Annotated in this window: 55 protein-coding genes and 1 pseudogene (2 of these 56 cut by a window edge); 37 read left to right on the top strand and 19 right to left on the bottom strand. The window is 64.0% G+C overall.

All coding sequences use genetic code 11. The features are described from left to right. Both HNQ95_RS12470 and HNQ95_RS12465 read left to right on the top strand, forming a co-directional pair. On the top strand, positions 1-31 hold the 3' portion of the coding sequence (locus tag HNQ95_RS12470; RefSeq protein WP_067962165.1) for a gamma carbonic anhydrase family protein. Its footprint begins 572 nt before the window's first position; 31 of the gene's 603 nt are visible here — the last part of the coding sequence; its start codon lies off the left edge, out of view; the stop codon is at positions 29-31. 11 nt (positions 32-42) lie between these two features. Next, positions 43-948, top strand: a complete 906-nt coding sequence (locus tag HNQ95_RS12465; RefSeq protein ID WP_067962164.1) for an SDR family oxidoreductase — start codon at positions 43-45, stop codon at positions 946-948. A gap of 201 nt (positions 949-1,149) precedes the next feature. Here the strand turns inward: HNQ95_RS12465 and HNQ95_RS12460 are convergent, their stop codons facing one another. Beyond that, positions 1,150-2,736 (bottom strand): FadD3 family acyl-CoA ligase, encoded by a 1,587-nt coding sequence (locus tag HNQ95_RS12460; protein WP_067962162.1) that lies wholly within the window; start codon positions 2,734-2,736, stop codon positions 1,150-1,152. A 195-nt stretch (positions 2,737-2,931) separates the two neighbouring features. Here HNQ95_RS12460 and HNQ95_RS12455 point away from each other — a divergent pair, with 195 nt between their 5' ends. The 3 genes from HNQ95_RS12455 to HNQ95_RS12445 all read left to right on the top strand — a co-directional run bounded on the left by HNQ95_RS12455 (position 2,932) and on the right by HNQ95_RS12445 (position 5,467). Beyond that, complete coding sequence (locus HNQ95_RS12455) at positions 2,932-3,735, top strand: SDR family oxidoreductase (protein WP_182574178.1); 804 nt, start codon at positions 2,932-2,934, stop codon at positions 3,733-3,735. Positions 3,736-3,737: 2 nt separating this feature from the next. Beyond that, complete coding sequence (locus tag HNQ95_RS12450) at positions 3,738-4,871, top strand: helix-turn-helix transcriptional regulator (protein WP_182574177.1); 1,134 nt, start codon at positions 3,738-3,740, stop codon at positions 4,869-4,871. A gap of 98 nt (positions 4,872-4,969) precedes the next feature. Continuing rightward, positions 4,970-5,467: a flavin reductase family protein gene (locus tag HNQ95_RS12445; RefSeq protein ID WP_067962155.1), complete on the top strand. Its 498-nt coding sequence runs from the start codon at positions 4,970-4,972 to the stop codon at positions 5,465-5,467. 101 nt (positions 5,468-5,568) lie between these two features. On the opposite strand, the gene HNQ95_RS12440 is transcribed toward HNQ95_RS12445, so the two are convergent. Then, positions 5,569-6,717 carry an LLM class flavin-dependent oxidoreductase gene (locus HNQ95_RS12440; protein ID WP_182574176.1) on the bottom strand — a complete coding sequence of 383 codons (1,149 nt, stop codon included), beginning with the start codon at positions 6,715-6,717 and terminating at the stop codon, positions 5,569-5,571. Positions 6,718-6,939: 222 nt separating this feature from the next. Between HNQ95_RS12440 and HNQ95_RS12435 the strand changes: the two genes are divergently transcribed. The 3 genes from HNQ95_RS12435 to HNQ95_RS12425 are packed head-to-tail and all read left to right on the top strand — an operon-like array spanning position 6,940 to position 9,686. After that, positions 6,940-8,148, top strand: a complete 1,209-nt coding sequence (locus HNQ95_RS12435; protein WP_154386534.1) for an ABC transporter substrate-binding protein — start codon at positions 6,940-6,942, stop codon at positions 8,146-8,148. After that, positions 8,129-9,229: an alpha/beta hydrolase gene (locus tag HNQ95_RS12430; RefSeq protein ID WP_154386533.1), complete on the top strand. Its 1,101-nt coding sequence runs from the start codon at positions 8,129-8,131 to the stop codon at positions 9,227-9,229. Before HNQ95_RS12435 ends, HNQ95_RS12430 begins: the two co-directional genes overlap by 20 nt. 1 nt (position 9,230) lies before the next feature. Then, positions 9,231-9,686 (top strand): nuclear transport factor 2 family protein, encoded by a 456-nt coding sequence (locus HNQ95_RS12425; RefSeq protein WP_182574175.1) that lies wholly within the window; start codon positions 9,231-9,233, stop codon positions 9,684-9,686. 4 nt (positions 9,687-9,690) lie between these two features. Here the strand turns inward: HNQ95_RS12425 and HNQ95_RS12420 are convergent, their stop codons facing one another. Continuing rightward, on the bottom strand, positions 9,691-11,295 hold the full coding sequence (locus HNQ95_RS12420; protein ID WP_067962144.1) for a GMC family oxidoreductase: 1,605 nt from the start codon (positions 11,293-11,295) through the stop codon (positions 9,691-9,693). Between the two features lie 242 nt (positions 11,296-11,537). On the opposite strand from HNQ95_RS12420, the gene HNQ95_RS12415 reads away from it, so the two are divergent. The 8 genes and pseudogenes from HNQ95_RS12415 (at position 11,538) to HNQ95_RS12385 (ending at position 18,081) form a co-directional block, all read left to right on the top strand. Further along, a complete protein-coding gene (locus HNQ95_RS12415; protein WP_154386531.1) occupies positions 11,538-12,734 on the top strand; it encodes an ABC transporter substrate-binding protein in 1,197 nt (398 codons plus the stop codon). A 60-nt stretch (positions 12,735-12,794) separates the two neighbouring features. Beyond that, the gene (locus tag HNQ95_RS12410) at positions 12,795-13,079 is read left to right on the top strand and encodes a DUF1330 domain-containing protein (RefSeq protein WP_067962140.1); all 285 of its coding nucleotides are present in this window, start codon (positions 12,795-12,797) and stop codon (positions 13,077-13,079) included. A gap of 45 nt (positions 13,080-13,124) precedes the next feature. Further along, on the top strand, positions 13,125-13,892 hold the full coding sequence (locus HNQ95_RS12405; protein ID WP_067966563.1) for an ABC transporter ATP-binding protein: 768 nt from the start codon (positions 13,125-13,127) through the stop codon (positions 13,890-13,892). Then, positions 13,885-14,598: an ABC transporter ATP-binding protein gene (locus tag HNQ95_RS12400; RefSeq protein WP_067962138.1), complete on the top strand. Its 714-nt coding sequence runs from the start codon at positions 13,885-13,887 to the stop codon at positions 14,596-14,598. Before HNQ95_RS12405 ends, HNQ95_RS12400 begins: the two co-directional genes overlap by 8 nt. Positions 14,599-14,603: 5 nt before the next feature. After that, positions 14,604-15,512 (top strand): annotated as a pseudogene (locus HNQ95_RS34080) (branched-chain amino acid ABC transporter permease); the annotation flags it as partial. Positions 15,513-15,638: 126 nt separating this feature from the next. Beyond that, entirely contained in the window at positions 15,639-16,547 is a 909-nt protein-coding gene (locus tag HNQ95_RS34075; protein ID WP_312870929.1) for a branched-chain amino acid ABC transporter permease, read from the top strand. Beyond that, positions 16,544-17,299: an SDR family NAD(P)-dependent oxidoreductase gene (locus tag HNQ95_RS12390; RefSeq protein ID WP_246340695.1), complete on the top strand. Its 756-nt coding sequence runs from the start codon at positions 16,544-16,546 to the stop codon at positions 17,297-17,299. Before HNQ95_RS34075 ends, HNQ95_RS12390 begins: the two co-directional genes overlap by 4 nt. After that, positions 17,296-18,081 (top strand): SDR family NAD(P)-dependent oxidoreductase, encoded by a 786-nt coding sequence (locus HNQ95_RS12385; protein WP_182574173.1) that lies wholly within the window; start codon positions 17,296-17,298, stop codon positions 18,079-18,081. The genes HNQ95_RS12390 and HNQ95_RS12385 overlap by 4 nt, the downstream gene beginning before the upstream one ends. Positions 18,082-18,158: 77 nt before the next feature. Here the strand turns inward: HNQ95_RS12385 and HNQ95_RS12380 are convergent, their stop codons facing one another. Further along, on the bottom strand, positions 18,159-19,697 hold the full coding sequence (locus HNQ95_RS12380) for a class I adenylate-forming enzyme family protein (protein WP_067962133.1): 1,539 nt from the start codon (positions 19,695-19,697) through the stop codon (positions 18,159-18,161). A 104-nt stretch (positions 19,698-19,801) separates the two neighbouring features. Further along, entirely contained in the window at positions 19,802-20,557 is a 756-nt protein-coding gene (locus HNQ95_RS12375) for an SDR family NAD(P)-dependent oxidoreductase (protein ID WP_154386528.1), read from the bottom strand. 226 nt (positions 20,558-20,783) lie between these two features. On the opposite strand from HNQ95_RS12375, the gene HNQ95_RS12370 reads away from it, so the two are divergent. From HNQ95_RS12370 to HNQ95_RS12330, 9 genes are all read left to right on the top strand, one after another. Further along, complete coding sequence (locus HNQ95_RS12370) at positions 20,784-21,794, top strand: NADPH:quinone oxidoreductase family protein (protein WP_067962130.1); 1,011 nt, start codon at positions 20,784-20,786, stop codon at positions 21,792-21,794. After that, positions 21,791-23,884 (top strand): 3-hydroxyacyl-CoA dehydrogenase NAD-binding domain-containing protein, encoded by a 2,094-nt coding sequence (locus tag HNQ95_RS12365; protein WP_067962128.1) that lies wholly within the window; start codon positions 21,791-21,793, stop codon positions 23,882-23,884. The genes HNQ95_RS12370 and HNQ95_RS12365 overlap by 4 nt, the downstream gene beginning before the upstream one ends. A gap of 49 nt (positions 23,885-23,933) precedes the next feature. Further along, positions 23,934-24,812 (top strand): CoA transferase subunit A, encoded by an 879-nt coding sequence (locus tag HNQ95_RS12360; RefSeq protein WP_182574172.1) that lies wholly within the window; start codon positions 23,934-23,936, stop codon positions 24,810-24,812. Positions 24,813-24,823: 11 nt separating this feature from the next. Next, positions 24,824-25,624 (top strand): CoA-transferase subunit beta, encoded by an 801-nt coding sequence (locus HNQ95_RS12355; protein ID WP_067962124.1) that lies wholly within the window; start codon positions 24,824-24,826, stop codon positions 25,622-25,624. 62 nt (positions 25,625-25,686) lie between these two features. Next, positions 25,687-26,889: an acyl-CoA dehydrogenase family protein gene (locus tag HNQ95_RS12350; RefSeq protein WP_067962122.1), complete on the top strand. Its 1,203-nt coding sequence runs from the start codon at positions 25,687-25,689 to the stop codon at positions 26,887-26,889. Positions 26,890-26,903: 14 nt separating this feature from the next. Further along, positions 26,904-27,974, top strand: a complete 1,071-nt coding sequence (locus HNQ95_RS12345; RefSeq protein WP_067962120.1) for a phosphotransferase family protein — start codon at positions 26,904-26,906, stop codon at positions 27,972-27,974. A 12-nt stretch (positions 27,975-27,986) separates the two neighbouring features. Then, the gene (locus tag HNQ95_RS12340) at positions 27,987-28,757 is read left to right on the top strand and encodes an SDR family NAD(P)-dependent oxidoreductase (protein WP_067962117.1); all 771 of its coding nucleotides are present in this window, start codon (positions 27,987-27,989) and stop codon (positions 28,755-28,757) included. A gap of 232 nt (positions 28,758-28,989) precedes the next feature. After that, the gene (locus HNQ95_RS12335) at positions 28,990-30,195 is read left to right on the top strand and encodes an acetyl-CoA C-acyltransferase (protein ID WP_067962115.1); all 1,206 of its coding nucleotides are present in this window, start codon (positions 28,990-28,992) and stop codon (positions 30,193-30,195) included. Between the two features lie 70 nt (positions 30,196-30,265). Beyond that, positions 30,266-30,865, top strand: a complete 600-nt coding sequence (locus HNQ95_RS12330; RefSeq protein ID WP_067962113.1) for a VOC family protein — start codon at positions 30,266-30,268, stop codon at positions 30,863-30,865. A 53-nt stretch (positions 30,866-30,918) separates the two neighbouring features. Here HNQ95_RS12330 and HNQ95_RS12325 read toward each other — a convergent pair whose 3' ends face one another. The 4 genes from HNQ95_RS12325 to HNQ95_RS12310 form a co-directional block, all read right to left on the bottom strand. Next, complete coding sequence (locus HNQ95_RS12325; RefSeq protein WP_246340694.1) at positions 30,919-31,656, bottom strand: TetR/AcrR family transcriptional regulator; 738 nt, start codon at positions 31,654-31,656, stop codon at positions 30,919-30,921. Positions 31,657-31,828: 172 nt separating this feature from the next. After that, positions 31,829-32,710, bottom strand: coding sequence for an SDR family NAD(P)-dependent oxidoreductase (locus HNQ95_RS12320; RefSeq protein ID WP_067962109.1), 882 nt, complete (start codon positions 32,708-32,710; stop codon positions 31,829-31,831). Positions 32,711-32,715: 5 nt separating this feature from the next. Next, on the bottom strand, positions 32,716-33,594 hold the full coding sequence (locus tag HNQ95_RS12315; protein WP_067962107.1) for an SDR family NAD(P)-dependent oxidoreductase: 879 nt from the start codon (positions 33,592-33,594) through the stop codon (positions 32,716-32,718). Positions 33,595-33,710: 116 nt separating this feature from the next. Further along, positions 33,711-34,193 carry a nuclear transport factor 2 family protein gene (locus HNQ95_RS12310; protein ID WP_083948589.1) on the bottom strand — a complete coding sequence of 161 codons (483 nt, stop codon included), beginning with the start codon at positions 34,191-34,193 and terminating at the stop codon, positions 33,711-33,713. A 126-nt stretch (positions 34,194-34,319) separates the two neighbouring features. Between HNQ95_RS12310 and HNQ95_RS12305 the strand changes: the two genes are divergently transcribed. Both HNQ95_RS12305 and HNQ95_RS12300 read left to right on the top strand, forming a co-directional pair. Beyond that, positions 34,320-34,733: a nuclear transport factor 2 family protein gene (locus HNQ95_RS12305; RefSeq protein ID WP_182574171.1), complete on the top strand. Its 414-nt coding sequence runs from the start codon at positions 34,320-34,322 to the stop codon at positions 34,731-34,733. Between the two features lie 37 nt (positions 34,734-34,770). Then, positions 34,771-35,631, top strand: a complete 861-nt coding sequence (locus tag HNQ95_RS12300; RefSeq protein WP_246340693.1) for an SDR family NAD(P)-dependent oxidoreductase — start codon at positions 34,771-34,773, stop codon at positions 35,629-35,631. A gap of 41 nt (positions 35,632-35,672) precedes the next feature. On the opposite strand, the gene HNQ95_RS12295 is transcribed toward HNQ95_RS12300, so the two are convergent. Beyond that, positions 35,673-36,440, bottom strand: coding sequence for an SDR family NAD(P)-dependent oxidoreductase (locus HNQ95_RS12295; RefSeq protein WP_067962102.1), 768 nt, complete (start codon positions 36,438-36,440; stop codon positions 35,673-35,675). A 187-nt stretch (positions 36,441-36,627) separates the two neighbouring features. On the opposite strand from HNQ95_RS12295, the gene HNQ95_RS12290 reads away from it, so the two are divergent. From HNQ95_RS12290 to HNQ95_RS12245, 10 genes are all read left to right on the top strand, one after another. Next, entirely contained in the window at positions 36,628-37,764 is a 1,137-nt protein-coding gene (locus HNQ95_RS12290) for an acyl-CoA dehydrogenase family protein (protein WP_083948771.1), read from the top strand. Next, positions 37,761-38,936, top strand: coding sequence for an acyl-CoA dehydrogenase family protein (locus HNQ95_RS12285; RefSeq protein WP_067962098.1), 1,176 nt, complete (start codon positions 37,761-37,763; stop codon positions 38,934-38,936). The genes HNQ95_RS12290 and HNQ95_RS12285 overlap by 4 nt, the downstream gene beginning before the upstream one ends. A gap of 38 nt (positions 38,937-38,974) precedes the next feature. Continuing rightward, entirely contained in the window at positions 38,975-39,508 is a 534-nt protein-coding gene (locus HNQ95_RS12280) for a nuclear transport factor 2 family protein (RefSeq protein ID WP_067962096.1), read from the top strand. A gap of 46 nt (positions 39,509-39,554) precedes the next feature. Further along, a complete protein-coding gene (locus HNQ95_RS12275) occupies positions 39,555-40,319 on the top strand; it encodes an SDR family NAD(P)-dependent oxidoreductase (protein WP_067962093.1) in 765 nt (254 codons plus the stop codon). Positions 40,320-40,449: 130 nt separating this feature from the next. Beyond that, the gene (locus tag HNQ95_RS12270; RefSeq protein WP_182574170.1) at positions 40,450-41,517 is read left to right on the top strand and encodes an NAD(P)H-dependent flavin oxidoreductase; all 1,068 of its coding nucleotides are present in this window, start codon (positions 40,450-40,452) and stop codon (positions 41,515-41,517) included. A gap of 14 nt (positions 41,518-41,531) precedes the next feature. Beyond that, positions 41,532-42,290: an enoyl-CoA hydratase family protein gene (locus tag HNQ95_RS12265; RefSeq protein WP_067962089.1), complete on the top strand. Its 759-nt coding sequence runs from the start codon at positions 41,532-41,534 to the stop codon at positions 42,288-42,290. 20 nt (positions 42,291-42,310) lie between these two features. Then, on the top strand, positions 42,311-43,111 hold the full coding sequence (locus HNQ95_RS12260; protein ID WP_067962087.1) for an SDR family oxidoreductase: 801 nt from the start codon (positions 42,311-42,313) through the stop codon (positions 43,109-43,111). A gap of 2 nt (positions 43,112-43,113) precedes the next feature. Then, complete coding sequence (locus HNQ95_RS12255; RefSeq protein WP_182574169.1) at positions 43,114-43,572, top strand: MaoC family dehydratase; 459 nt, start codon at positions 43,114-43,116, stop codon at positions 43,570-43,572. A gap of 32 nt (positions 43,573-43,604) precedes the next feature. Next, positions 43,605-44,240 carry a nuclear transport factor 2 family protein gene (locus tag HNQ95_RS12250; RefSeq protein ID WP_067962083.1) on the top strand — a complete coding sequence of 212 codons (636 nt, stop codon included), beginning with the start codon at positions 43,605-43,607 and terminating at the stop codon, positions 44,238-44,240. Then, a complete protein-coding gene (locus tag HNQ95_RS12245; RefSeq protein ID WP_067962082.1) occupies positions 44,212-45,351 on the top strand; it encodes an NADH:flavin oxidoreductase in 1,140 nt (379 codons plus the stop codon). Before HNQ95_RS12250 ends, HNQ95_RS12245 begins: the two co-directional genes overlap by 29 nt. Before the next feature lie 137 nt (positions 45,352-45,488). Here HNQ95_RS12245 and HNQ95_RS12240 read toward each other — a convergent pair whose 3' ends face one another. The 9 genes from HNQ95_RS12240 to HNQ95_RS12200 form a co-directional block, all read right to left on the bottom strand. Next, positions 45,489-46,556: a helix-turn-helix transcriptional regulator gene (locus HNQ95_RS12240; protein ID WP_154386524.1), complete on the bottom strand. Its 1,068-nt coding sequence runs from the start codon at positions 46,554-46,556 to the stop codon at positions 45,489-45,491. Positions 46,557-46,962: 406 nt separating this feature from the next. Continuing rightward, on the bottom strand, positions 46,963-48,180 hold the full coding sequence (locus HNQ95_RS12235; RefSeq protein ID WP_246340692.1) for an ABC transporter substrate-binding protein: 1,218 nt from the start codon (positions 48,178-48,180) through the stop codon (positions 46,963-46,965). Positions 48,181-48,308: 128 nt separating this feature from the next. Next, positions 48,309-49,559, bottom strand: coding sequence for a multidrug effflux MFS transporter (locus HNQ95_RS12230; RefSeq protein ID WP_067962075.1), 1,251 nt, complete (start codon positions 49,557-49,559; stop codon positions 48,309-48,311). A 169-nt stretch (positions 49,560-49,728) separates the two neighbouring features. Further along, positions 49,729-51,045: a 30S ribosomal protein S12 methylthiotransferase RimO gene (gene rimO / locus HNQ95_RS12225; RefSeq protein WP_182574168.1), complete on the bottom strand. Its 1,317-nt coding sequence runs from the start codon at positions 51,043-51,045 to the stop codon at positions 49,729-49,731. A 199-nt stretch (positions 51,046-51,244) separates the two neighbouring features. Further along, on the bottom strand, positions 51,245-51,940 hold the full coding sequence (locus HNQ95_RS12220) for a TerC family protein (protein ID WP_067962072.1): 696 nt from the start codon (positions 51,938-51,940) through the stop codon (positions 51,245-51,247). 195 nt (positions 51,941-52,135) lie between these two features. Further along, a complete protein-coding gene (locus HNQ95_RS12215; protein ID WP_067962070.1) occupies positions 52,136-52,474 on the bottom strand; it encodes a hypothetical protein in 339 nt (112 codons plus the stop codon). Between the two features lie 136 nt (positions 52,475-52,610). Further along, entirely contained in the window at positions 52,611-54,986 is a 2,376-nt protein-coding gene (locus HNQ95_RS12210) for a peptidoglycan DD-metalloendopeptidase family protein (protein WP_182574167.1), read from the bottom strand. Next, positions 54,983-55,375 carry a DUF1036 domain-containing protein gene (locus tag HNQ95_RS12205; protein ID WP_067966559.1) on the bottom strand — a complete coding sequence of 131 codons (393 nt, stop codon included), beginning with the start codon at positions 55,373-55,375 and terminating at the stop codon, positions 54,983-54,985. The genes HNQ95_RS12210 and HNQ95_RS12205 overlap by 4 nt, the downstream gene beginning before the upstream one ends. Before the next feature lie 64 nt (positions 55,376-55,439). Continuing rightward, positions 55,440-55,652, bottom strand: the final stretch of a protein-coding gene (locus tag HNQ95_RS12200) for a PP2C family protein-serine/threonine phosphatase (RefSeq protein ID WP_067962067.1). It continues 555 nt past the right edge of the window; only the last 213 of its 768 coding nucleotides appear in the window; the start codon falls outside the window, past its right edge — the gene reads right to left on this strand; the stop codon is at positions 55,440-55,442.

Genomic DNA, 55,652 nt, shown 5'->3' with positions numbered 1-55,652 from the left:
CGCTGTGCGCCTGTCGACCAAGACAAAGTGAGAAGGACTGACATGGCAGCGATCTGCGAAAACAGGGTTGTGATCGTCACCGGCGCCGGCCGCGGCCTCGGTCGCGCCTATGCGCTGGGCCTCGCGGCCGAAGGCGCGAAGGTCGTGGTCAACGATCTCGGCGTCGGCACTCATGGCGACGCGACGGCGGAGACGCCGGCGCAGCAGGTGGTCGACGAGATCAAGGCCATGGGCGGCCAGGCCGTCGCCAACTATGATGACGTCACCGATTTCGAGGCCGGCGGCCGCATCGTCAAGGCCGCACTCGACGCCTTTGGTGACCTGCATGCCGTGGTCAACAATGCCGGCTTCGTGCGCGACCGCATGTTCGTGTCATGCACGCCCGATGAATGGGACGCGGTGCTGCGCGTGCATCTGCGCGGCCATTTCTGCGTCAGCAGACACGCCGTCGACTATTGGCGCGCCCAGCAGAAGGCCGGCAAGACGGTCGACGCCCGCATCATCAACACCTCTTCGGGCGCCGGCCTGCAGGGTAGCGTCGGCCAGAGCGCCTATTCAGCGGCCAAGGGCGGCATCGCTTCGCTGACCCTGGTCCAGGCAGCCGAGCTCCGCCGCTACGGCATCACCGCCAATGGTCTTGCGCCGAATGCCCGCACGCGCATGACAGAGACCGCCTTTGCCGAGGCCATGCAGGCCAAGGACGGCGAGTTCGATATCTTCGCGCCTGAGAACACCGCACCCCTGGTTGCCTGGCTGTGCAGTTCGGCGTCGGCTGAAGTGACCGGCCAGATCTTCGAGCTGATCGGCGGCAAGATCCGCATCTGCCTCGGCTGGAACGACGGCCCTGAATTCGACAAGGGCAGCCGATGGGACGCAGCCGAGCTCGGCGACCGGATCAAGGAACTGGTGGCCACGCGTCCGGCACCGAAGGCGGTCTACGGGGCGTAGCCGAGCCACTGCGTCAGGAAGAACTGGAGGGCGTCGGGCAACCGGCGCCCTTTTGCAGTATCCCCGGGGATGCCGCATCCCGGGGGACGCGCAGTCTGGGCAACGCGGCCAAGAAAAAAGGGCGGCGCTTGCGCACCGGCCCTTGAGGAAAAGTCTGCACCTGCCGCTCCGGACCCCGCATCGGAGGGCAGGCGCACGCGATCAGGCGTCTTGGGGGACCTCTTCGCGCAGAATGTTCTTGAGCACCTTGCCTTGCGGGCTGGTGGGCAGGGACGGACGGATCTCGACGCTGCGCGGGCATTTGTAGTTGGCCATGTTGGCGCGCGACCAGTCGATGATGTCCTTCTCGGTGGCGCTGGTGCCCGGGCGCAGCACCACATAGGCCTTGCCGACCTCGCCGAGACGCTCGTCTGCCACACCGATCACGGCAACGATGCCGATGGCCGGATGCTGACTCAGGATGCGCTCGATCTCGGCCGGATAGCAGTTGAAGCCACCGGTGATGTACATGTCCTTGAGACGGTCCTCGATGCGCAGGTTGCCGTCGCTGTCGAAGTAACCGATATCACCGGTGTGCAGCCAGCCCTCGGGGTCGATGGTCTTGGCCGTCGATTTTGGATCGTTGAAGTAGCCCTTCATGACGATGTAGCCGCGGATCACCACTTCGCCGGGCTTGCCGTCGGGCAGGAAATGGCCGTCGTCGCCCATGATACGCACTTCCACGCCGGGAGCTGCCTTGCCGGCAGTGTTGGCAATCACCTCATCCGGGTCCGACGCCAGGCACATGGTGCCGTAGCCGCCGCACTCGGTCAGCCCATAGCCGTTTACAACGCCGGCGAAGCCAAGTTCCTCGCGCATGCGCCGGATGAGGATCGACGGCACGACCGCGCCGCCGGTGACGCCGAGGCGCAGGCTGGAGGTGTCGAATTTTGCCAGGTCCGGATGCTGGAGCATGCCCTGGAAGATGGCGGGCGGACCGGGGATGACGCTGATCTTCTCTTCGGCGACGCGCTTGAGGATTTCGCCGGCATCATAGGTGAGATGCGGCATCAGGACCGCGCCACGCATCAGCGAAACGATGGCGCCGGAGCGATAGCCGAAGGCGTGGAAGAAAGGGGGGATGACCAGGATGCGGTCATGCTCGCGGATACCGACACGCGTTGCCCAGGCATCGATCGCCCGAAGGCACTGCTGGTGACCGTACATGACGCCCTTGGGATAACCCGTGGTGCCCGAGGTGAACAGCATGTCGCAGAGATCGTCCGGGCCGACAGTGGCCTCGCGTGCGGCAAGCTCGGCATCGCTGATGCTGTCGCCCGATGCAACGAAGCTCTCCCAGTCGCGATCGCCTTTGCTGCCTTCGCCGATGACGACCACTTCGCGCAGCAGGTCGCGCGTCTCGGCACGGAGCTGGTCAGGGTAATAGGTGTTGAGGAAGTCGCCGACCGAAAACAGCACCGAGGTGCCGCTGCGCTTGACCAGCTCGGCGATCTCCGCGCCCTTGAAGCGGGTGGAGGCGGGAATGAGCACGGCGCCTGCGGTGACGAGGCCAAGGGCTGTGGCGAACCATTTCCAGGTGTTGGGCGCCCAGACCATGATGCGGTCGCCCTTCTCGACACCGGCTGCGATCATCGCCTTGGCGACGCGCTTGCGCATCGTGTCGAGCTCGGCGAAGTTCAGTACGACGCCGTTGTCTTCAACTGCCGTGCGTGTGCCATAGAGCTCGGCCGCCCGCGCGCAGAGGGCAGGAATGGTGGTGAACTTCCAGTCGGCGTCTTCTGAGATCATCTGTCTACCTGGAGGCACTGGGCCTGTTCGACGGTATGGCGGCCGCGGACGGTCACCGGGCTAGTTTGGCGGGAACATAGGCGTCGGCGGGCGGCCAGCATCGTCCGAAGAGACGAATAAACCTTACGGCGACCGACATAAAGGCTGTAGGACTGCGTACAGACGCGCGCGACGGACCATGCCTGGAGTTATGACATGAGCAATGCCCCGCAACCTGTTGGCTCGACCTTCGAGGGCAGGGTCGTCATCGTGACCGGCGGCACCAAGGGCATCGGCCGGGCGATCGCCGAGGGTTTTCTCGGCGCGGGCGCAACCGTCGTCGTCTGCGCACGCACCGAGCCGGACAGCCTGCCGCATTCGAACGGCAACAGGGCGATCTTCATGCAATGCGACGTGCGCACGGCCCAGGCCTGCAAGGAGCTGGTCGACCGTGTCGGCGAGGAGCATGGCCGTATCGACGTGCTGGTCAACAACGCCGGCGGCTCGCCCCATGTCGACGCAGCGACGGTATCGCCGCGCTTCTCCGACGCCATCGTCAATCTCAACCTGATGGCGCCCGTCTACATGTCGCAGGCCGTTTACCACTGGATGGCGAGGCTGCCGGAAGGCGGCAACATCATCAACATCGCCAGCGTGTCCGGCCGCCGGCCGTCGCCAGGCACCTCGGTCTACGGCGCGGCCAAGGCTGGCCTGCTCAGCCTGACCACCAGCCTTGCGCAGGAATGGGCGCCCAAGGTGCGCGTCAACGCCATCATCGTCGGCCTCATCGAGACCGAAAAAGCCGATGAGACCTATGGCTCACGCGAGGCACAGCAGGCGATTGCCGCCTCGGTGCCGATGAAGCGCATGGGGCGTGGAGACGACATCGCCCGCGCCGCCCTCTACCTCGCCAGTCCGACGGCGACCTTCGTCACCGGTGCGCAGCTTGAGGTGCATGGCGGCGGCGAGACACCGCTGTTCCTCGACCTGATCAAGCGTTACGCGCCGGACGCGAACTGACCGTGGCCGATCGCGCGGAAGTATCTGGTGCCGCGCCCGATCACGACCGGCTGGTCGAACTGCTCTATGCCGGTATCGGCGAAGCAAAACCCTTCGACAGTTTTCTCAAGGGGTTGCGGGCATCGGTTGATGCTGAAAGCAGTACGCTGATCATCGAGCGGCAGCGCCGCGACCGACCGGGTGCGATCTATTCCGGGGCGGCGTCGGAAGAGCGCATCGCGCGTTACAACGACCTCTACACGCAAGACCCGTTCATCGACCTGCCGCTCGGCAAGGTTACGACGCTTGCCGAGCTTGTCGGCGAGGGAGGATTTTCCCGCTCGGAATTCATGACGAGTTTCATGACCGGCTCGGGCTGGATGCATGTCGTGGGTGCCGATATCGTCGAGCCCTCCGGGGCGCGGGTGCGGATGCGTGCGACACGTGTGCTGGGTCGGGACAATTTCGGTACGGCCGAACGAGAGTCGTTCCGACGGCTGTTGCCGCATCTGACGCAGGCGATGGGGCTATTCCTCAGGCTGAACGGGCTCGAGGCCGAGCGCGAGCTGTTCGCGGGTGCGCTGGGGCGGTTGGCGGTGGGCGCCATCATTGTCGACCGTGACTGCCGCATTCTGCAGGCAACGCCACAGGCCGAAGCGATCCTGGCCGAAAGGGACGTGCTAAAGAACGATCGCGGCAGGCTGCGCCTGCTCGACGAGGCCGGACCGAGCGGTGCGTTCACCACGGCGGTGGCCGAGATTGCCGAGACGAGCGACGCCTCCTTTGCCGGCTCGCGCGCGTTTTCGATTCATCGTTCCTGCGGCGAGGCGCTCGGGCTCGTCGTCAGGCCGGCACCGCATTCGGCCAAGCTGCATGCGCCGCTGCGCGGCGCGGCACTCGTCATCATCGCCGACGCCGGCAGCAACGTTGCGCCGCAGCCTGCGGTGCTTGTCAGGCTGTTTGGCCTGACGCCGGCAGAAGCCGAGCTTGCGGCGCTGATGGGGCAGGGACTCGACCTCGACGATGCCAGTGCCGCGCTCGGCATCACCAAGAACACCGCCAAGGCGCATTTGCGCATGGTGTTTTCCAAGACCGGAGTGAGCAGGCAGAGTGAGCTCGTGCGGCTGCTGCTGCGCTCGGTCGACGAGCTGAGCTAACGGCCAACCCCAATTGCTGGGCTCGCCCGTTCGAACGATGCCTCAGGGCCCTGTTCTGCGCGATGCTGCGATCGTTGCAGGACGTGGAGGAGCGCGGAATGTCCATTGAGGTCAATGAGCTGGTGGCGGACACGCGAGCGGCGATGCGCCGGCTGGCGAAGTCGGTGGTGATCCTGACCACGAGCCATCAAGGCCAGCGGCTGGCCATGGCCGCGACCGCTGTCGACAGCCTGAGCATGGAGCCGCCGTCACTGCTCGCCTGCGTCAACCGGAGCGCCTCGATCTTTGCCGCGTTCCAGGCGAAATTGCCATTCTGTGTCAACATATTGGCACGAAATCATGAAGCATTGGCGCAACGTTGTGGCGGTCAGGTGAAGGGCGAGGCGCGCTTCGCCGAGGGTGACTGGCGCGAGCGCCAGGGCATTCCTTATCTTGGCGACGCCCAAGCCAACATCTTCTGCGCCAATGACGGAGAATTCTATTATGGTACCCATGGCGTGTTCGTGGGGCGGGTTACCGACGTCGCACTGTTCGGCAGCATCGAGCCGCTGATCTATGCTGACGCCCGCTACGTCGGCGCGCATCTGGCAATGTGATACGAACGCAGGCAGCGGAAAGGCCCGCATGGTGGTGCCGGCCTTTGCCATTTTCGGTGCGGGAAAAGGCGGCCGGCACCTGGGTGCCGACCGCTGGTAACCTATTCGGCGGCAGCGACGCGCAGCTTCTTGCCGCGGAAATGCGGGATCACCTCGCTGCCAATCAGCTCGATCGTCTCCATGATCGCTTCATGCGGCACGGTGCCCATCTGCGACAGGAACATGATCTCGTCGGCACCGGCCTCGGACAGGCGCTCGACATAGCGGATACAATCCTCTGGCGTGCCATAGGCGTCGTTGATGTCGTCGAGATAACCATAGGCCTGCGGATTGTAGGCGATCTTGTCTTCGCCGAGCTTGGCGAACTTGTGCTCGCGCACCTTGTCGAGCGCCGCCAGATGCTCTTCCGGGCTCATGTCGTCGACCTCAGGCTTGGGACCGCGCTGGTACCAGTGCGACAGCGCCTCGGCGAAGAAGCGCTGTCCACGCAAGCCGATGCGGCGGGCCTTGTCCCGGTCGCGCAGGACGATGGCCGGGCACAGGGCGGAGAGGTGCTCGGTCGGGCGGAACCCGACCTGGTCCTCCGGTTTGCGCTCGGCAAAGGCCTTCCGATAGGCATCGCTCTTGGTCTTGATCTCGTCGGGGCCGCCGAAACCCATGACCAGCGCACCGAGGCCACGCGAGCCGGCTGTCACCACCGCCTCCCAGCGTGTACAGGCCATGTACATGCGCGGGTGCGGTTGCTGCAGCGGCTTGGGATGGACGGGGCGGGCTGGAAACCTGATGTACCGGCCGTCATGCTCGACCACTTCTTCGGTGAAGAGGCGCGGGATCAGATACATGCTCTCGTCGATCAGCGGCTGCAACTCGGCCAACTGGTAGCCAAAGGCACCGGCCTCCTGCTGGCTGCCGCCCTTGCCGACACCGAAATTGACGCGGCCATTCGACAGGATGTCGAGCATGGCGACACGTTCGGCGACCTTGATGGGATGGTTCATCGCCGGCGGCAGGCAGACGACGCCATGGCCGATCTCGAGCCTCTTCGTCTGGCCGGCGACAAAGGCGAGGAAGGTTTCCGGTGCCGACATGTGCGAATATTGCGTCAGGCCATGGTGCTCGACGCACCAGACCCCGTCGAAGCCGCTCCTGTCGAGCTGCACGCACTGTTCCACCATCTCGCGGAAAACCTGCTGCTCGGCCTCCCGATGGGTTTCGGCGATCTGCGCCTCGTAGATCATGGAAAATTTCACTGGCAGGATCCTCCGCTTGAGACAATTGCCCTTTCGGCATGAGCTGGAGTGTCCGGCTGGCAATCACGAAATTCATCGTTCGATCGGGTGAGGGCCGTTTTGCTGCTGATGGCATTGGGCCAGGCGAGGCAGCTGCTGGCTCAATTCAATGGTCCTTATGGACGATGCCTGCCAATCACGTTAGGCCGAAACGGCGGCATCGATTTCCGTGGAGACCAGACTATGACTTCCAGCATTCGCAGCCGGCGCGCCATTGTCGCCGCCCTGATGTCGTTCACCGCCCTGGCAGCTGCCGGCACGGCCAGGGCCGAAGAGACGATCAAGATCGGCGGCATCATGTCGCTGACCGGCGCGGGCGCCTCGATCGGCAAGAATGCCGAGGTCGCCTGGAAGCGTGCTGTCGACGACATCAACGCCGCCGGTGGCATTCTCGGCAAGAAGGTCGAGCTGGTGCTGGCCGACACGATGACCGACCCGACGCATGGCGTCAGCGAGATGCGCCGCCTCATCGAAAGCGAGAAGGTTGCGGCGGTAGTTGGCCCGGCAACCAGCCAGGAAACGACGCCGCTGATGCCGATCGGCACCGAAGCCAATATCGCCCAGGTTTCAAGCGCCGCCTCGACGCAGCTGACCCCGCAGGTCGGCCCGTACCACTTCTCCACCTCGCCGATCGGTGAGAACCAGATGATCCCCAACATCGCCTATGCGCTCGATACGCTGAAGCTGACCAAGCTGGCGCTGATCTCGGACAATGGCGGCATGTCGAAGGCGGCGGTGTCCGACATCGTCAACTACATGAAGGGCAAGGGCGTGGAGCCGGTCGCCATCCAGGAATTCGCCTTCCGCACCGAGGACATGACCCCGCAGCTGTTTTCGCTGCGAAACTCCGAGGCCGAAGCGGTGCTGCTGATCAACTCGATCGGCGACGACGCCCGCAAGATGCTGGAAAATCGCTATGACATCGGCTGGGACGTTCCCGTGCTGGCGAGCCTGACCATGACCAACTACGCCGTCGGCAACGCCGCCACAATCGGCACCGAGCCGTTCGAGGGCGTGTATTCGGTGCAGTTCGAGGGCATGACCTTCTGCCCGGGCGACGCGCTCGGCGAGAAGCCGTTCGCCAAGTTCGCCGAGAAGGCCAAGGCCGATATTGCCGATCTCGACCGCATGGGCGGACCCTCGGCGCTGGTGCCCTATTACATCCAACCCTTCATCCTGGCTGCCGCCATGAACGGTTCGGGCAAGACCGACGGCAAGTCGGTTGCGGCCTGGATCGAGGCCAACGCCGGCGAGATCAAGACGCTGACGGGCAAACTGGCGGCCAGCGCCGACAACCACTTCCTGCCGTCGGTCGAGAGCCTCAAGGTCGTCAAGAACCCATACCAGCTGCGCGAGGACGGTCTCGTCGAACGTGCCGACTGCGCCCAGTAAGCAGCAGAACGGTTTCAACTTGCGAAAGGCGTCGCCGGTTTCCGGCGGCGCCTTTTTCATTGGCTCACCCGATCGAACGATGCGGCGAGTCTTGGGGCTGGCTTTCACTCCAGCCGAAGAAATGCCGCGGAGGTTGGTTATGGAATTGGCGCTCGATGCAGATATTGCCGCGATGGCGGAGGTCGTCGCCAGGCGGCCGCCACTCGACCTCGTCAATGTCGACATCCCGGCGTTGCGCGTTGCCGTGAACGCGGCGGGATGGCCGACGGAGCGCACCGAGATGGCCGCGGTCGAGAACATCACCGTTGCCGGCGGTGCCGGAGACATCCCGGCGCGACTCTACAAGCCACGTCAGGGCAAGGCATTGCCGCTGCTGGTCTTCCTGCATGGCGGCGGCTTCGTGCTGTGTTCGCTGGATACGCATGACAATTTCTGCCGGGCGCTTGCCAAGGCGGGCGATTGCGCGGTGCTGTCGATCGACTACCGGCTGGCGCCGGAACACAGGTTCCCGGCAGCCTACGAGGATGCTTTGGCGGCTCTGGAGTGGGCGGCGGCCAACGCTATCACGCTCGGCTGCGACGGCAGGAGGCTGGCGCTTGCCGGAGATAGTGCCGGGGGCAATCTGGCGGCAGCTGCCGCACTCCATGCCTCATCGGAGGTCCGCCTGAAACTGCGACACCTGTTGCTTTTCTATCCTGCTTCGGATCCCACGGCTTCCGGCACGAGTTACGACACTTTCCCGCAGACTCCATTCCTTAGCGCGGGAATGATGCGCTGGTACTGGCGGCAATATGTGGGTGAGCCGGCTGGCTTGGCAGATCCCCGTGTCGCGCTGCTTCGGTCCGTCGATCTTGCCGGGCTGCCGCAGACGACGATCGCCATTGCCGAATTCGATCCCTTGCGCAGTGAGGTCGAGGCCCTTTACACAGCGCTGGCCGAGTCCGGTGTTGATGTGGAAGCCAGGCGCTACGACGGTGTCTCGCACGGCTTTGCCAGCATGGTCGGATTGATCGGCAAAGCGCGGCTGGCGATCGACCACGGTGGCGCCAGGCTGCGCGATGCATTTGCCAGGAACGCCTGAGATGCTGGAGGCAAGGCTGGCGCGCGCCGAGGCAATGCTCGACATCATCGCGCTCGAGGCGCGCTATGCGCGCGCCTGGGACTGCTGCAATGGCAAGGCATGGGCCGATGTGTTCACTGCGGACGGCGTGTTCGAAATCGCGGCCGTCGGCGACCGCTCGGCGCTCAAGGTTGAGGGCAGGGAGCAACTGTCGGCTTTCTGCTTCGATTTCACGGCGAAATTCTCCGGCGTTCATGTGCCCGGTCTGCCGTTGCTCGACATCGACGGGGACGAGGCGACCGGTCACCTGCATTTCCAGTTCGTCGCCATCGGCCGGTTAACACCGAACCACACGATGAGCCGCACAGCTTGCGGCCAATATGACGTGCGTTATCGCAGGACCGAAAAGGGCTGGCGCATGGTCCATCGATTGGAAAAGGCGTTCAGCAGCGCACGAAGCGAATTCTTCGATTTCTGAGCGTTCAGCGCCTTTCCTCAAGTACCAGGTCAGCAGCGCGCCAGGCCAGCGCCATCACAGGGCCGTTGGTGTTACCCGATATCGGTGCCGGGATGACCGAGGCATCGATCACACGGAGGCCATCGACGCCATGGACGCGCAATCGCTCGTCGACGACGGCGTCGGCGTCATTGCCCATCCGGCAAGTGCCGACCGCATGCAGCCCCGACACGAAGGTCGCGCGGAAGGCAGCGAGCATGTCGTCGTCCGATTGCACTGCTGGGCCAGGCCAAAGCTCCTGCTTCACGAAGGGCTGCAATGCAGGCTGGGCGACGAAGTCGCGCATGATGCGCATCATCGAAATGGCGGTGCGCCGGTCGTTTTCCGTCGCCAGCCAGTTCGGCCGGATCGGCGGCATGTCGCGCATGTCGGCCGAGCGGATGGTAATCTCGCCGCGGCTTTCCGGCCGCAGGGCATAGCCGATGATGGTGATGCCGGGCTCGGCCTCTAGCTTCAGGCGGCCTTGCAGCAGCCCACGGGCGAAGGTGTAGGGTGACAGCGATAGCTGCAGATCCGGATAGGTGACGTCTGACGAGGAGCGGACGAACGCGCCGATTTCGGACGCACCGAAGCTCATCAGCCCCGTGCCGGCGAGATAATAGCGTAGCACCTCGCCGACGAGGCGCAGGCCACTGAAGCTGCGGTTGTGGCCATGCATTCCGGCAAGGCGATAGGGCAGCGCCACAACGAGGTGTTCGGCAAAGTTGCGGCCGACGCCGGGCAATTCGGTCACAGTCTGGACGCCAGCCGCCGAAAGCACATCATGGCGGCCGACGCCTGACACCTGCAGCAGTTGCGGTGACTGGATCGCGCCGCAGGCAACGATGACCTCGCTTGCCGACCGGGCGGTGCGTTGGCGACCGCCCACGAGATATTCGACGCCGACTGCCCGACGACCGTCGAACAGGATACGCAGAACCTGCGCGCCGGTTTGGACGACGAGGTTCTTGCGCCGCATCGCCGGTCGGAGGAAGGCGCGGGCCGCGCTCATGCGCCGCCCCATGTGGTCGACCGTATGCGTGTAGGTACCGACGCCATCGCGTCTGGCGCCGTTGAGGTCGTCGAGATGGTCGAGGCTGAGCGAAGCACCTGCATCGAGGATCGCCTGGCCGAGAGGGTCGGCGAGAGGACGAACACTGACCTGCAAGGGACCATTGCCGCCCCTGATGACATCGCCACCAAGCTGATGGTTCTCGATCTTGCGGAAGACTGGCGCCATCTCGGTCCAGCTCCAGCCCGTGACGCCGAAGTCGGCCCAGCCGTCGTAGTCCTCGGGGGCGCCCCGGCAATAGAGCATTCCGTTGATCGAGCTCGATCCGCCAAGCCCGCGGCCGCGCGCCCATGTCTCGGCTTCCGGCCGACCTTCTTCATGCTCGACAGGAAAGTTCCATGAGCGTTTCGGATGCTTCGTCAGCTTGACCCATCCCCGGGGCATCCGGACCAAGGGATGAAGGTCCGATGGTCCGGCCTCGAGGACAAGCACCCTATGTCCCGGGTCTTCGCTTAGCCTGTTGGCCACCACACAGCCGGCCGAGCCGGCGCCAACGATGATCGTGTCGAATTCTCTCATGCCGCGATGTCTTGCGCGTGCGTGTCGGCTCGCATCCTGCAAACGAACTAGCCCAGGCAAGCGTTGTTCAGGCCCAGGCCGACATATGCGGTAGTCCGCATGGACGATGTTCGGCTCGCCTGCATCCTGTGATTTCTCCTTGAGGAGTCGTCACGCCATGCCGCGTGGCGGCCTTGCGCGCACATCAATGCCGGCGCGCATCCAGACCGGCACCAAAGCCTACGTTCCTGGGGAGGAATGACATGAAGAAATCCATTCTCGCGGCAGCTTTGCTGCTGTCGACCGCGCTGACTGCCGCAGCACAGGACACCAGCGTCAAGCTCGGCGTGCTCAACGACCAGAGCTCTTCCTTCTCCGCGCTCGGCGGCACCGAGGTGACCGAGGCAGTCAAGCTGGCAATCTCCGACTTTGGCGGTCAGGTGCTGGGCAAGCCGATCGAACTGGTCTCGGCCGATCATCAGAACAAGCCCGAGATCGCACTGTCCATCGCCCGCGAATGGCTGGAGCGCGACAATGTCGACGCGCTGTTCGATGTCGCCAATTCGGCAATCGCGCTTTCGGTCAACAACCTTTTGGGCGAACAGAAGAAGCTCGGCTTCTTCGTCTCGCCGATGACCGACAAGATGACCGAGGCCGACTGCAACGGCTACGGCATGGCCTGGGCATACGACGCCTATTCGCAGGTGCGTTCGTCGGTCAGCGCCCAGCTCAAGGCCGGTGGCGAGACCTGGTTCATCCTGTCGCCCGACTATGAAGCCGGCAAGGTGCTGGAAGCCGGCGTGAAGACCGCCGTCGAGGAAGAAGGCGGCAAGATACTGGGTTCGGTGCGGGCGCCGCTCGGCACCACCGACTTCTCGTCCTACATCCTGCAGGCCCAGGCCTCGGGCGCCAAGGTTCTGGCGCTGACGGTCAATGGTCCTGAACTGGTCAATGCGCTCAAGCAGGTCCAGGAGTTCGGCCTGATCGACCAGGGCATGCGCGTGGCGCTGACCGTGCTGCACCAGTCGGATGCGCGCGCCATCGGCCTTGAAGCGCTGAAGGGCATCCAGTTTGCCGCCGCCTGGTATTGGAACACCGACGACGCTTCCAAGCACTTCAAGGAAGAGATGCAGAAGAAGACCGGCAATGCTCCGGGCTGGGTTGCGGCCGGTGCCTATTCCGCAGCGACCAATTATCTGAACGCCGTCAAGGCCGCCGGTACCGACGAGCCGACCGCGGTGCTCGCCAAGCTGCGCGAAGGCAAGATCAACGACCTGTTCGCAAAGAATGCGACGCTGCTGCCCAACGGCCGCCTCGTGCATGACATGCAGCTGCTTGAGGTGCGTGCGCCCGGCGAGGCATCCGATGCGCAGGACGTGTTCAAGGTCGTGACCACCGTTCCTGCCGACATCGCCTTCCGCTCGATCGACAAGAGCGCCTGCAAGCTGGCCAAAGGCTGATCCGACAGCGCCGGACGGCACGCTCGCCGTCCGGCGCGTCCACCCGATGGGAGTGACGACTTGCCCGGCTATCTGATCTTCGAGATCGAAATTACCGACGAGGCCGCCTGGCAGCACTATCGCGAGGTCGCCGGGCCGATCATGGCCGCCGGCGGCGGGCGTTTCGTCTTGTCGGGCGATCGAATCGAAAGCCTCGAAGGCGGCTGGCAGCCGGCGACGATCTCGGTGGTCGAGTTCCCGAGCGCTGACGCGGCGCGCCAATTCTACCATTCTGACGACTACCAGAAGGTGGTGGCACTCAGGCAGCTGGCATCACGCGGCAAGGGCATTCTCGTCGACGTATGACGGGCGCCCTGTGCCGCATATTTCCTAGAGTACGTGGAGGACAAGGTGCAGCAAGGCACTGCGGACGACTACATCATCGAGGCGTCCGGGCTGAGCCGGTATTTCTATGGCTTCGCCGCCGTAAAAGACGTCGACCTCAAGGTCCGGCGCAATACCATCCACGCCCTGATCGGCCCCAACGGCGCCGGCAAGACGACGACCTTCAACCTGATCACCAAGTTCCTGCAGCCCAGCGAAGGTACGATCCGATACAACGGCGAGGACATCACCGCGCTGAAGCCGGAAGAGGTGGCGCGCAAGGGCATTGTTCGATCGTTCCAGATTTCGGCGGTGTTTCCGCGCATGAGCGTGCGTGAAAACGTGCGCATGGCACTGCAGCGGCCGACGGGGACCTCCTATCGCTTCTGGCAAAGCGAACGCACGCTCGGCGTGCTCAACGATCGCATCGATGAACTGCTCGACGCTGTCGGCATGCTTTCCTATCGCAACCATGTCGCGGTCAATCTGCCTTACGGTCGCAAGCGCGCGCTGGAGATTGCCACGACGCTGGCGCTGGATCCCGAGATGCTGCTGCTCGACGAGCCGACCTCGGGCATGGGCCACGAGGACGTAGACCGCATCGCCGAACTGATCCGCAAGGTAGCAAGCGACCGCACTGTCCTGATGGTCGAGCACAATCTGTCGGTGGTTTCAGCCCTTTCCGACACCATCACCGTGCTGGCGCAGGGACGGGTGCTGGCCGAAGGCAACTACGAAACCGTGTCGCGCGATCCGCGCGTTGTCGAAGCCTATATCGGTGGCGCAGATGACTGAGACTTCCCAGGTGGTGCTCGACATCGCCGACCTGCATGCCTGGTACGGCGAGAGCAAGGCGCTCCACGGCATGAATTTCGACATCCGCGAGGGTGAACTCGTCACGCTGCTGGGCCGCAACGGCGCCGGCAAGACGACAGCGCTGCGCTGTATCATGGGCCTCGTGCGCAAGAAGACCGGTGTTATCACCTATCGCGGTGAGAACGTTGCGAAGCGGGCGCCCGAGATCATCGCCCGGCGCGGCATCGCCTACTGCCCGGAGGAGCGCGGCATCTTCTCGAGCCTGTCGGTGGCCGAGAATCTGGAGCTGCCGCCGGTCATCGCCAAGGGCGGCATGACCGTGGACGAGATCCTCGAGCTGTTCCCGAACCTCAAGGCGCGCTGGCAGAGCCCCGGCACCAAGCTGTCAGGCGGGGAGCAGCAGATGCTGGCCATCGGCCGCATCCTGCGCACGGGCGCCAAGCTTTTGATCTTCGACGAGCCGACCGAAGGCCTTGCGCCGGTCATCGTCAAGCAGATCGCCGTCGTGCTCGAGAAGCTGAAGGCGAGGGGCTTCACCATCCTTCTGGTCGAGCAGAACTTCCGCTTCGCTTCCAAGCTCGCCGACCGGCATTTCGTCGTCGACCACGGCAAGGTGGTCGAGCGCTTCAGCCGCGACGAACTCGCCGGCAATGAAGCCAAAATCCAAGCTTATCTCGGGGTGTGATGGCCATGATGGACCTGATTGGCGTTCCGCCAACCCTTCTTTTCGGCCAGCTGCTCGTCGGCCTCATCAACGGTTCGTTCTACGCCATGATGAGCCTGGGCGTGGCGATCATCTTCGGCATGTTGCGCATCGGCAACTTCGTCCATGGCGCGCAATACATGCTGGGTGCGTTCGGCGCCTGGTATCTCATGCGCTTGCCTGAACTGTTCCCGGGTCTTGGTCTGCCGTCGATCGGCTACTGGTGGGCGCTGGTCATCGTTCCGCTGGTGGTGGCTGTCATCGGCGCGCTGATGGAGCGCATCTTCATCCGCCGCGTCTACGATCTCGACCATGCCTACGGCCTGCTTTTGACCGTCGGCCTCGCCATGGCGATCGAGGGTGCCTTCAACGTCTACTACGGTGCCGCCGGCCAGATGTATGGCGTGCCGGAGTCTCTGAAAGGCGGCATCAATCTCGGATTCATGTTCCTGCCGATCTACCGCGCCTGGGTGATCGCTGCGGCAATCGTCGTCTGCTTCGGCACCTGGTACATGGTCGAGCGAACCAAGCTCGGCTCTTACCTCCGGGCCGCGACCGAAAATCCCGATCTCGTCCGTGCTTTCGGCATCAACGTGCCGCGCTTGTTGATGCTGACCTACGCGTTCGGTGTCGGTCTTGCCGGTTTCGCCGGCGTCATGGCAGCCCCGATCTACCAGGTCAGCCCGCAGATGGGGCAGGGCATGATCATCACCATCTTCGCCGTCGTGGTCATCGGCGGCATGGGCTCGATCTTCGGCGCCATCGTTTCCGGCCTGATGCTCGGCGTGATCGAGGGCCTGACCAAGGTCTTCTATCCGCAGGCCTCGGCAACCGTGATCTTCATCATCATGGCGCTGGTGCTGATCTTCCGCCCGGCTGGCCTGTTCGGCAAGGAGACGACGAGCCACTCGGTCGCCGACGTCTCGTCGGGCCGCTCCGGCAGCTTCCTCGAGAACGGTCGCCTGTGGCTCGCGATCTTCACGGTCGGCGGCGTGGCGTTGCCGTTCCTCGTCTATCCCGTCATGGGCATGAAGATCCTGGTGCTGGCACTGTTCGCACTCGCCTACAATCTGATCTTCGGTTGCGTCGGCCTCCTCGCCTTCGGCCATGCCGCCTTCTACGGGGCATCGGCTTATGTGACTGCGCATGCCGCTGCCGCCTGGGGCCTGCCGACCGAGCTCTGCATCCTTCTGGGCGTCATGGTGGCGACGGCGATCGGCGCGTTGTTCGGCTGGCTGGCGATCCGCCGGCAGGGGCTCTACTTCGCCATGATCACGCTGGCGCTGGCGCAGATCATCTATTTCTACGGAGTGCAGGCGCCATGGACCCATGGCGAGGACGGGATCCAGTCGGTGCCGCGCGGCATGCTGTTCGGCGTCATCGATCTCTCCAACACGCTGAACATGTACTACGTGACCCTCGCCGTGTTCCTGGCCGGCTTCGCCTTCATCTACCGCATCATCCACTCGCCGTTCGGCCAGACGTTGAAGTCGATCCGCGAGAACGAGCCGCGCGCCATTTCGCTCGGCTATTCGACCGACCGGTTCAAGCTGATCGCATTCACGCTTTCGGCGATGCTGTCGGGCGTAGCAGGCGGCCTCAAGGCGATCATCTTCCAGCTGGCGTCGCTGGCCGACGTCTTCTTCATGACCTCGGCCGACGTGCTGCTGATGACGCTGATCGGCGGCGTCGGCACGCTGCTTGGACCGGTGGTCGGTGCGGCAGTGCTGGTGACGCTGCAACGCGAGTTGGCCACCCTCGGTGCCTGGGTCGTGGTGGTGCAGGGCATCATATTCGTTCTCTGCGTGCTGTTCCTGCGCAAGGGCATCATCGGCACGCTGGAGGAATTCCTGGCGAACCGCGCCGAGCGCAAGGCCAAGCAGACGGCCGACCACACCGAGGCCACCACCAAAATCACGGCAGCACCATGAGCGCGCCGTCGACTCTGGTCATCGGCATGGGGCCTGGGCTTGGCCAGGCTTTGGTGAAGAAGTTCGCGCGTGAAGGACATCGTGTTGCCTTTGTCGGCCGCCGCGCAGAATCGATTGCACGCTACGAGCAGGAGCTGCGGGCCGAGGGCCTCGACGTTGCCGGATTTGTCGGCGACGCCGGCAAGCCCGAAGAGATGGACCATGTCCATGCGGCGATCCGCGAGCGGCATGGCGATGCCGAGGCGCTGATCTACAATGCCGCCATCATCGAGCCGGCGCGGTTCGTCACGCCGTCGCGGCTGGGCGAGGTGAAATACGGCACCGCCGACGGCTGGAAGTCGCATGGTGAGGCGGCCAGCGTCGACTACGTCGTCGACGCCTTCAGGACCAACGTGGCTGGTGCGCTGCATGCGGCCCAGGCCGTTGCGCCAGGAATGATCGACCGCGGCCGCGGTACGATCCTGCTCACCGGTGGTGTGCTTGCCTTTGGCCCGTGGATCGAATGGGGCGTGACCTCGCTCGGCAAGGCTGCGCTGCGCAGCCTTGGACACTCGCTGGAGAAGGAACTCACCCCTGCGGGTATTCATGTGTCGACTGTCGCCATCCATGGCACGATGCAGGCCGGAACGCCTTACGATCACGATCTGGTCGCCGCTGCCTACTGGAGGCTGCATGTCCAGACGCGCGCAGAATGGCAGCCGGACTTCCACTTCAAGCAGGACGCCGAAGACGGCGGGGATCCCGACGTATGAGCGCGCCCGCGATCAGGTTCGACGGCAAGCGGGTGCTGGTGACTGGCGGCGCCAGCGGCATTGGCGAAACGGTGGCAAGGCTGCTCTCGGATCTCGGCGCACGCGTGGTCATTGCCGACCTGAACCGCGAACAACTCGATCCGGCGCTACAGCGCACCGCAGCAGCCGAGGTCACCCAAGGCGACGTCGCAAGTGAGGACGATGCCGAGCGCATGGTCAGGGAAGCGATCACGGCTCTCGGCGGCCTCGATCTCGTTTTCAACTCTGCCGGCATCGGCGACGACCTCGTGCCGGTGCACGACCAGTCGGTGGAACGCTGGCAGCGCGTCATCGACGTCAACCTCAAGGGCACCTACCTGATGTGCCGCGCCGCATCGCGACCGATGCTCCGACAGAGATGCGGCGCCATCGTGAATGTGTCGTCCATCGTCGGGCTCGGCGGCTTCCCGCGTCGCTCGGCCTATGCCGCTGCCAAGGCAGGGATCAATCACCTGACGCACACGCTGGCCTGCGAATGGGGTCCCTCGGGCATTCGCGTCAATGCGATCGCGCCGGCTTACACGCGCACGCCGATGGTTCAGGCTTTGCTCGAGCGCAAGGCATTCGACCCGACGATCCTGGAACGGCGTACGCCGCTCGGCCGACTGGCGCTGCCGGAAGAAATGGCGCGAGCCGCCGTGTTCCTGCTGTCGGACTGGGCGTCCTACATCACAGGCACGGTTCTGCCGGTCGATGGCGGCTGGAGCGCATTCGGTGGCGCGGGTGATGTGGTGTCCGCTTAGGGACAATGGCCAGGTGTAAGCTGCAATGCAAAAGGCCGCGCATTTGACGCGGCCTTTTGCGTTCTGGTGGCCCGCGTTCACTTGTTCCTGAAATCGTCCAGTCGGTTTTCGCGCAGCGCCAGCACCAGCTCGCGTTTGCGGATCTTGGCGGCCTCGACCGGCATGGTGTCGATGAAGTGGACGGCGCGCGGGGCCTTGTAGGCGGCAAGGCTCTCGCGGCAGTGGCGGATCAGCTCATCCGCGGTCGCGTCCTGTCCCTCTGCCTTCACGATGACCGCGACCGGGATTTCGCCCTTGCTCTCGTCGGGCGCGCCGACCACCGCGCACATGGCGACCGCCGGATGCTTGTAGAGCAGGGCCTCGATTTCCAGCGGATAGACATTGTGGCCGCCGGCGATGATGACGTCCTTCTTGCGGTCGACGATGAACAGGTAGCCGTCCTCGTCGACGTAACCGAGGTCGCCCGACTTCCAGCCGCCATTGCCGAAGGCCTCGGCAGACGCCTTTTCGTCCATCCAGTAGCCTTGGGCGACGCAATCGCCCGAGATGATGACCTCGCCGATCTGGCCCTGTGGGACGGCGTTGCCTTCGTCGTCGACGATCGAGATACGCGAGCTGCCGACGGGCAGGCCGGCGGAGCCTGGCTTCCGGATGCCTGCCGTCGGCTCCATGACGTTCTGGCCGCTGGTCTCGGTCGAGCCGTAAACTTGCGTGACGCGGGCGCCCGACAACTCCTCGAAGCGTCGGATGACCGGCTGGGGCACCGGCGAGCCGCCCGTGGTGCAGATGCGCAGCGACGACAGATCGTGCTTGGCCGGATCGACCTCGTTGACCATGTAGACATACATGGTCGGCGTGCCGCCGAAATAGGTAGCCTTGTATTCGCCGATTTCGGAAAGCACACGCTGGGTATCCCAGCGCTCGTGCAGGACGATGGTGCCACCGGTGTACAGGCAGAGGTTGAGCGTCACGGTCAGGCCGAAATTGGTGAACAGCGGCACGGCGCAGAGATAGACTTCCTCGGCAAAGCGCGTGCGGTGCGAGACCATCATGTCGCGCAGTGTCGAGCACTGGTTGAACTGCGATTGCGCGGCGCCCTTGGGCGCGCCGGTCGTGCCGGAGGTGAAGAACAGGGCGCAGATGTCGTCCATGTGGCAAGCGACGTCTTCGAATGTCGCGGGTGCCGTGGCCATCAGCGAGGTGAGGTCGTCGGTGCTGCCGTCGCCCGAAACGACCAGGCAATGGGCGAGATCGGCGAACTCGGCCCTGATCTCGGAAAAATAGGACCAGGTCGAGCTGTCAGCGACGAGCGCCTTCATGCCGGTCTGGGCAACGATCTTGCGCAGCTCGGCGTGGCGGAACATGGCGCTGAGCGGGGCCGGGATCGCGCCGAGGCGCTGACAGGCCCAGAAGCCGATCGCCATCATCGGCGTGCTCGGCAGATAGAGCCCGACGCGGTCACCCTTGGCCACGCCGCGCGCCTTGAGCACATTTGCCAGCTGTGCCGTCAGTTCGGCGAAGCGGGCATAGGTGATCGTCTCCTTGTCGGAGATGATGAAGTTGCGCTCGCCGATCAGCCGTGCGTTCCGCGCCAGCACCTGGCTCAGGATTTCCATGCTCGTATTTCCTGCAGTCGAAATTGGGATTTTGTGGCGACTAGAGAACTTGCCCGCATGAGCAGGCATCGTCTGCACAGACTAAGCCAGTCCGGGCGCGCCGGTCATGAAATCAGGATGCCGCCATCGATGGGCAACTGGTGACCGGTCATTTTCCGTGACTCGTCCGAGGCTAGATAAAGTGCTGCGTTGGCGACATCGACCGGTTCGGCGATGCCGAGCAGATAGGCGTCGAACTGTGCCTTGAGATGCGGCTCGCGCTCGAAGAAGCCGAGGACTCGGTCGGTGGCGACCGCGCCCGGCACCAGCACGTTGACGCGAATATTGTCCTTGGCGAATTCCACTGCCATCGAGCGGGTGAGCGAGATGACGCCACCCTTGGCCGCCGAGTAGGCGTCGCGGTTGGGGATGCCCATGGCCCCGACGATCGACGAGCAATTGATGATCGAGCCGCCGCCAGACCGCTGCATCAGGGGAATCGCGTTGCGGCAGCAGACCCAGGTGCCGAACAGGTCGAGCTTGATGCAGCGCCAGAACTCCTCGAACGGCGCAACCGTCACCGGGCCGTCGGCTGAACTCGAGCCGCCGGCGTTGTTGTAGAGCACGTCGAGCCGACCCCAGGCGTTCATCACCAGCTTGAACGCCGCCTCGACGCTGTCAGGCTCGGTGACGTCTGTCTCGACATAGAGTGCTGTGCCTCCCGATGTATTAATGGAGGAGGCGATGGCCTCGCCCTTGTCGCGGCTGCGGCCGGCCACCGCCACCTTGGCGCCTTCACGTGCAAAGAGCCGCGCCGCAGCCTCGCCAATGCCGCCGGTCGCGCCTGAAATGAATGCCACTTTGCCTGCCAGACGGGCCATGATGATCTCCTCGAAACGTTATCCGCGAACCTGCGCGCCCGGGCGCCTTCAACATCGTCCGAAGGGACTAAGATTGCCGGACATTTCAGCGGCTTGGCGGCCACAATGCGTGCAGCCTTGTGACTAGTCCCATCAGACGATGTTAGCGGTCTGCCCCTGTCCCATTCCTTGCTTCGATTGAAGAAATTGGCAGTGCCGAAATGGCAGCAACAAGCGGCGTAGGAAAATGAAGGCAGTGATCTGCAAGGAGTTCGCCCCAAGGGCGCAGCTCAGGATCGAAGAGGTCCCTGAACCGTTGGTGAAACCGGGCCAGGTGGTCATCCGCATCGAGGCATGCGGCATCAACTTCTTCGACGGACTGATGGTCGAGGGCAAGTATCAAACCAAGCCCGAGCGACCCTTCACGCCGGGCAGCGAAGCCGCCGGCACGATCATCGCGGTCGGCGATGGTGTCGAGCGTCTGAAGGTCGGCGCGCGCGTGTTGGCCTTTGCCGGCATCGGTGGTTATGGCGAGCAGGTCGCGGTCGATGCCTGGAAGGTGTTTCCGATCCCCGCCGAGATGAGCTTCGTCGAAGCCGCCGGCTTCCTGATCACCTATGCGACATCGCACCATGCCCTCAAGGATCGTGCGCAGATCAGGCCGGGCGAAACGATGTTGGTTCTCGGCGCTGCCGGCGGCGTCGGGCTGACAGCGGTCGAGCTCGGCAAGCAGATGGGTGCGCGCGTCATTGCTGCCGCCTCCAGCGACGAGAAGTTGGCGCTATGCCGCGAATACGGGGCCGACGAGACGATCAACTATTCGACCGAGGACCTGCGCCAGCGGCTCAAGGAACTGACGGACGGGCAGGGCGTCGACGTGGTCTATGATCCCGTCGGTGGCAACATGACGGAAACGGCGGTGCGCGGTCTGGCACTTTTCGGCCGGCTGCTGGTGATCGGCTTTGCCGCCGGCGACATCCCCAAGATCGCGCTCAACCTTTTGCTGCTCAAGCAGTCGGCTTTGATCGGTGTGTTCTGGGGCGCCTATGCACGCTCGGCGCCGGAGAAGAATGCCGAGAATATCGCCGAACTGATGGACTGGTTCGCCAAGGGCAAGCTCAGGCCGCATATCTCGGCCGAATATCCGCTCGATCGCTTCGCCGAGGCGCTCGACGTCGTCATGGAGCGCACCGTCAAAGGCAAGGTCGTGCTGGTGACGGGCAATTCAGGACATAGCAAGGAAGGAGTGCCGGCATGACCGAGCTGCTCGCAAGGACCGTTTCGGTCGCAAAGCAAGGCAACATTCTGGTCGCGACCGTCGACAACCCTCCCGTCAACGCGCTGTCGCATTCGGTCCGGTCCGGGCTGATCGCGGCAGTGAAGGCACTGGAAAGCGATGCCGAGGCGCACGCCATGGTCATCGTCTGCGATGGTCGCACCTTTATCGCCGGCGCCGATATTCACGAGTTCAAGAAACCGATGGTGGCGCCGTTGCTGGGCGAGGTGATCGATACGCTCGACGCGGCAACCAAGCCCATAGTCGCCGCCATTCATGGCACGGCGCTCGGCGGCGGCCTTGAAGTGGCGCTTGCCTGCAGCTATCGCATAGCGCTCGAAGGCTCGAAGGTCGGCCTGCCGGAAGTCAAGCTCGGCATCCTGCCGGGTTCTGGCGGCACGGTTCGACTGCCGCGCCTTGCCGGTGTCGAGCAGGCGCTGGCGATGATCAGCGAGGGCGGCCAGATTTCGGCGCGCGATGCCCAGGAAAAGGGCATCGTCGACGAAGTCGTTTCGGGTGACCTCAAGGAGGCAGCAATCGCCTTCACAGGGAAGGTGATTGCCGACGGCGCCAGGCTGCGCCGTACCAGCGACCTGCCGGTGCCGGCATTCGACGCTGCCGTCCTGGAGATGAGCCGCGCCGCATTGGCCAAGAAATACAAAGGCTTCAAGGCACCTCTTGTTGCGGTTGACCTGATCAAGATGGTCACCGAAACGCCTGTCGCCGAGGCCATCGCCCTCGAATACAAGACCTGCAAGGAGTTGCTGGTCTCGCCGCAGTCCAAGGCGCTGCGCCACATCTTCGCCGCCGAGCGCGAGGCGCTCAAGATCGACGGTGTCGACGCCGGGGTGAAGCCGCGCGACGTCAAGAAGGTCGCCATCGTCGGCCCCGGTACCATGGGGCGCGGGATTGCTTCCTGCTTCCTCAACATCGGCATCCCGGTGACGTTGATCGGCCTCACGGATGAAGGCCTGGCTTCCGCGGTCAGGGCCATCGGCAAGATCTATGAAGGCAGCGTCAAGCGCGGCAGCCTGTCGTCCGAAGAGATGGAGCGCCGCATGGCGCTGCTAACGCCGACGACGTCCTATGACGGCATTGCCGACGTCGACCTGGTGATCGAGGCGGTGACCGAAGACATGGCGGTCAAGAAGGACGTCTTCGCCAAACTCGATGCCGTGCTGCGCAACGACGCCATCGTCGCCACCAACACCTCGTTCCTCGACATCGAGGAACTAGCCGGATCGTCGAGGAACCCGGCGCGTGTCGCCGGCATGCATTTCTTCAACCCGGCCAATGTCATGAAGCTGCTTGAGAATGTGCGTGCAGCCAGTACCGCCGCCGATGTCCTGGCGACCACCACAGCATTGGGCAAGCGCCTCGGCAAGGTGCCTGTGATGGTCGGGCGCTCCGAAGGTTTCGTTGCCAATCGCATGCTTTCCAAGCGTACGCGCGAGGCTCAATTCCTGCTCGAGGACGGTGCGACGCCGCTACAAGTCGACCGCGTGCTAACCGCCTTCGGCTTCCCGATCGGCCCGTTCGCGCTGGCCGATCTCGCCGGCATGGACATCATGGCCGCAGCGCGGGCGGCACGCGTCGCCCGCATGTCGCTGCGCGAGCAGCAGTGCAATATCGTCGACAGGCTGGTGGCCGCTGGCCGCCTCGGCCAGAAGTCCGGCGCGGGCTATTACGTCTATGACGAGAACCGCAAGGCTTCGCACGATCCCGCTGTCGATGAACTGCTGGAAGCGCACCGCAAGGAGCGGGGCTTCACCGCACGCACCATCAGCGACGAGGAAATCCTCGAACGCTGCCTGTTTGCCATGGTCAACGAGGCGGCCAAGATCCTCGACGAGGGTGCGGCGGCGCGACCGAGCGACATCGACGTCATCTGGACCAACGGCTTCGGGTTCCCGACCTATCTGGGCGGCCCGATGTTCTATGCCGATCAGGTCGGCCTGCCGAAGGTCAAGGCGGCGCTCGACAAATATGCGGGCCTTGTGGGCGACCAATATTTCAAGCCGGCCGCGCTGATCGAGCGGCTGGTTGCCGAGGGCAAGGGCTTCTACGGCTGAGGCCGTATCCCTGCCGAAACAGAATGAAGAACAGACGGACTAGGATGCTATGAACAAGGAAATGGACCTGAAAGCGGTCGTCGCCCAGCTGCGCGACGGCATGACGATCGGCTTCGGCGGCTGGGGTCCGCGGCGCAAGCCGATGGCGCTGGTGCGCGAGATCCTGCGCTCGGACCTCAAGGACCTGACGCTGGTGGCTTATGGTGGGCCGGAAATCGGCATGCTTTGTGCTGCGGGCAAGGTCAAGAAGCTGATCTACGGCTTCGTGTCGCTCGACGTGATGCCGATCGAACCCTACTTCCGCAAGGCGCGCGAAGCCGGAGCGGTCGAGGTGTCGGAGCTGGACGAGGGCCTGCTGCTGCTCGGCCTGCAGGCAGCCGGCCACAACCTGCCGTTTGCGGCGACCCGCGTCGGCCTCGGCTCCGACGTCATGAAGTACAACCCGCACTTCAAGACGGTGAAGTCGCCCTATGACGACGGCGAAGTGCTGTTGGCGATGCCGGCGATCAAGCTCGACGTGGCGCTGATCCATGCGAGCCGCGCCGACCGGCTGGGCAACACCCAGACCGACGGTCCGGATCCGTTCTTCGATGGCCTGTTCGCTCGTGCCGCCGACAAGGTGTTCGTTACCACCGAGGTGCTGGTCGACCGCATCGGGGATGAACACTCCGACAAGGCCAAGAGCCAGCTGTTCGAACGCTGCCTGGTGACTGGCGTGGTGTCGGCACCGCTCGGTGCGCATCCGACGGCTGCGCATGAGGCCTATGGTTGGGACATGGGCCACCTCAAGGACTACGCCGCGTCAGCTGGTGAAGAGGGCGGCTGGCAGCGCTATTTCGACCAATATGTGAAGGGCGGCGATGCCAGCTACGCCTCGAGCGTTGGCGGCGAAGCCAAGATCCGCGCCCTGCCGCTCCCCATTTTCTGATCGGACACGACATGACGACTGCAAAAGAATTCACGCTTGCCGAACTGATCGTAGCTGTCGGTGCACAGGCCTGGGCCTCCGATGGTGAGGTTCTCGCCACCGGCATCGGCCCGCTGCCGCGTCTTGCGGCCGGTCTTGCCAAGCTCACCTGCGCGCCCGGCATCATGATGACCGACGGCGAGGCCTATCTTGTCGAGGACCCGATCCCGCTCGGGCCGCGCGGCGACTACAAGCCGAAGTTTTCCGGCTGGATGCCTTACGGCAGGGTCTTCGACAGCGTCTGGAGCGGGCGCCGCCACGCCATGGTGACGCCAGTGCAGGTCGACCGCTACGGTCAGGGCAACATCTCCGCACTTGGCGGAGAGTTCCAGAAGCCTAAGGTCGCCATGCTTGGCGTCCGCGGCTTCCCCGGCAACTCGATCTGCCACAAGAATTCGATGTTCCTGCCCAGCCACTCGAAGCGCACCTTCGTCGAGGGTGAGGTCGATGTGGTGGCGAGCGTAGGCTACAACGCCAAGAACTGGCCGGAAGGCGCCAAGCCCGCCGACGTCAAGCTCGGCGTAGTCATCACCGACCTCTGCGTGTTCGATTTCAACGGTCCTGATCATGCGGCGCAGGTGCTGTCGCTGCATCCTGGCGTCACCTTCGAGCAGGTGCAGGACGCGACCGGCTTCCCGCTGCTGCGCGCCGAAGGCATGACCACCACCGCGGCGCCGACCGAGGAGCAGATGGCGATCATCGCCAGGCTCGACCCGCACAATGTCCGTGCCACCGTCCTGAAGGGCAATCCTCCCGGCGTCCGCGCCGCCTGACGAACCCGCCGCCGGCACTCGCTGCCGGCGGCTCTTCCTGGAATGGCAGTGACGGACGCAAGATGGACTTCGAATACAGCGACAAGACAAAAAGCCTGCTCGAACGGCTTAATGCCTTCATGGATGAGCATGTCTATCCCAACGAGCGCCGCTATCACCAAGAGGTCGAAGCCGACCGCTGGGGCCATCCGCCTGTCTTGGAGGAACTCAAGGCCAAGGCCAAGGCGGCCAAGCTGTGGAACCTGTTCCTGCCGGATTCTTCGCATGGCGCGGGCCTGACCAACACCGAATATGCACCGCTCTGCGAAGTCATGGGCCGGGTGCATTTCTCGTCGCAGATATTCAACTGCTCGGCACCTGACACCGGCAACATCGAAACCATAGAGCGCTATGGCACCGAGGCGCAGAAGGCGCGCTGGTTGCCTGCCATGCTCGACGGGTCGATCCGCTCGGCCTTCGCCATGACCGAGCCTGACGTCGCTTCCAGTGACGCGACCAACATCCAGAGTTCGATCGTCCGCGACGGCGACGACTACGTCATCAATGGTCGCAAGTGGTGGATATCAGGTGTCGGCGACCGCCACTGCGAATTGCTGATCTTCATGGGCAAGACCGACCCGGGTGCTGCCAAGCACCAGCAGCAGTCGATGATCCTGGTGCCGATGGACACGCCAGGCATCAAGGTGCTGAGGCCGATGACGGTGTTCGGTTATGACGATGCACCGCACGGCCACATGGACATGCTGTTCGAGAACGTGCGGGTGCCGGCATCCAACATCCTGCTCGGCGAAGGCCGGGGCTTTGAGATCGCGCAAGGCCGCCTCGGACCCGGCCGCATCCATCATTGCATGCGCCTGATTGGCCTTGCCGAACGCTGCCTGGAGCTGATGTGCCGCCGGGTGAAGAGCCGCGTCGCCTTCGGCCGGCCGATCGGCGAACAGTCGGTGACGCTCGAGCGCATCGCCGAGTCCCGCATCCTGATCGACCAGGCTCGCCTGCTGACGCTGAAGGCCGCCTATATGATGGACACCGTCGGCAACAAGGCGGCGCGCGCCGAAATCGGCATGATCAAGGTGGCCGCCCCCAACATGGCCTGCAAGGTCATCGACTGGGCGATCCAGGCGCATGGCGCTGCCGGGGTTTCGCAGGACTTCGTGCTGGCCAATTATTATGCGCATGCCCGCAAGCTGCGCTTCGCCGACGGGCCAGACGAGGTACACCGCAACCAGATCGGGCGCATCGAACTCGCCAAATACGTGGACTGAGCGGGAGGCGCGCCATGGATGCCAGCCGTTTCGTCGGAACCGAGCCGCTCGCCGCCGACAGCAAGATCGACGTCGCGCGGCTGCACGCCTACCTCAAGGCCAACATTGACGGCTGCGAGGGCAAGCTCTCGGTCGAGCGCTTCCGCGGCGGCCAGTCCAACCCGACCATGCTGTTGTCATTCGACGGCAAGCGCAAGCTGGTGCTGCGCAAGAAGCCCGACGGCAAGCTGTTGCCCTCGGCGCATGCCGTCGACCGTGAATTCCGCGTCATCAGTGCCTTGCGCGACAGCGACGTGCCTGTGGCCGGCGCGCGGCTGCTCTGCGACGACGACAGCATCGTTGGTGCAATGTTCTACGTCATGGATTTTGTCGAGGGACGCTCGTTCTGGGCGCCTGCCTTGCCAGAGCAATCGCCTGCGGAGCGCAAGGCCATCTATATCGAGATGAACCGCGTTGCAGCGGCGCTGCACACCACCGACTACAAGGCGGCCGGGCTCGAGGATTTCGGCAGGCCGGGAGACTATGTCGCCCGCCAGGTGGCACGATGGTCCAAGCAGTATCGGGCGTCCGAGACCGAGACGATCGAGGCGATGGACCGGTTGATCGACTGGTTGCCCGACAATATCCCGCCTGAAACACGGACGTCGCTGATCCATGGTGACTTCCGCATCGACAACATGATCTTCCACGCGACCGAAGCGCGGGTGCTGGCAGTCGTCGACTGGGAGCTGTCGACGCTGGGCGAGCCGATGGCGGATTTCGCCTATCACATGCTGACCTGGCGCCTGCCCAATCAACCCTATCGCGGCCTGGGTGACCTCGACATCGGCGTACTCGGCATTCCCGACGAGCGCAGTTATCGCGACGCCTATCTCAAGGCGACGGGGCAGGACGGCGTTTCCGACCGGCATTGGTACGCCTATCTCGCCTACAGCCTGTTTCGCGTCTCCGGCATCCGCCAGGGCATCATGAAGCGCGTGGTCGACGGCAATGCGGCGAGCGCGCACGCTCGCGAGGCCGGCGCCTTGGCGCGGCCGGTGGCCGAATTCGGCTGGCATTATGCCGAACTGGCGATGAAATCATAAGGGAGGATCGACATGAGCGGACTGTATCCGGCCGAAGGAGCGGCCATCGTCATCGGTGGCAGCGGCGGCGTCGGCGCCGAGATTTGCCGGGTGCTGGCGCGCGACGGTTGCGACGTGGCGTTGACCTATCACAGCAACCAGGCCAAGGCGGAAGCTGCAGCCGAAGCGGTCCGCGGCGAGGGGCGCAATGCCTCCATCTACAAACTCAACATCGAGGATGTTGAGGCGACCCGCGCCTTCATCGACGGTGTGGCGGAAGCCAATGGCGGCATCCATACGGTGGTCTATGCCGCCGGGCCGCTCGTACCGCTGATCCATCTCAGCAAGATTGAGCCCGAGCAGATGCGCAAGCACCTGATGCAGGACGCCTTCGGCTTCTTTAATGTGGTCCATTATGCCATTCCGCATCTGCGCAAGGCACGCGGTTCCATCGTCGCTTGCCAGAGCTCGGCGCAATATCGCTTTGCCGCAGCCGACGGCCTCTCGGTGGTGCCGAAATCGGCGGTGCATGCCCTGATGAAGGGCGTCGCAAAGGAAGAGGGGCGCTACGGCATCCGCTCCAATGGCGTAGCGCTCGGCATCATCGAGACCGGCCAGCACACGGAACTCAGCAAGCTCGGCTATATCGACGACAAGTACATGCAGGCGGCGGCCATGAACACACCGCTGCGCCGCAACGGCAAGGCCATGGACATCGCGGAAGCGGTGTCGTTCCTGGCCTCCAGCCGCGCCGGTTTCATCTCCGGTGAGGTCATCAATGTCGACGGCGGCTATCACGTCTGATCGCATCTGTGGCGCGGGTTCGGTTGCCCGCGCCGTTGCCTCTTCCGCATCGGCCGTTCGCAATCGATGCGTGTCATGGACCCGCCGTTAGTCTTTTCAGACGATGTTCGGCCGCCCCGTCGCTCCTAGCAAGTAGTTGGAAAACTTCGGTTCCGGGCGCTTCGCAGCAGAAAATATCCTCTGCGTTGCCTGCCTGGTTCCCTGCCGACAACAACTGTTCTGGAGCAATCCTTTGCGCGAAGCCGTCATCGTTTCCGTCGCCCGCACCCCCATCGGCAAGGCCTTCCGTGGCGCCTTCAACGACACTGAAGCACCGGCGCTGTCGGGCCACGCGGTGCGCGAGGCCGTCATTCGTGCCGGCATCGCCCCCGACGCCGTCGAGGACGTCATTATGGGCTGCTCGGCCCAGCAGGGCACGCAGGGCTACAATATCGGCCGCCTGACCGCAGCGGCCGCGGGACTGCCTGACAGCGTGCCCGGCATGTCGATCGACCGCATGTGCTCGTCGGGCCTGATGGCAGTGTCGATCGCGGCCAAGCAGATCATCGTCGACGGCATGGAAACCATCGTTGCCGGCGGCGTCGAATCGATCAGCCTGACGCAGAACAAGCATAAGAACAGTTATCGCTCGCGCTCGCAGGCCGTGACCTCGCAGTGGCCGCATATGTACATGACAATGATCGAGACCGCCGAGATCGTCGCCAGGAAATACGGCATCAGCCGCGAGGCCCAGGACGAGTTCTCTCTCGCCAGCCAGTTGCGCACGGCTGCCGCCCATCAGGCCGGCCGCTTCGACGACGAGATCGTGCCGATGGCCTCTCGCAAGATGGTGGTCAACAAGGACACCAACGAGACCAGCTTCCAGGACGTGACGCTGGCGCAGGACGAGGGTTTCCGCGCCGACACCAATCTCGAGGGCCTGGCCAAGCTGAAGCCGGTTTTCGCCGACGGCGAAGTGATCAAGCTGGGCGAATATGTGACTGCCGGCAATTCGTCGCAGCTGTCGGACGGTGCTGCCGCTCTGGTGGTCATGGAGGCAAAGCGCGCCGAACAACTCGGCCTCAAGCCACTGGGCGCCTATCGCGGCATGGCGGTCGCCGGATGCGCGCCAGAGGAAATGGGCATCGGGCCGATCTTCGCGGTGCCGAAGCTGTTGCAGAAGCACGGCCTCAAGGTCGACGACATCGGCCTTTGGGAACTCAACGAAGCCTTCGCCAGCCAGGCGGTCTACTGCCGCGATACGCTCGGCATCGACCCGGAAAAACTCAACGTCAACGGCGGCGCCATCGCCGTCGGCCACCCGTTCGGCATGACCGGCGCGCGCACGGCCGGCCATGTGCTGATCGAGGGCCGGCGCCGCGGTGTGAAATACGGCGTCGTTACCATGTGCGTCGGCGGCGGCATGGGGGCTGCCGGCCTGTTTGAAATCTTCAACTGATCGCACAGAGTAGGGATATAGGAGCGCCCTTCGTCCCAATGGACGCACGGCGCTCCTTTGGGAAGGGACGATGACCGATCTCGGAATTGCACAGGGGCTCAAACCCATTCTGGGGCCTGCAACCCAGCTCGGCTTTGTCGTCCGCGACATCGAAAAGGCGATGCGCCACTGGATCGATGTTTTCGGCGTCGGTCCATTCATCTTCATGGAGCGCGGCGTCAGCCAGCCCGTCAGCACCACCTGGCATCGCGGCCAGCCGGTCGAGGTCGAGCTCAAGCTCGCCTTCGGCTACATGGGTGATGTGCAGATCGAGCTGATCGAGCAGACCAACAACGCCTCGTCACCCTACACGGACTTCCTGGCGGCCGGACGTGAGGGCCTGCAGCATCTGGGTTTCTGGGTGCATGACCATGCCGAGGCGACGGCTCGCGTCGAGGCTGCCGGCTATGAGCGCGACTACGAAATCCGCGTCGCCGGCCAGGACCAGTCGATCCTCTATTACCGCTCGCCTGACCTCTACGGACCGATGCTGGAGATCGTGCCGCCGATGTGGCGCCGATCGCGCCAGGCGGTGCTGGACCATATCCGCGCCTACGCCGGCACGCATCCGATCATCCGCTTCGACACCTACAGCGCCTTCATCCAGCATGCCGGCGTGACGTTCGACTGATTTCGCTGAAATTGCTGTCAGCCGCGGCCGTCGGAACAACCGGCGGCCCTTTGCTATTTGACCAGCTTTTCCAGCTCGTCGATCTGCTGGCGCAGTCCCGAGATGGTCTGGCGCACGGCTTCGGCATCGCGCGGCTGGTCGTGATGGGCACGCAGGCCGGCCAGAGCCATGTCGGCAATGATCTCGCCGATCTCCTGCGGTGTCTTGGCGCCTGATGGCGAGTACCAGCGCGATGTCCAGTTGGCCATGCCGATCACCGCAAAGGCGGTAACCTTGGGATCGACAGTGCGAAACTCGCCTGACGTGATACCGTCGGAGATGCAGCGGACGTAGAAATCATAGATGTGGCGACGGCCCTGGTTGTAGAGCGGACCGAGCGCCTCGGGGATCTGGGTTTCGAGCCGCGACAACAGGATGAAGCGCGAGCCGGAAGACAGGCGGCGGACGATGCCGTCGACGATGGCGCGGCGCAGTCGCTCGGTTGGCGACAGGCCGGGCTCGGCCATCAGCTCCTGCAGCCGGTGTGACGGCGTCAGCGCTTCCGACTCGACGAGTGCTGCCAGCATTTCTTCCTTGTTGCGGAAGTAGTGGTAGACGGCCGAGCGGCCGAGGCCGAGCGCCTGGGCGATGTCGTTGATGCTGGTCTGGACGTAGCCCTTGCTGTCGAACAGCTCCGCGGCGATGTCGATCAGCTGTTCGCGCACCAGCTCCTTGCGCGGATTGGTCGACGCGCGGACCGAGCCGTCGCGATCGAGATATTCTGCGCCTGCGCTGCCATCCATCTGTGCCATACGCGCCATCCTGCTCAAATCAGCAACTCCACGCTTTGGATGTTCGACGCTGCGTTCGACAACCGGGGGTCGAATCGCCCAAAGCCCAGGCTACTGGCCGGATCGAATATAATACGCTTCGCGTTTCTGTAAGCCTGCCGCGATGCAGGATTTTCGTCGTCAGGCGTCAGTGTCATGATCTGGCTTCACCGGCCTCACCGGAGATCGGCCGATAGAGCGGAGCACCGAACAGCGGGCGGCGCGATTGAGGCAGGCGTCCATCGGCATCGATGACGCCATAGCGGCTAGCCAGTTCGGTCGAATAGAAGGTGCCGCCGCTGAGCGTCATGGCGTCGCCGGCGGCATGGATCGCCGCCAGCACACGGCCGATGAAGAACGGCGTCTCGATATGCGGCAGGTTGCCGGCAGTGTCACCGACGACGCCACCTGCGGCGATGCCGGCAAGCGTGCGCTCGGTGCCGATCAGGCCCGGCCACAGTGAAATCGCTGCGACGTCGAAGGGGCGCAATTCGTGCGCCATGTCGTGGGCCAGCTTGTCCTGGCCGGCCTTGCCGACGCCGTAGGGCAGGCTGTGACGGTAGATCTTGCCGCCGGGGCCGGAGGTGTTGGCGATCAGGCCGGAGCGCTGGCGGACCATGATCGGGGCGGCGAAGTGGCTTGCCGCATAGCTCGATCGCAGCCCGACATCGATCATGTCGCGCCAGAGCGACAGTGGGCGCTCCCAGAAATTGCCGTCCGGTACGGCCCAATCAGGCATGGCGAAGGCATTGTTGACGAGCAGGTCGAGACGTCCTTGTTCTGCGTCGACGCGTTTGAACAGGGCCTCGGTCTGGCTGTCGTCAAGGTGATCGCAAATGGCAACGATGCCCTTGCCGCCGGCCTGGTCGATCGCCTCGGCAGTGTCGCGGACGGTTCCGCCCCATGGGCCGATGGCCTTACGATCGCTGCGGCCGGTGCAATAGACGATGAAGCCCGCTTCGCCGAGCGCAATCGCGATGCCGCGGCCGAGACCGCGGCTGGCGCCGGTGACGACGGCGACCGGCCTGTGTTCCATGCCGCTCAATTGGGTTTCCTCTGGTAGCCGAGACCAAGCGGCTGCTGGTTGCCCGCCAGAGCCCCGGCGAAAGCCTCGGCAACCGCCCCGTAGCTCCAGTCGCCTTCCAGGACCGGATCGGCGATCAGTGGATGGGTGACCAAGGACAACTGTTTGCCGGCGATGCGGACGACCTGACCGTTGATCTTCTCGGCGGCGTCGGAAAGCAGAAAGCTGACGACCGGCGCGTTGACGTCGGCGTCGGGCAGGGCGGCGTAGTGCACCTCGCGGCTCGCTGCCTGCTCGGCCATCAGCGCCTTGTTCTGGGCGGCCATTGCGGTTTCCGCCAGAGGCGACAGCGCGTTGACACGCACGCCGGTGCCACGCAGTTCCATGGCCCAGCTGTAGGTAAGGGATGCCACCCCGCCCTTGGTGGCGCCATATCCGCCAAGGGCGACGTCACCGGCCTGGGAGCCAGAGGCGACATTGATGATCGAGCCGCCCGTGCCTGCGGCGAGCATACGCCGGGCTGCATGGCTGGCACAGGCGGCGGTGCCGATGAGATTGATCTCGACCATGCGGCGCATGTCCGTCTCGGTGAGGTCGAGAATCTTGCCGATGCGGAGAATGCCGGCATTGTTGACGACGCCTGTGATGGCGCCGAAAGCATCGATGCAGGCGTCGACCAGCTCTTGGGCATAACTCCAGGACGAGATGTCGCCGGTATGTGCAACGGCCTTGCCGCCCGATGCCACGATCGATTCGACCGTCGACCGCGCGGCGTCGACGCTGATGTCGTTGACGACAATCGCTGCGCCAAGGCTTGCGGCATGGCGCGCATAGGCGGCGCCCAGCCCGGATCCGGCACCGGTGATGACCACCGACTTGCCCTGAAGTGTATTCATTTCGTGTCCTCCCAGCCGGCCACCCTGAACGGACAAGCTCAGGCGGACATCCCACGTTCGGACGATGCCAGCGCAGGCGCCTGCTTGGGCCTGAGGACTGCCGTAAGCCGGTCAGCTCAGCTTTTCACGCTGCTCGACAAAAGGTCGCGCGCTTCGGGCTGGCCGTTGAGCAGACGGTTGATGCGATTCTGGACACGCCAACCTTCTGACGTGCGGACGAGTTCCCAGCGATTGGCACTGGCGCGTTCGACGCGCCAGTGGTCGCCCTGGTTGAGGTACACACGAGAGTAGCCGGTGGCCACGGCCGTGTCTCCGTTGACGGTGACGTGGGGCATGCTCAGCACGTGGGCGCAACCATCGGCGACGTAGTGGATATGCGGTTCGATGTTGACAAGCGAACCGACATTGTCGGCACCGACGAGCGGATCTCCACCGAAATCATATGCACCAGCTTCGGCCCAGAGCGAAGCGGTGGCACTGGCGGTGCGGCTGTCGACCGACGGGCCATAGGTGGCGATCAGCTGATAGATGGCCAACTGGTCTTCCAGTCCTTTGATGCGCGCTTCCAATGCCGCAAATCGCGCTTCGATATCAGACATTTCCCGTCCTCCGCTGCCGTTTGTCGGCTCATAGCTGACCCACTCGACGCGTCCGCCATCGTTCGTTTGGAGGATGAAGGCATTTTCGTCTGACGCGACGGTGGCCGGACATCAGGGGAGGATGGGATGGATCTTGCAGAGCGGATCGCCGCCGAACACGAATGCGCCAAGCTGGTGCAGCGTTATTGCGTGCTTGTCGACGACTACAGGCACGAGGAGCTCGTCGCGCTGTGGGCGCCTGACGGCTTGTGGGAGACCTGGAAAGGGCCACTCAGAGGCCATGCCGAAATGAGCGCCTATCTTGACGCCAAGGCGCAGACCGACACCACGATCCACATGGCGCACAACATCGTCATCGATGTGATCGATGAAGACAATGCGAGCGGCGTTGCGATCTTCACCTTTCACGGCACCAGCCGCAACGATCCGAAGGCGACACTGCCGCGCGTGGTCGGGCGCTATTTCGACCGCTTCGTCCGCACCACTGATGGCTGGAAGTTCGCCCACCGGCGCACCGACATGACTTTTCGCGCCGGCTGAAGAAAGCCGCCACTCCATTTGAAATGAAGAGACTGACATGACAGACACCTCACTCGCCGGCATGGCCAACTCCCTTCTCGGCAAGGTCACTCTGATCAGCGGCGCCGGCGCCGGAATTGGACGCGCCATCGCGCTGGCCTTCGGCCGCTGCGGAGCAATCGTGGTCGTCGCCGAGAAGGACCAGGGTCGCGCCGACAAGGTGCGGGCCGAAATCGATGCCGCCGGCGTCTGCAACATCGTCCTCTGCGCCGACGTCACTGACGCGGCTGCCGTTGACAAGGTGATCGCACGGGTCAGGGACGGCTTCGGCCGGCTCGACGTGCTGGTCAACAATGTCGGTGACTTCCTCGGCGTCCATAAGCCGTTCGCTGAGACGACGCGCGAGGAGTGGAACGCGCTCTACGGTGTCAACCTCGAGCACATCTTCCTGATGACGCATGCCGCACTGCCACTGCTGCGCCGGGGTGAGAGCGCCAGCATCATCAACATCTCGACCATCGAGGCCTTCCGCGGCATTCCCAACTTTGCCGTCTACAGCGCATTCAAGACCGCGATCACCGGCTTCACCAAGAGCCTGGCGCTCGAACTCGCGCCTGAGAATATCAGGGTCAACGCGATCGCGCCGGAGACGACCGAGACAGAGCAGATCCAGATCCTGAAATGGATCCCGGAAGAGCACCAGCACATGATCAAGCGCTGGATGCCGCTGGGACGCTATGGACAGCCTGACGATACGGCGGGCGCCGCACTGTTCCTGGCGTCGCCGCTGTCGAGCTGGATCACCGGTACGACCATCAACCTCGACGGCGGCGCGCTTGCCGCCGGCGGATGGCGTCAGACGGCCGACGGCACGTGGACGAACAGGCCAGTCATCACCGCGCACGCCCACAAGGGCTGACATCAGGCGCCGGCGTCAGGCCCGGCGCGCCTTCTTGGCGTTCAACCCACGGTCTGGGCGCCATCGACGACCAGCAAGGCGCCGGTGACGAAACAGGACTCCTCGGAGGCCAGATAAGCGAAAGCGCTGGCGATGTCCTCGGGCTCGCCGCTTTCCTTGCCGGCAAGCTTGGGCGGCTTGACCATGATGTCGGGGTCCTGGTTCTCGATCGGCTGCAGCCCGGTGCCGATCTCGGTACGGACGCGGCCGGGGCAGATGGCGTTGAAGCGTACGCCCTTGGGGGCGTACTCCGTCGCCAGCGATTTGGTCATGGCGATGATGCCGGCCTTGGATGCGGCATAGGCTGCGGCATAGGCGATGCCCTGCACGCCGGCGGTGGACGCCGTTGAGACGACATTGCCGCGCGAGGCGACGAGTGCCGGCAACGCCTGATGTACGATGTGGAAAACGCTCTCGAGGTTGATGCCGAACACCAGCGACCAGTCTTCGCCGGTCTGGTTGGCGAAATGATCGCGCCGGTAGATGCCGGCATTGTTGATGAGACAATCGAGGCGGCCGTGCAGCGCCAGCGCGTCATCGACCATACGGCGCGCCGAGGCGGTGTCGGCTGCGTCATAGGCGATGGCGTCGGCGCGGACACCGTATTGCGCGGCCGCGGTGGCGCAGACCTGTCTTGCGCCTTCGACGTTGCGGTCGGCGAGGATCAGTGTTGCCCCCTCGGAGCCCAGGCGGAGGGCGGTCGCGCGGCCGATGCCGGATGCGGCGCCGGTGATCAGCACCACCTTGTTGTCGAAACGCTTGAGCGCCATAGTCTCCTCCAGTGCAATGCGCGACCGCTTCGCGCCGGCCGTCTGAGGCGAGTAGACTAGGGCGGGCCAAGCACCAGCATCCCACATTTGGACGATGTTGCTGGCGCTGGCCGGTGGCATCCGGCATGAAGCGCTTTGCCACTTCAGGCGCAGCGGCGCCGCTCCAATCCGTGCCCGACAGGACCGCATGCTCGAATTCACACCAGACCAGCAGATGATCCGCGAGGAAGCCCAGCGCTTCCTGCGTGAACAGTCTTCCTCCGAGGCGATCCGGCTGATCGTCGACACTGGCGCGAGCCATGACGCCGGGCTGTGGGCCAGCATTTCGCGTGAGCTCGGCTGGTGCGCGATGGCTGTCCCGGAAGAATTCGGCGGACTGGGGCTCGGCGCCACCGAGGTGGCAATCCTGATGGAACTCACAGGTGCACGCCTTGCCTGCGTGCCATTCTGGTCGACGGTGTGCCTGGCGGCACCACTCCTGCAGTCGGCCGGAAGCGAGCCCGCCAAGGCGAAGTATCTTGGCGCCATAGCCGCGGGCGAAATGGCCGTGACCGTCGCCTATGCCGATCTTTCAGTGGCCGATCCGGCGGCGACGGTTGCGGTCAAAGCTCTCAGGACCGACGGTGGCTACAGGCTGGACGGCAAGGTCGCGCAGGTCATCGACCTCGAGGCGGCCGATATCGTGCTTGTACCGGCAGCGCTGGAAGACGGAGCGACGGCGCTGTTTGCGCTGGCGCGCGACGCAGGACAGTCAGTTGCGCCACTCGAGGTACTTGATCGGACGCGTCCGGTTGCTGCACTCGAACTGGCCATGGAGGTTTCCGCCGAGAGCCGTATCGATGAAGGGTGCGTCAGCGCCGGCCAGTTCCGCGAGGCACTCGCTTTTGCCAATCTCGGACTTGCCGCCGAACAACTGGGCGCGGCGCAAGGCGCGCATGAGGTGACGCTTGCCTACATCGCCGAGCGTGTTCAGTTCGGCCGCACCATTGCCTCGTTCCAGGCGATCAAGCACCGCTGCGCCAAGCTGGTGGTCGAAATTGCCGAGGCGCGGTCGCTGATCTTCGGAGCCGCTCAAGGTCTGGGCATTTCCGACGCAGCAGAAAGCGCGCTGGAGATCGCTGGGGCGCGCGTGCTCGCCTCCGACCTGCAGTTCCGAGCCGCCGAGGAGGCGATCCAGCTGCATGGCGGCGTCGGCTTCACCTGGGAATACGACCCTCATCTCTATTTCAAGCGGGCGCAAGCGAATGCCGCGCTGCTTGGCGCGCGTGAGGCGCAACTCGACCGCATTGCCGCATCTGTCTTCGGTGACGGAGGTGTGAAATGAGCGACCTGAACGCCTTCCGCACAGAGGTGCGCGACTGGATGGCAAGCCATCTCAGCGGCACGTTTGCCGAACTGAAATATCGCGGCGGTTCGGGCGAGGGCGACGTCCTGCCGGAACTGCGCAAGGAATGGGAGCGCGAACTCGCCGCCGGCCGCTGGACCTGCCCGGGCTGGCCTCAAGAACATGGCGGGCGTGGCCTGTCGGTCGCCGAACAGGTCGCGTTCCAGGAAGAATACAGCCGCGCCGGCGGTCCCGGTCGGATAGGCCATATCGGCGAGGGCTTGATGGGGCCGACGCTGATCGCTTTTGGCACGGAGGAGCAGAAGAAGCGCTTTTTGCCAGGCATCCGGAGCGGCACAGAGTTCTGGGCCCAGGGTTATTCCGAGCCGAGCGCCGGTTCGGATTTCGGCAATATCAAGACCCGGGCCAGGCTCGACCCTGTAACAGGCGATTGGGTCGTGTCGGGCCAGAAAGTGTGGACCTCACTGGCGCATCTGTCCGATTGGATCTTTGTCGTGGCGCGCTGCGAGGAAGGCTCGGTCGGCCGAAATGGCCTGATCTTTCTGCTCATGCCGCTCGCCCAGCCGGGCGTCGAAATCCATCCGATCAAGCAGATCGGTGGCGGCGCCGAGTTCAATTCGGTGTTCTTCGATGGCGCGCGTGCCAAGGCTGATGATGTTCTGGGACAGCCCGGCGACGGCTGGAAGATCGCGATGGCGCTGCTCGGTTTCGAGCGTGGCATTTCGACGCTCGGCCAGCAGATGAGCTTCCAGCAGGAACTCGACCTGATCGTCGAGATATCAAAGGAGAACGGCTCCGACCGCTCGCCTGCCATCCGCCAACGCGTCGCCTATGCCTGGACCGGCCTGCGCGCCATGCGTTACCTAGCCATGCGCGTACTGAGTGACGACCAGTCGCCGGAAACGCGGCGCGAGGCGCTGACCTACAAGTACCAGTGGTCGAACTGGCACCGCGACCTTGGCCGGCTCGCAATGGACGTGCTGAAGATGGATGCCAACGTCGTTTCAGACGATCCGCGCCGCGAACGCCTGCAGCAGATGTTCCTTTTTGCGCGCGCCGACACGATCTACGGCGGCACCAACGAAATCCAGCTCAACATCATCGCCGAGCAAGGGCTCGGCATGCCCAGGGAGCCGCGCGGCAAGCTGTAACAGGCAAGGACGCGCCTGGGCCAGGGAGGAAATTTGGCATGGGCATCAGGGAGGCGGGTCTTCAGGAGATCGCGGCGCGCGAGGCGCTGCGGCGACTGGTGACGGCCTATTCGCGCGCCGTCGACCGGCGCGACTTCAAGCTGTTGCGCAGCCTCTATCACGACGAAGCCTACGAGGAGCATGGCGACATGTTCGTGGGCGGGCCGGACGACTATATGGCCTTCGTCGAGAAGGCGCTGTCGAACTATGCCGCGACCGCGCATTACGTGGTCAACACCAGCTTCGAGGTCGATGGCGACCGCGCCGAGGGCGAGGTCTACAAGATCAACTATCACCGCACCCATGGCCCCGACGCTCATGAAGTGATCACCGGCAGCCGCAGCCTCGACCGCTACCGGAGGGATGGCGGCGAGTGGCGATTTCTCGGTCGCTCGATCACGCTCGACTGGTCGACCAGGCGAGTCGTTGACGCCGATGCCTACAAGGATTTCGCTGCCGGCAGCCCGCCTGGCCAGCCGGGACCCGACGACCTGTCCTACCGGGCCCTGACGCTTTTCGGTCGTCATGGCTGACATCCAAACCAGTTCACAGACCAGGACTTCCTGAGGGAGCGAAAGCATGACTGACCAGAGACAATTCGCCGGCAAGATTGCCGTGGTGACCGGTGCCGGCAACGGCATCGGCCGCGCCGCGGCAATTGCCTATGCCCAGGAAGGTGCCGATGTCGCGATCCTCGACCGCGAAGCCGCGGCGCTGGCCGAAACCGCCGAACTGGTGCGCGCCCACAAGGTCAAAGCGCTGCCCCTGGTCGGCGACATGATGGATCAGGAGGTCGTCGCCGAGAGCTTTGTCCGCATCAAGCGCGACCTCGGGCCGGTCGACATGCTGCTCAACAACATCGGCCAGACCGCGCGGGAAAACTATTCCGAGTTCTGGCAGGCCAAACCCGAGACGCTGCAGTTCGTGATCGGCGTGTCGCTGATGACGACGCTGACCTGCACACGCCAGGTGGTCGAGGACATGCGTGAGCGCCGCTCGGGCAAGATCGTCTCGATCTCGTCGGACTCGGCGATGAATGGCGATATCGGCACTGTCGACTACGCCTCGGCCAAGGCCGGCGTGCTCGGTTTCACCCGCGCGCTTGCCCGCGAACTCGGGCCGTTCAAGGTCAACGTCAATGCCGTCTGCCCCGGCCCGACCAATACGCGCGCCATGCAGCGCATCCCCAAGGATGCCTATGAGCGGGCCAGGAACATGATCCCGCTCGGTGAACTCAGCGAGCCGGAAGACATTGCAAATGCTGTGATTTTCCTGTCGAGCGAAAAGTCGCGCTTCATCACCGGCCAGACCTTGATGGTCAACGGCGGACGCGTCTTCTACTGATCGTTTTCGTTAGTTCATTCAGACGATGTTCGGCTTTGTGCGGCGCATCATTTGAAACGAGACAGTGCGATCGCCCTTCTGCCATCGGCCGATGGGCGGTCGCCGGAACTTCCAGCGAGAGAGAATGTCCATGAACCTGCATACCGTCTTGTGCGAACGCCTCGGCAGCCGCTATCCGGTGGTGCAGACGGCCATGGGCTGGGTGGCCGACGCAAACCTCACCGCCGCGACCTGCAATGCCGGTGGCTTCGGTTTCTTCGCGGGTGCGACCACCGAGCCGGGCGATGTCGAAAACCAGATCCTCGCCATCAAGTCGAAGACGGACCGTCCGTTCGGCATCAATTTCCACATGTTCCAGCCCAACGCCGAAGAAGTCATCTCGGTGGTCATCAAGCACAAGGTGCGCGCCGTGAGTTACGGCCGCGGCCCCGATGCCAAGACGATCAAGCGGCTCAAGGATGCCGGCGTGGTGTGCATGCCCACCGTCGGTGCGGTCAAGCACGCGATCAAGGCTGTCGAGCTCGGTGCCGACATCATCACCGTCCAGGGCGGTGAGGGGGGTGGCCATACCGGTGCTGTGCCGACGACCATCCTTTTGCCCCAGGTGCTCGACGCCGTGAAGGTTCCGGTGGTTGCCGCCGGCGGCTTCTTCGACGGGCGCGGCCTTGCTGCAGCTCTCGGCTATGGCGCCGCCGGAATCGCCATGGGCACGCGCTTCCTGATGACCAACGAATCGCCGGTGCCGCGCTCGGCGCTGGATCGCTATCTCGCGACCAAGGACCCGACACTCATCCGCACGACCACCGCCGTCGACGGCCTGCCGCAGCGCTTCATCGAGAATGCCGAGATCAGGCGCCTCGAAAACATGAGCCTGCCGGCGCGCCTCGCCATGAGCATGAAGTACGCACGCCAGTGGGGCAAGGAGAGCGGGCTTGGCCCGATCGCCATGGCCAAGCTCGGCCTCAAGGTGCTGTCGAGCGGCGAGAACAGCTTCGCCCAGACCGTGATGGCGCCGAACCTGCCGACGCTGGTGCAACGCGGCGTGGTCGAAGGCAACACAGAAACCGGCCTGCTGCCTTCCGGCCAGGCCGCAGCCATGATCGACAGGCTCGAAAGCTGCGAAGAGCTGATCGCCCGCATCGTCAGCGAGGCGGAAGCGCGGCTCAAGGCCATCTCGGCGCTCGTCGCCGCCAATTGAGTGGAGAGAATTCGATGAGCGACCAATTCTGGACCAAAATCGAGGACGGCATTGCCGAACTGGTGATCGAGAACGCGCCGGTGAATGCGCTCGACAGTATCGGCTGGCGCAGGCTTTCGCAGGAGATCGACGCGCTCAACGCCAATGCCGATGTCCGCGTAATCGTGATCCGTGCCGAGGGGCGGGGCTTTTGCGCCGGCGTCGACATCAAGGAACTTCAGAAGCACCCGGAGCGCATTCCCGAAGTGAATGCCGGCAACTGGGAAACCTTCCGCGCCATCCATCGCGGCCTGAAGCCGGTGATCGTGGCTGCCCATGGCTACATCCTCGGCGGCGGCATCGGCATTTGCGGCTCGGCCGACATCGTCCTGTGCTCGCCTGACGCGACCTTCGGCGTGCCAGAGGTCGACCGCGGCGCGCTCGGCGCCGGCGCGCATCTGCAGCGCCTGTTTCCGGTGCAGAAGGTGCGCCAGATGTATTTCACCGGCGAGCCGATCGACGCTGCGGAAGCCTATCGCCTCGGCGCGGTCGAGAAGGTGGTGCCGCGCGAGGAGCTCCGAGATGCCGCCCTCAAGCTCGCCAAGACCATCGCCGCCAAGAGCGCGATCATGATCCGTCTCGCCAAAGAGGCGCTGAACGGCATCGAGGATGGCGATCTCGAGAAGAAATACCGCTGGGAGCAGGGGTTCACGGCCCAGGCCTATCTCACCCAGGAATCGCAGGAAGCGCGCGACGCCTTCGTCGGCAAACGCGACGCCGACTTCAAGAAGTAACCAGATCAGGACGCCCGGACATGACCGCCACCAAGATCCTTCCCGCCCCGCCCTATGTCGAAGGCCATGGCCTGCTCAAGGGCCGTTCGGTGCTCATTACCGCGGCTGCCGGCGTCGGCATCGGCTTCGCTGCAGCCCGCAAGGCGATCGAGGAAGGTTGCCGCGCCATCATGATCTCCGACGTCCACGAACGGCGCCTGGCGGAAGCGGCCGACAAGCTGCGCGAACTCTCGCCGACCGTCGAGATCTACAGTCAGCTCTGCAACGTCACCGACGAGGAGCAGGTGCAGTCGCTTGTCGATGCGGCTGAAGACAAGCTCGGCGGCATCGACGTGTTGATCAACAACGCCGGTCTCGGCGGCCTCAAGTCCGTCGTGGAAATGACCGACGCCGAATGGAACCTGGTGCTCGACGTCACCCTGACCGGTACGATGCGCATGACGCGCGCCGCACTCAAGAAGATGCAGCCGCGCGGCAAGGGTGCCATCGTCAACAACGCCTCCGTGCTCGGCTGGCGCGCTCAGAAAGGCCAGTCGCACTATGCCGCGGCCAAGGCCGGAGTCATGGCCTTCACCCGCTGCTCGGCGGTGGAAGCAGCCGAATACGGCATCCGCATCAATGCTGTGTCTCCGTCGATTGCCATGCACGAATTCCTCAAGAAGTCGGCGCCACAGGAACAGCTTGACGCGCTGACCAGCCTCGAAGCCTTTGGCCGCGCAGCGGAAGTGTGGGAAATCGCCAATGTCATGATGTTCCTCGCCAGTGACTATGCCGGCTACATGGTCGGCGAGATCGTCTCCGTCTCCAGCCAGAGGGCCTGATCATGGGCCTCGTCTTCTCCTCGCCCAACGAGGCAGTGGATGCCATCGGCCAGAACCTCGGATCGACCGATTGGCTCACCATCGACCAGGCGCGCATCGACATGTTCGCCGGGGCGACCGGTGATCACCAGTGGATCCATGTCGATCCGGTGCGCGCCAAGGACGGCCCGTTCGGCGGAACGGTTGCGCATGGCTGCCTGACGTTTTCGTTGATCAACGGCTTCCTGCCCGACCTGTTCAAGGCGGAGGACATGAAGATGGGCATCAACTATGGCTGCGACCGGCTGCGCTTTCCGGCGCCGGTGCCCGTCAATTCCAAGGTGCGGGCGACGGGCGAACTGGTCAACGCCGAGTTTCTGCCGGGGAACGCCGTGCAGACGACGGTGCGGGTGACCATTGAGATCGAAGGCTCGGCCAAGCCGGCCTGCGTCGCCGACATGGTCGGCCGCTACTACTTCTGAGGCGCACGGCGCTTCGGCCACCGGAGGTGACAATGGACAAGACTGGTGACGCGCAGGCGGAGATCCTGGCGCGACTGGACAGGCTCGAGTCGCGCGACGAGATTCGCCAGCTGATTTCCAAATATTCGCTGGCGCTCGACATGCGCGACATGAATGCGATGGCCTCGCTGTTTGCGCCCGACGTCAAGGTCGGCGGCGGCAGATCGGGCAGGGCGGCCCTGCGCGACTGGCTCGACGAGACGATGCGCAAGCAGTTCGACGGCACCTCGCATCATGTCGGCTCGACCATTATCGAGTTCGTCGACGCGGACAATGCAGTGGGCGTCGTCTATTCCAAGAACGAGCACGAATGCGGCGCCGAGTGGGTCATCATGCAGATGATGTATTACGACCGCTATGAGCGCATCGACGGCCGCTGGTTCTTCCGCCGCCGCCAGCCGCTTTACTGGTATGCCACCGACCTCAACAAGCCGCCGGTCGGCTCGCGCAAGATGCGCTGGCCGGGCCGCGAGCCCTATGAAGGCTCGTTCCATGAGCTGTTTCCGTCGTGGAAAGAGTTCTGGACGCGTTCGGGCCCTGATGAGGCCCTGCCGGAACCGGCGCCACTCGAAACCTTCATTGAAACCATGCGAAGAGGCAATGAAATCCGTGGCAACCGTGTGCGCTGAGAAGACTTCGGATCGGCTGATCGCGGACAAGCTGTTCCAGCCAATCAAGATCGGCCCCCTGGAGCTTGCCAATCGCATCGCGATGGCGCCGATGTCGCGCTATTTCTGCGCCGACGGCGTGCCGCATGAGAAGGTGTCCGCCTACTACTCGCGAAGGGCGCTGAACCAGGTCGGCCTCATCATCACCGAGGCGACCTATATCGGCCACCCCACGGCGCCGAGCTATGAGGGGGTGCCTTTTTTCGCCGGCGAAGCGGCACTGGCCGGCTGGGCCAAAGTGCGCACTGCAGTGCATGCCGCCGGCGGCAAGATATTCCCTCAACTCTGGCACACCGGCAGCTTCCGAAACTCGGCCATGGCGCCGCAGCCGGGTGTTCCGGGCGTCGGTCCATCGGAGAACACCAACGCCTTCACCGGCCATCCGGAAGCCACCAGGGCGATGACCGAGACGGAAATCCTCGAGGTGATCGAGTCCTATGCCGAGGCGGCGGATGCGGCGCAGCGGCTTGGCTTCGACGGCGTCGAGATCCACGGCGCGCATGGCTATCTGATCGACGAGTTCTTCTGGGCGACGTCCAACCGCCGAACCGACCGCTACGGCGGTAGCCGGCGCGAGCGCACGCGCTTTGCGGTGGAAGTGATCGAGGCGATGCGCAGCCGCGTCGGCCCCGACTTCCCGATCTCCTTCCGCTATTCGCAGTGGAAACAGCAGGACTACAAGGCCGTGCTTGGCGAAACGCCTGGCGAACTGGCAGAGGTGCTGGAGCCGCTGGTCGACGCGGGTGTGAGCATCATGCACTGCTCGACACGCCGCATATGGGAGCCGGGTTTTGCGGCAGAGGGTGACGTGACGCTCGCCGGCTGGACGAAGAAGATCACCGGCTTGCCGGTCATCGCAGTCGGCGGCGTCGGCCTCGACCGGCCGGGGCTCAATGCGGCGGAGGCGGCTTCGCTCGACGTGATCCAGAAGCCGCTTGAACGCAACGAGTTCGACATCCTGGCTGTCGGGCGGGCGCTATTGGCCGATCCGGCCTGGGCGCTTAAAGTCCGGCAAGGCCGGGCCCACGAAGGGGTGGGCTACGCCAAGGAACAGCTGAAATCGTTGTTCTGACCAGAAAGGCGCCGTTCGCGGCGCCTTTCTTGTCGAGGGGACAAGCTTTCTATCTGCTCAGACGAAAAAGAAGCACCGGCGACTGTGTCCGCCGGCGCTTTCAGTTTGGGTCGACAGGGAGTTGGGAGGATGTCCTGTCAGGCCGCCTGGCGCGGTCCGTGGCCGAGGATGACGGCGCTGTTCAGCACCAGCCGGACCAGTTCCGTCTGGCGCGTGATGCCGCTCTTGGAGAAGATCGAGCGCAGATGGGCACGTGCAGTGTTGCGGGAGATGTCGAGCGAGGTGGCGGCATCTTCCAGCGACAGGCCGGCGGTCAGTCGGCGGGCGACCGCGGCTTCCGCAGGCGTCAGATCGAACAGCTGGCGCACGAGCTCGCCCTCGACCTCCGGGTTCGCTTCAGGATCGCGGATGTAGACAGCGACCGCCGAGTTGGCAGCGGCGGCGTTATCCTTGCTGCCGCGGATCGGGCGGACGATGACGCCGAGATTGCGCGAGCCTGACTGCTTGGTCAGCGACAGGCCCCGCGAAGTCGTGCCGGCGTCGTCGGCTGCCATCTGCAAGGCCGCCTTGACCGCAGTCTGGAAGTCGCGGTCCTCCTTGGCCGAGGTGGCGCGCAGCTTGTTGCCCTGGATCTGCAGGCCGTCGCGGGCTTCGAGCAGGCGCGTCGCCGCGTCTGAGGCGCGGACGATCTTGCCGGAATGGTCGAGGATGACGACACCGACGTAGAGCTTGTCCATGACGTCGGAGTAGAGACGGCGCTCGACCTCGGTGGCGCCCATGCGCCAGGACGTCTCGACGCCACGTGCCAACTGCGAAACAAGAATTTCGCAGACCGAGGCTGCATCGTCATCGAACTTGGTGTCCGACCGGTCGCGGAAAACCCAGAGCGTGTAGCGGGCGGTGTCGTCGGTAGGCACATAGGTGGCCGACATCGGCTGGCAGCGTTCGGAGAGATAAGCGAGCTGCGCCGGGCGAGTGAGGGCCGCGCCTGCCGTGTCGGTCATCATCTCGTCGATCTCGGTAAAGGCGTAGTAGGTCTCGCCGGTGCGCAGGCGGTCCTCGATCACCAGCACCGCGGCATAGGCGTCGAACTGCTCGCGGATCAGCTCGAGCGGGGTGCGCAGCGGCTTGCCGTTCATCAGGCTGTCAGAGACGCGGTTGAGGAAATGGCCGAATTCGACGATCGATCTGGCGTGAAAAGTCATTGCAGGAGCTCCCAAAATCCGCCGCACGGGGGCGTGCGGGACCGGTTCCCGGCTGCGCGGTGCATGCCAGGAGGTCATGAGTTCGATTGTATTGGCGAGGGCCTGGTATCGGCCCGGCGTCAGCCGATCAGGACGGCGGGAGGAAACCTCGTCGGGCAAGATGCCGGACGGACGACGATCCAGTTGTCATGCTGCGTAGGCTCGAACCGGTCATCGCGCTTCCTCCCGAATGCGAAATGATTAATGTCGACAGTTATGTCATTAAATTGACACGTCGTCAAATTCGAAATGCGTTGCGTAGAATTTTTGACATGGTGTCAGTGGTGGACAAGTCTTGGGCAGAGTGCAAACGAAACGGGCCGGATCTTGCGACCCGGCCCGCACGTTCAGCAGATGAAGAAGGAAATCAGGCGCCGCAGTCGGCGCGCTCGACCAGACCGTCTTCGCGCGGCTTGTAGGGGTTCTTGACCACCTTGATCGACTCGGGCGCCGGCAGGAAGTGGCTTTTGCCGCTCGCCTGGATCGGGCCGGTGAGCATCTGGACGGACGCGGCATTGGCCTGCAGCCAGGCAGCGACCGACTCGCCGTCGGTCTTGCCCGAACCGTTGATGGCAGCCGCCAGCACGATCGGCTGGATGTAGTACGGGATCAGCGCCGAGGCACCGCCCATGCGGTCGACGTCGGCGACCTGTTCCTTTGCGCGCTTGGCGAACTTGGCGAAGGCGTTTTCGCCGACTGGGTCGCTCGGGCAATAGGTCATGCCGACGAACTGCACGCTGTAGACGTCCTTGAAGGCGTCTTCGCCGACCACTGCGACGTTGCCGACGGCGTAGTTGGTCATCGTCTGGTTGGCCAGAACCGGCACGTCCCAGCCGATGTCGGCGCGGTTTTCGAGCAGCTTGCGCGAGTCGTCGCCGATCGAGTTGATCAGAAGGATCGCTTCGGCGCCCGAGCTGCGCATCTGGAACAGCTGCGGGGTCATGTCTTCGGTGCGGAAGGCGAACTCCTGCACCGCGGTCGGCTCGACGCCCTTCGACTTGAGGTAGTCGACGATCTCGACCACGGCAGCCTTGGACATGCCGCCATTGTCCGAAATCAGCGCCAGCTTCTTGAGCTTCAGCACGTCGATGGCGAAGTCGATGTTCGGCTTCATCTGATTGAGACCAGTGACCGAGCCCGAGAAGTGGAACGGACCAGCTTCGGGCGTCAGCTGAGTCGAGGCAGCAGAAGAAACCTGGGCGATCTTCTTTTCGCTCGCCACAGGAACGACCGGAATGGTTTCCTGGCTGGTTGCCGGGCCGACGAGCGCCTCGACCTTTTCGTTCTCGATCAGGCGACGCACTTCGGCAACGGCATGGGTCGGGTCAGTCATGGTGTCGCCGAGAACCAGCTCGGCCTTCTTGCCGAGAATGCCGCCGGCGGCATTGATGTCTTCGATGGCCAGCTTCCAGCCCACTTCGGCGGTCTTGCCGATCGAGGCGCCGCCGCCGGTCATCGACATGATGCCGCCGATCTTGACGACCTCCTGTGCCTGCGAAATACCTGCCGACAAGGCAAGGGCTGCCACCGACACCATTCCGATGGCAGTGCGACGCGTAATGGAACCATTCCATTGGAAGTTCATGCGTTTCTCCTCCGCTTACTTCGACCGACAAACAGTCACGGCCATGTGTCCGAAACATCGTCCGCTTGGACGATGGAGGGGGAGGAGCTTCCGAATTCGTTAGCGAGAGCTAACAAAAGACGCATGCTTCAGCGCGGCGGTGCCTTCCTGGTGACGACGGCCCGCGCAAGGGCAGGCTCCGGCAGCTTGCGCCAGGCCAGCCAAGCGAGCACGGCCCCCAGTGCCATCAACGGCACGACGACGGACATGCCCAGCATCGCATCGCCGAGGATACCGGCGACGACAGTGCCCAGGAGGCCACTGCCCATCTGCAGGAACCCGCTCAGCGAGGAGGCGGCCCCGGCACTGTCGGGGAAGGCGGCGACAGTCGCGGCAGACATTGCCGGCATGACGAATGAATTGCCTAGAACGAACATGGCCATGGGCAGCGCGACCGACAGGAAGGTTGGCTCGTACAGTCCGAGCAAGACCGCCATGGCAGCAGCCCCGAGGCTGCTGATCCCCAGGCCGACGGGCACCATACGATAGGCACCATAACGTGGGATGAGACTGCGCATGACAAGCGAGCCGGAAATGAAGCTGGCCGACTGGAACAGCATCGCGAGGCCGAACTGCGCCGGCGTCAGCCCCAGCCGATCCATCAGGATGAAGGGCAGGACGGTCGCCTGGGTGTAGTAGGCGCCCAGGGTGCCGGCGATGACGAGGCTGGAGAACAGGAAATAGCCGCTGCCGAGCAAATTGCGATAGGTTTTCATGACGGCGCCCAGCCGCACCCGGCTCGGGTCGCGCTCGACGGTTTCGACCAGCGCGAAACGGACCGTCAGCAACGACGCCACGCCCATCAGGAACATGATCGAGAAGATGGCATGCCAGCCGGCGACTTCCATGACCAGACCGCCGACTGTCGGCGCGATGGCCGGCGCCAGCGCCAGGATCAGCGTGATCAGGTTGAGGATGCGTGCTGATTGCTCGTGGGCAAAGAGGTCGCGCACGATCGCGCGCGACAAAGACAGCCCGACTGCCGCGCCCGCGCCCTGCAACAGCCGCGACAGGATCAGCACGTCGATGGAGGGCGCGACCAGCGCGCCCAGGCTGCCGAGAAGGTAGATGCCGAGAAAGGCCAACGTCACCGGCTTGCGGCCATATCCGTCGGAGAGAGGACCACACACCAGCTGGGTGAGGGCGAAGCCGGCGAAATACAGCCCGAGCGTCATCTTCACCGCCTCTTCGGTGGTGCCGAAGGCATGAACGATTTCGGGCATGGCCGGCGTGAACAGCGACAGCGAGGCGGGACCGAGACCGGCTAGCACCGCACCGACGATGGTCACGCGCCGCTCGCTCATGAGGCCGGGCTGCTGGTCTTCTCGGTCTGATGTCATGATGCTGGCCCCGGCTCGATCGATGGCAGGCGCCTGAGCGGCAGAGTGCCTGTCACCAGATCGAACCGGTGCCGGGAAAGATCATCCGTCATACGGACTAGCGCGGGGATAATTCGGCTGCGTGTCGGCCAAAAGAAAGGGGCCGCATGCTGCGGCCCCTGGAGAGGTGTCAGACAGCGGTGCCGTAGAGATCGTATGGATCGGAGCGATCGACCTTGACGGTGACGATGTCGCCGACGCGCAGCGGACGGCGCGACTGGATATGGACCGAACCGTCGATCTCGGGCGCGTCGTACTTGGTGCGGCCCTTGGCCGACGTGCCGTTGGCCTCGTCGATGATGACGGGCAGGCGCTTGCCCACTTTCCGTGCCTGCGCGGCGGCCGAAATCTTCTGCTGGCGCTGCATGAAGCGATGCCAACGGGCTTCCTTGACCTCCTCGGGGATCTGTTCGAGGCCGAGGTCGTTGGAACGCGCGCCCTTGACCGGCTCGTATTTGAAGCAGCCGGCGCGGTCGATCTTGGCCTCGTCGATCCAGTCGAGCAGCATTTCGAAGTCTTCCTCTGTTTCACCGGGGAAGCCGACGATGAAAGTCGAGCGGATGGCGAGGTCAGGGCAGACGTCACGCCAGCCGCGGATGCGCTCGAGCGCCTTTTCGCCATGGGCCGGACGGCGCATGTTTTTCAGAACCCGCGGCGAGGCGTGCTGGAAGGGGATGTCGAGATAAGGAAGGATTTTGCCCTCGGCCATCAGCGGGATGACGTCGGCGACATGCGGGTAAGGATAGACATAATGCATGCGCACCCAGATGCCGAGTTCGCCCAGTTCCTGCGACAGGTCGAGGAACTTGGCGCGGACCTCGCGCTCCTTCCAGACGCTGGTCGCATATTTCACGTCGATGCCGTAGGCGCTGGTATCCTGGGAGATGACGAGCAGTTCCTTGACGCCGGCATTGGCCAGCTTTTCGGCTTCGCGCAGCACGTCGGCGGCAGGGCGCGAGACAAGGTCGCCACGCAGGTCGGGGATGATGCAGAACGTGCAGCGGTTGTTGCAGCCCTCGGAAATCTTGAGATAGGCGTAGTGGCGCGGGGTCAGCTTGACGCCCTGAGGCGGCACAAGGTCGGTGAACGGGTCGTGCGCCGGCGGAGCAGCCTCGTGCACGGCGGCCATGACGCTTTCATAGGCCTGTGGGCCGGTGATGGCGAAGACGTTGGGGTGCTTCTCTCGGATCAGTTCGGGCGTGGCGCCCATGCAGCCGGTTACGATGACCTTGCCGTTCTCCTTCATTGCCGTGCCGATGGCGTCCAGCGACTCGGTGCGGGCGGAATCGAGGAAGCCGCAGGTGTTGACCACGACCAGGTCGGCGCCGTCGTGCTGGCGGGCGATCTCATAACCTTCGGCGCGGAGCTGGGTGAGGATGCGTTCGGAATCGACAAGCGCCTTCGGGCATCCGAGGCTGACGAAGCTGACGCGGGGTGCTGCTGACATAGGCAGGTTTCCAATGGACGCGGGCCGGTAACCCATGAGGTCCGGCCCGGAAATCTGTTGATGTGTCGATCTGTCGGCTCTGAAAAGAGCTCAATTCGGGCGGCGCAATAGCACAGATCGGGGCCCAAGCAAACCGGCTGATCGCCACATGCAAAAAGGGCCGGAAAAACTCCGGCCCTTTTTGGTCTGTTGCTGCGGCTCAGTGGGCCGGCGCGCTGTGGCCGCCAAACCACTCGCTGAGGAACCCAAACTGTTCCGGGAACTGATCTACTGCGCCGTCGAGCAGCATCTTCACCGCGACATAGAGGATGATCAAAAGGCCGATATAGGCGATCCAGCGGTAACGATGCAGCAGGCGCGCGACGAAGGAGGCGGCAAAGCCCATCAGCGCGATCGACAGCGCCAGACCGATGATCAGCACCGTGGGATGATCCATGGCGGCACCGGCAACGGCGAGCACGTTGTCGAGCGACATTGACACGTCGGCGATGACGATCTGCCAGGCGGCCTGGGCGAAGGTCTTGCGCGGGCCCTTGGCGGCGATCTTGCCGTCCTTGTCATAGTCGGCGTCGGCAAGCGCCTCGGTCGCTTCATGTTCCTGCTCGTGGCTGACGCTCAGTTCGCGCCACATCTTCCAGCACACCCACAGAAGCAGCAGGCCGCCGGCGATGAGAAGCATCGGCCCGATGGCCAAAAGCCATTGGGTGATCAGTGCGAAACCGATACGGAGAACGGTCGCCGCGGCGATGCCGACGAGGATGGCCTTCTTGCGCTGATCGGCCGGAAGGCCTGCCGCGGCAAGGCCGATGACGATGGCGTTGTCGCCGGCAAGCACGAGGTCGATAGCTATGACCTGCAGAAGGGCTGTGAAGCCTGCAGCAGTGAATATCTCCATCGGACGGGACCCTCTCCGTTCAGTTCCAATGTCTTGATGTCGGCTATAACGCCCGACGCGCGTGCGTCAACAGACAAGCAACGCGTTTATTCGAAACGGCTTAAATCGGCGCGTTCCCTGACGTGAAGCTGACGAAACCTGGTGACAAACGCGGTTGGGCGTTCGTATTTGGAGCTCGACCGGCCGCTCCAGTAATCACTCGCAGACGTATCTGACGCGACCCGTAGAGCCGCTTACGGCGCGGCAGGATATCGGCTTGGAATTGCCGGTGCTCGCCGCACCGCTTGGCGCGCGCGTCACCGGGCGAGGGCCAGGCTGCTCGGTGGCAAAGCGAATATCGGGCCCGGTTGGAAAGGCGGCAGCCTGCTGGCGCTCGGCCGCGGCACGCTTGGCTTCGTCGTCCTGCCAGAAGCGCCGGGAGTCCATTGGTTTCGGAATGACGACGGTGCCATCGGACGAGCGACTGCAGCCGCCAAGCAGCGTGGCGGAGAAACCCAGGGTCAGCGCAAGCGTCAATGTCGAACCGAAACTCATGCGAATGCTATATCGCGGCCGAAGGCGTCGATAAAGTCCCAGAGTGCAAGCAGTTGGGATAAATGAGAAAATTCGTCCAGGACAGATCGACGCTGCCAGGCCAGGCCGCTCGGTCCGAACCTGAGCGGTTGTATGCTCAAAGCGTATTTGCAACCGAACTCAGAGTTGTCGCGATTGCCTGTTTGTATCTCTCGAATTCCGGCGACGTCTGCCTGACCACCTGTGGTGGTGGCAACGTCGGGGTTGAACTGGGAAGCGAGGTTGCTGCAGGAGCACGTCCGGTCATCTTTTTCTCCGCCCAGGCAACGACATAGGTGGCGTTCTTGCCGGTGAGGAAGGGATTGGCCTTGATCACGACGGCGCCCAGGACGTCGGCGATCATGGCATCGCCGGAGGCGGTCAGGATCTGGTGGGCGCCTTCCATGCCGAGGAAGTGGCAGAGATAGAGCCGCCCGGCGGTGATCTGGTGGCCGCGCTGCTTGAGATAGGCTTCGCCCTCGCGAGCCAGGTTGCGCACCATTTCGCGCGAGATGGTCGGATCGAAGCGCAATTCGAGCAGTTCGGCCGTCGAGAGCGAACGCGCGAGATCGGGCCTGTAGGTGTTCATCATCCGGATCCAGGTGCTGCTGATGAACTGCCCCAGGCCTGTCGCCGACGACAGCGGGTTCTTGGCACGCGCGCTGCCGCCGCTTTCGACATGGATGATGCGGTTGGTCAGGATCTCGATGGCCTGATCGTCCGAGGAGGTGGTGGCGACAGTGGTCGTGGTTGTGGTCGTTGCCACGGCAACGGTGACAGTGCCGAGCGGATCGATGGCCTGGCCGTCCTGGTAGAGCTCGAAATGCAGATGCGGGCCGGTCGACAAGCCGGTGGTGCCAATATAGCCGATGATGTCGCCGGCCTTGACCGCGGTTCCGACGCTGATGCCATCGGCGAAACGCTGCATGTGGGCATAGCGGGTCTCACGGTTGTTGGCATGCGAGATACGGATGAGGTTGCCGTAACCCTTGCCGTCACCCTCGAACACGACCTGGCCGTCAAAAGCGGCGGCGATCGGCGTGCCGATGGGGGCCGCCCAGTCGACGCCCTTGTGGATTCGGACAGTCTTCAGGATCGGATGCTTACGAGGTCCGAAGGTCGAGGTCATGACGCCGTTGACCGGCGTGAACATGCCGTTCGTCGTCGCCAGCGATCGAACCTGGTCGTCGCCACCGACACAGGAGAACTGGCCGTCAGTCTGCTGGAAGACGAAACATTCGAGCTTCTTGTCGGTGCCGTGGACGCCGACATAGAGCACGCGGCCGGCGACGCCATCCTTGCCGCGCGCCGTCTCCGAATAGAGCAGGACCAGGCGCTGGTCCTCGGTGGCAAAGGCGTTCAGGTCCTGGCCGCGCGACAGGTACATGATGGCCTCGCCCAGCACGCCGGTGGGCACGTTGTTGCGGGCAGCGGTCGAATAGATCGCGTCGAGCAGCCGGTATTGGCGCTTCTGGGCGCTGGCTTGCGGTGCGCCTGAATAGTTGAACAGGTCGTCGCGCACCCACGGGTCGACGCCTTCGACGAACTGGCCGGCCGAATTGCGGGCAAGCGTGCCGATGAACCTGTTCATAGCGTAGACCGAAACCTGCATCAACGCCATTGCCGGGGCGCCGCGGCGCGGCCGGAAGCCGCGCAGGGCGACGACATAGCCGGGCTCGAGGGTCTCCAGCTTGAAGACCGCCTTGAGTGCGTCGCTGACCAGCTTGGCTTCGTCGGTGGAAAAATGCGCCTCGAGCGCAACGCTTTCGAGCGAGCGGCTGGTGAGGATCTTGATGAAAACGTCTTCGGTCGCCTCGAACCGCTCGGGCTCCGGGGTCACGGTCGCGACGCTGGTGTTGTTTTCGACGGCGGTTTTTTCGAAGGCGGGCAGAGCGGCTTCGCCCTGGTCGATGGTTTCGCCCCAGCCCGCGCCAACATCGGACGTGTCGTCGCCCTCGGCTTCGTCGAGGTCGGTTGCGATCGGCGGCGTCGGCTGGATGTTGGTTTGTTGCCCTGGCTGAGGCTCGGCGACAGCGCGCTGCGCCTGAAAGAAGGCAAAGTCGTCCTGCGTCGACGGGATGGCGGTCATGAAGCGTTCGCTGGAGCTCAGCATCGTGTCGGAGAGGTATTCGATGCTTGGCGAGATGCCGTCTTCGATAAGATCGGCCGGGCGGGAAAGCTGGCGTCGCTTGGTCTCTGTGCCTGCTTCATGCGCGAGGTTGATCCACATCGGGTCGCCGGCGAGGTCGACGATGGCCGGGACGTAGACAGCGGCATCGGCCGGCACGATGTCGCTTTCCTCGGTCGGCTGCAGGTCGCCCTCATATTCGCCCGATGGCCAGTAGTCCGCGCCGAAATAGACGGCGGCAGCGACGATACCGGTGAGGGCAAGTATGCCGGCAATGATCATGGCCTTGAGCTGCCGTTCGCGCGAGCGCCTGGCCATACGCTGCTGCTTTTGCTGCTTGAAGCTCGCGTCAATGCCATGCGTCATGGCGAAGACCCGGTCAGGAAGAAGGTCCAGCGCGACTGTTCCAGCGTGTCGACTTCGTAGAAGCGGGCGGCGATGTGGCCACGCTGCCAGCATTCGTCGATGCCACGCACGGTGAAACGCTTGCGCTCGACGCACATGTCGGTCGAACCGCTGAGGATGGCATTGCCGAAGACGTCGGTCGCGTAGATGTAGATGTAGCGGTTGGTCAGCTCTTCGCGGATGACGTTGACGCACTGATTGGCGCCGATTGTCCACCAGCCATCGGTCTGGAATGCGGCTTCGACTTCCTGGCCGACGGCGAGATTGACGACGTCGAGCGTCTGGTTACAGACGGTAAACTCCGCGCGAGCCAGACTGGGGGCGCAAAGCAATGACAGCAATGTCAGCAGGGCAAAGGTGGCTCCTCGTGCACCGGTTCGGTGTCCGATCCCGCCCGCATCGTCTTGCCGGCCGCTATCGGCCTCCCGCCAAGGCTTGAGAAGCTGCACCGTCGGTCTTGCCCCGAATCCGCACCAGTACAATGGTGACGTTGTCCGTTCCGCCGCGCTCGAGGACCTTTGCCAGCAGATCTTCGCAAGCCGCCTGCGGTGTCGTCGAAACCACCGCGGCCTCGATCTCCTCGTCGGAAACATGGGCGGTCAGGCCGTCGGTACCGAGTATGAAGAC

It is taken from the genome of Aminobacter ciceronei, from assembly GCF_014138625.1.
Classification (GTDB): Bacteria; Pseudomonadota; Alphaproteobacteria; order Rhizobiales; family Rhizobiaceae; genus Aminobacter; species Aminobacter ciceronei.
The sequence above is the reverse complement of the archived record's forward strand: the minus strand, read 5'-3'. Positions and strand labels throughout refer to the sequence as shown.

Excerpts from the sequence above, each read along its gene's own strand:
- HNQ95_RS12465 (WP_067962164.1), top strand. The coding sequence starts at position 43 with ATGGCAGCGATCTGCGAAAACAGGGTTGTGATCGTCACCGGCGCCGGC.
- HNQ95_RS12460 (WP_067962162.1), bottom strand. The coding sequence starts at position 2,736 with ATGATCTCAGAAGACGCCGACTGGAAGTTCACCACCATTCCTGCCCTC.
- HNQ95_RS12455 (WP_182574178.1), top strand. The coding sequence starts at position 2,932 with ATGAGCAATGCCCCGCAACCTGTTGGCTCGACCTTCGAGGGCAGGGTC.
- HNQ95_RS12445 (WP_067962155.1), top strand. The coding sequence starts at position 4,970 with ATGTCCATTGAGGTCAATGAGCTGGTGGCGGACACGCGAGCGGCGATG.
- HNQ95_RS12435 (WP_154386534.1), top strand. The coding sequence starts at position 6,940 with ATGACTTCCAGCATTCGCAGCCGGCGCGCCATTGTCGCCGCCCTGATG.
- HNQ95_RS12425 (WP_182574175.1), top strand. The coding sequence starts at position 9,231 with ATGCTGGAGGCAAGGCTGGCGCGCGCCGAGGCAATGCTCGACATCATC.
- HNQ95_RS12420 (WP_067962144.1), bottom strand. The coding sequence starts at position 11,295 with ATGAGAGAATTCGACACGATCATCGTTGGCGCCGGCTCGGCCGGCTGT.
- HNQ95_RS12415 (WP_154386531.1), top strand. The coding sequence starts at position 11,538 with ATGAAGAAATCCATTCTCGCGGCAGCTTTGCTGCTGTCGACCGCGCTG.
- HNQ95_RS12400 (WP_067962138.1), top strand. The coding sequence starts at position 13,885 with ATGACTGAGACTTCCCAGGTGGTGCTCGACATCGCCGACCTGCATGCC.
- HNQ95_RS34075 (WP_312870929.1), top strand. The coding sequence starts at position 15,639 with ATGGGCATGAAGATCCTGGTGCTGGCACTGTTCGCACTCGCCTACAAT.
- HNQ95_RS12390 (WP_246340695.1), top strand. The coding sequence starts at position 16,544 with ATGAGCGCGCCGTCGACTCTGGTCATCGGCATGGGGCCTGGGCTTGGC.
- HNQ95_RS12385 (WP_182574173.1), top strand. The coding sequence starts at position 17,296 with ATGAGCGCGCCCGCGATCAGGTTCGACGGCAAGCGGGTGCTGGTGACT.
- HNQ95_RS12380 (WP_067962133.1), bottom strand. The coding sequence starts at position 19,697 with ATGGAAATCCTGAGCCAGGTGCTGGCGCGGAACGCACGGCTGATCGGC.
- HNQ95_RS12375 (WP_154386528.1), bottom strand. The coding sequence starts at position 20,557 with ATGGCCCGTCTGGCAGGCAAAGTGGCATTCATTTCAGGCGCGACCGGC.
- HNQ95_RS12370 (WP_067962130.1), top strand. The coding sequence starts at position 20,784 with ATGAAGGCAGTGATCTGCAAGGAGTTCGCCCCAAGGGCGCAGCTCAGG.
- HNQ95_RS12365 (WP_067962128.1), top strand. The coding sequence starts at position 21,791 with ATGACCGAGCTGCTCGCAAGGACCGTTTCGGTCGCAAAGCAAGGCAAC.
- HNQ95_RS12360 (WP_182574172.1), top strand. The coding sequence starts at position 23,934 with ATGAACAAGGAAATGGACCTGAAAGCGGTCGTCGCCCAGCTGCGCGAC.
- HNQ95_RS12355 (WP_067962124.1), top strand. The coding sequence starts at position 24,824 with ATGACGACTGCAAAAGAATTCACGCTTGCCGAACTGATCGTAGCTGTC.
- HNQ95_RS12350 (WP_067962122.1), top strand. The coding sequence starts at position 25,687 with ATGGACTTCGAATACAGCGACAAGACAAAAAGCCTGCTCGAACGGCTT.
- HNQ95_RS12345 (WP_067962120.1), top strand. The coding sequence starts at position 26,904 with ATGGATGCCAGCCGTTTCGTCGGAACCGAGCCGCTCGCCGCCGACAGC.
- HNQ95_RS12340 (WP_067962117.1), top strand. The coding sequence starts at position 27,987 with ATGAGCGGACTGTATCCGGCCGAAGGAGCGGCCATCGTCATCGGTGGC.
- HNQ95_RS12330 (WP_067962113.1), top strand. The coding sequence starts at position 30,266 with ATGACCGATCTCGGAATTGCACAGGGGCTCAAACCCATTCTGGGGCCT.
- HNQ95_RS12325 (WP_246340694.1), bottom strand. The coding sequence starts at position 31,656 with ATGGCACAGATGGATGGCAGCGCAGGCGCAGAATATCTCGATCGCGAC.
- HNQ95_RS12320 (WP_067962109.1), bottom strand. The coding sequence starts at position 32,710 with ATGGAACACAGGCCGGTCGCCGTCGTCACCGGCGCCAGCCGCGGTCTC.
- HNQ95_RS12315 (WP_067962107.1), bottom strand. The coding sequence starts at position 33,594 with ATGAATACACTTCAGGGCAAGTCGGTGGTCATCACCGGTGCCGGATCC.
- HNQ95_RS12310 (WP_083948589.1), bottom strand. The coding sequence starts at position 34,193 with ATGTCTGATATCGAAGCGCGATTTGCGGCATTGGAAGCGCGCATCAAA.
- HNQ95_RS12305 (WP_182574171.1), top strand. The coding sequence starts at position 34,320 with ATGGATCTTGCAGAGCGGATCGCCGCCGAACACGAATGCGCCAAGCTG.
- HNQ95_RS12300 (WP_246340693.1), top strand. The coding sequence starts at position 34,771 with ATGACAGACACCTCACTCGCCGGCATGGCCAACTCCCTTCTCGGCAAG.
- HNQ95_RS12295 (WP_067962102.1), bottom strand. The coding sequence starts at position 36,440 with ATGGCGCTCAAGCGTTTCGACAACAAGGTGGTGCTGATCACCGGCGCC.
- HNQ95_RS12290 (WP_083948771.1), top strand. The coding sequence starts at position 36,628 with ATGCTCGAATTCACACCAGACCAGCAGATGATCCGCGAGGAAGCCCAG.
- HNQ95_RS12285 (WP_067962098.1), top strand. The coding sequence starts at position 37,761 with ATGAGCGACCTGAACGCCTTCCGCACAGAGGTGCGCGACTGGATGGCA.
- HNQ95_RS12280 (WP_067962096.1), top strand. The coding sequence starts at position 38,975 with ATGGGCATCAGGGAGGCGGGTCTTCAGGAGATCGCGGCGCGCGAGGCG.
- HNQ95_RS12275 (WP_067962093.1), top strand. The coding sequence starts at position 39,555 with ATGACTGACCAGAGACAATTCGCCGGCAAGATTGCCGTGGTGACCGGT.
- HNQ95_RS12270 (WP_182574170.1), top strand. The coding sequence starts at position 40,450 with ATGAACCTGCATACCGTCTTGTGCGAACGCCTCGGCAGCCGCTATCCG.
- HNQ95_RS12265 (WP_067962089.1), top strand. The coding sequence starts at position 41,532 with ATGAGCGACCAATTCTGGACCAAAATCGAGGACGGCATTGCCGAACTG.
- HNQ95_RS12260 (WP_067962087.1), top strand. The coding sequence starts at position 42,311 with ATGACCGCCACCAAGATCCTTCCCGCCCCGCCCTATGTCGAAGGCCAT.
- HNQ95_RS12255 (WP_182574169.1), top strand. The coding sequence starts at position 43,114 with ATGGGCCTCGTCTTCTCCTCGCCCAACGAGGCAGTGGATGCCATCGGC.
- HNQ95_RS12250 (WP_067962083.1), top strand. The coding sequence starts at position 43,605 with ATGGACAAGACTGGTGACGCGCAGGCGGAGATCCTGGCGCGACTGGAC.
- HNQ95_RS12245 (WP_067962082.1), top strand. The coding sequence starts at position 44,212 with ATGAAATCCGTGGCAACCGTGTGCGCTGAGAAGACTTCGGATCGGCTG.
- HNQ95_RS12240 (WP_154386524.1), bottom strand. The coding sequence starts at position 46,556 with ATGACTTTTCACGCCAGATCGATCGTCGAATTCGGCCATTTCCTCAAC.
- HNQ95_RS12235 (WP_246340692.1), bottom strand. The coding sequence starts at position 48,180 with ATGAACTTCCAATGGAATGGTTCCATTACGCGTCGCACTGCCATCGGA.
- HNQ95_RS12230 (WP_067962075.1), bottom strand. The coding sequence starts at position 49,559 with ATGACATCAGACCGAGAAGACCAGCAGCCCGGCCTCATGAGCGAGCGG.
- rimO (WP_182574168.1), bottom strand. The coding sequence starts at position 51,045 with ATGTCAGCAGCACCCCGCGTCAGCTTCGTCAGCCTCGGATGCCCGAAG.
- HNQ95_RS12220 (WP_067962072.1), bottom strand. The coding sequence starts at position 51,940 with ATGGAGATATTCACTGCTGCAGGCTTCACAGCCCTTCTGCAGGTCATA.
- HNQ95_RS12215 (WP_067962070.1), bottom strand. The coding sequence starts at position 52,474 with ATGAGTTTCGGTTCGACATTGACGCTTGCGCTGACCCTGGGTTTCTCC.
- HNQ95_RS12210 (WP_182574167.1), bottom strand. The coding sequence starts at position 54,986 with ATGACGCATGGCATTGACGCGAGCTTCAAGCAGCAAAAGCAGCAGCGT.